Origin of the sequence: Lacticaseibacillus sp. 53-4 (assembly GCF_016861805.1) — a bacterium.
In the GTDB taxonomy this organism is placed as follows: Bacteria; Bacillota; Bacilli; order Lactobacillales; family Lactobacillaceae; genus Lacticaseibacillus.
In genome coordinates, this window is sequence record NZ_BOLT01000011.1 from 1 (window position 1) to 56,725 (window position 56,725).

The 56,725-nt window shown below is 49.0% G+C and carries 66 protein-coding genes, 4 tRNA genes and 2 pseudogenes (1 of these 72 cut by a window edge); 66 read left to right on the forward strand and 6 right to left on the reverse strand.

All coding sequences use genetic code 11. The features are described from left to right. Window positions 1-84: 84 nt before the first annotated feature. Window positions 85-156: transfer RNA gene (locus JUF21_RS05815), tRNA-Asn, on the forward strand. Between the two features lie 98 nt (window positions 157-254). Here the strand turns inward: JUF21_RS05815 and JUF21_RS05820 are convergent. Further along, on the reverse strand, window positions 255-1,046 hold the full coding sequence (locus tag JUF21_RS05820) for a DNA/RNA non-specific endonuclease (protein ID WP_239061338.1): 792 nt from the start codon (window positions 1,044-1,046) through the stop codon (window positions 255-257). 219 nt (window positions 1,047-1,265) lie between these two features. Between JUF21_RS05820 and JUF21_RS05825 the strand changes: the two genes are divergently transcribed. Further along, window positions 1,266-1,338 (forward strand) — tRNA-Thr (locus tag JUF21_RS05825). A gap of 126 nt (window positions 1,339-1,464) precedes the next feature. On the opposite strand, the gene JUF21_RS05830 is transcribed toward JUF21_RS05825, so the two are convergent. From JUF21_RS05830 to JUF21_RS05845, 4 genes are all read right to left on the reverse strand, one after another. Beyond that, entirely contained in the window at window positions 1,465-2,616 is a 1,152-nt protein-coding gene (locus tag JUF21_RS05830) for a site-specific integrase (RefSeq protein WP_203663441.1), read from the reverse strand. A gap of 307 nt (window positions 2,617-2,923) precedes the next feature. Beyond that, the gene (locus JUF21_RS05835; protein ID WP_203663443.1) at window positions 2,924-4,186 is read right to left on the reverse strand and encodes a hypothetical protein; all 1,263 of its coding nucleotides are present in this window, start codon (window positions 4,184-4,186) and stop codon (window positions 2,924-2,926) included. Between the two features lie 133 nt (window positions 4,187-4,319). Further along, complete coding sequence (locus JUF21_RS05840; protein ID WP_203663445.1) at window positions 4,320-5,024, reverse strand: lipoprotein; 705 nt, start codon at window positions 5,022-5,024, stop codon at window positions 4,320-4,322. A gap of 72 nt (window positions 5,025-5,096) precedes the next feature. Further along, window positions 5,097-5,801, reverse strand: coding sequence for an XRE family transcriptional regulator (locus tag JUF21_RS05845; RefSeq protein ID WP_203663447.1), 705 nt, complete (start codon window positions 5,799-5,801; stop codon window positions 5,097-5,099). Between the two features lie 156 nt (window positions 5,802-5,957). Here JUF21_RS05845 and JUF21_RS05850 point away from each other — a divergent pair, with 156 nt between their 5' ends. The 52 genes and pseudogenes from JUF21_RS05850 to JUF21_RS06105 all read left to right on the forward strand — a co-directional run bounded on the left by JUF21_RS05850 (window position 5,958) and on the right by JUF21_RS06105 (window position 43,304). Next, window positions 5,958-6,206 carry a helix-turn-helix transcriptional regulator gene (locus tag JUF21_RS05850; RefSeq protein ID WP_203663449.1) on the forward strand — a complete coding sequence of 83 codons (249 nt, stop codon included), beginning with the start codon at window positions 5,958-5,960 and terminating at the stop codon, window positions 6,204-6,206. After that, entirely contained in the window at window positions 6,207-6,923 is a 717-nt protein-coding gene (locus tag JUF21_RS05855; protein WP_203663451.1) for a phage regulatory protein/antirepressor Ant, read from the forward strand. A 13-nt stretch (window positions 6,924-6,936) separates the two neighbouring features. Then, a complete protein-coding gene (locus JUF21_RS05860) occupies window positions 6,937-7,143 on the forward strand; it encodes a hypothetical protein (protein WP_203663453.1) in 207 nt (68 codons plus the stop codon). 187 nt (window positions 7,144-7,330) lie between these two features. Next, complete coding sequence (locus tag JUF21_RS05865) at window positions 7,331-7,645, forward strand: DUF771 domain-containing protein (protein WP_203663455.1); 315 nt, start codon at window positions 7,331-7,333, stop codon at window positions 7,643-7,645. A 100-nt stretch (window positions 7,646-7,745) separates the two neighbouring features. After that, window positions 7,746-7,928, forward strand: a complete 183-nt coding sequence (locus JUF21_RS05870) for a hypothetical protein (protein ID WP_203663463.1) — start codon at window positions 7,746-7,748, stop codon at window positions 7,926-7,928. A gap of 114 nt (window positions 7,929-8,042) precedes the next feature. Next, window positions 8,043-8,285: a hypothetical protein gene (locus JUF21_RS05875; protein ID WP_203663465.1), complete on the forward strand. Its 243-nt coding sequence runs from the start codon at window positions 8,043-8,045 to the stop codon at window positions 8,283-8,285. 108 nt (window positions 8,286-8,393) lie between these two features. After that, the gene (locus tag JUF21_RS05880) at window positions 8,394-8,795 is read left to right on the forward strand and encodes a siphovirus Gp157 family protein (RefSeq protein WP_239061430.1); all 402 of its coding nucleotides are present in this window, start codon (window positions 8,394-8,396) and stop codon (window positions 8,793-8,795) included. Between the two features lie 12 nt (window positions 8,796-8,807). Continuing rightward, entirely contained in the window at window positions 8,808-9,515 is a 708-nt protein-coding gene (locus tag JUF21_RS05885) for an AAA family ATPase (RefSeq protein ID WP_203663475.1), read from the forward strand. Then, a complete protein-coding gene (locus JUF21_RS05890; RefSeq protein WP_203663477.1) occupies window positions 9,515-10,072 on the forward strand; it encodes a DUF669 domain-containing protein in 558 nt (185 codons plus the stop codon). Before JUF21_RS05885 ends, JUF21_RS05890 begins: the two co-directional genes overlap by 1 nt. Before the next feature lie 22 nt (window positions 10,073-10,094). Then, complete coding sequence (locus JUF21_RS05895; protein WP_125753735.1) at window positions 10,095-10,283, forward strand: helix-turn-helix domain-containing protein; 189 nt, start codon at window positions 10,095-10,097, stop codon at window positions 10,281-10,283. A gap of 10 nt (window positions 10,284-10,293) precedes the next feature. Then, on the forward strand, window positions 10,294-11,190 hold the full coding sequence (locus tag JUF21_RS05900; RefSeq protein WP_203663479.1) for a replication protein: 897 nt from the start codon (window positions 10,294-10,296) through the stop codon (window positions 11,188-11,190). Beyond that, window positions 11,174-11,596: a RusA family crossover junction endodeoxyribonuclease gene (locus JUF21_RS05905; protein ID WP_203663481.1), complete on the forward strand. Its 423-nt coding sequence runs from the start codon at window positions 11,174-11,176 to the stop codon at window positions 11,594-11,596. Before JUF21_RS05900 ends, JUF21_RS05905 begins: the two co-directional genes overlap by 17 nt. Before the next feature lie 12 nt (window positions 11,597-11,608). Then, window positions 11,609-12,073: an endonuclease gene (locus JUF21_RS05910; protein WP_203663483.1), complete on the forward strand. Its 465-nt coding sequence runs from the start codon at window positions 11,609-11,611 to the stop codon at window positions 12,071-12,073. A gap of 11 nt (window positions 12,074-12,084) precedes the next feature. Then, the gene (locus tag JUF21_RS05915) at window positions 12,085-12,777 is read left to right on the forward strand and encodes an N-6 DNA methylase (RefSeq protein ID WP_203663490.1); all 693 of its coding nucleotides are present in this window, start codon (window positions 12,085-12,087) and stop codon (window positions 12,775-12,777) included. A 19-nt stretch (window positions 12,778-12,796) separates the two neighbouring features. Beyond that, window positions 12,797-12,901, forward strand: a complete 105-nt coding sequence (locus JUF21_RS05920; RefSeq protein ID WP_203663493.1) for an acetyltransferase — start codon at window positions 12,797-12,799, stop codon at window positions 12,899-12,901. A 97-nt stretch (window positions 12,902-12,998) separates the two neighbouring features. Continuing rightward, window positions 12,999-13,565 carry a DUF1642 domain-containing protein gene (locus tag JUF21_RS05925; RefSeq protein WP_203663495.1) on the forward strand — a complete coding sequence of 189 codons (567 nt, stop codon included), beginning with the start codon at window positions 12,999-13,001 and terminating at the stop codon, window positions 13,563-13,565. Continuing rightward, window positions 13,549-13,767 (forward strand): hypothetical protein, encoded by a 219-nt coding sequence (locus JUF21_RS05930; RefSeq protein WP_203663497.1) that lies wholly within the window; start codon window positions 13,549-13,551, stop codon window positions 13,765-13,767. The genes JUF21_RS05925 and JUF21_RS05930 overlap by 17 nt, the downstream gene beginning before the upstream one ends. Beyond that, on the forward strand, window positions 13,757-14,164 hold the full coding sequence (locus tag JUF21_RS05935; RefSeq protein WP_203663499.1) for a hypothetical protein: 408 nt from the start codon (window positions 13,757-13,759) through the stop codon (window positions 14,162-14,164). Before JUF21_RS05930 ends, JUF21_RS05935 begins: the two co-directional genes overlap by 11 nt. Continuing rightward, a complete protein-coding gene (locus tag JUF21_RS05940) occupies window positions 14,161-14,385 on the forward strand; it encodes a hypothetical protein (RefSeq protein WP_203663501.1) in 225 nt (74 codons plus the stop codon). The genes JUF21_RS05935 and JUF21_RS05940 overlap by 4 nt, the downstream gene beginning before the upstream one ends. Beyond that, complete coding sequence (locus tag JUF21_RS05945; protein WP_203663503.1) at window positions 14,372-14,740, forward strand: hypothetical protein; 369 nt, start codon at window positions 14,372-14,374, stop codon at window positions 14,738-14,740. Before JUF21_RS05940 ends, JUF21_RS05945 begins: the two co-directional genes overlap by 14 nt. A 106-nt stretch (window positions 14,741-14,846) precedes the next feature. Continuing rightward, window positions 14,847-15,356, forward strand: a complete 510-nt coding sequence (locus tag JUF21_RS05950) for a hypothetical protein (protein WP_203663505.1) — start codon at window positions 14,847-14,849, stop codon at window positions 15,354-15,356. Between the two features lie 310 nt (window positions 15,357-15,666). After that, window positions 15,667-15,724, forward strand: a tRNA-OTHER gene (locus JUF21_RS05955). A gap of 156 nt (window positions 15,725-15,880) precedes the next feature. Then, a tRNA-OTHER gene (locus JUF21_RS05960) sits at window positions 15,881-15,953 on the forward strand. 158 nt (window positions 15,954-16,111) lie between these two features. Continuing rightward, entirely contained in the window at window positions 16,112-17,014 is a 903-nt protein-coding gene (locus JUF21_RS05965) for a DNA adenine methylase (RefSeq protein ID WP_203663507.1), read from the forward strand. 17 nt (window positions 17,015-17,031) lie between these two features. After that, window positions 17,032-18,180 (forward strand): GcrA family cell cycle regulator, encoded by a 1,149-nt coding sequence (locus JUF21_RS05970; protein WP_203663509.1) that lies wholly within the window; start codon window positions 17,032-17,034, stop codon window positions 18,178-18,180. Further along, complete coding sequence (locus JUF21_RS05975; protein WP_203663517.1) at window positions 18,173-19,174, forward strand: adenine-specific methyltransferase EcoRI family protein; 1,002 nt, start codon at window positions 18,173-18,175, stop codon at window positions 19,172-19,174. Before JUF21_RS05970 ends, JUF21_RS05975 begins: the two co-directional genes overlap by 8 nt. Then, a complete protein-coding gene (locus tag JUF21_RS05980; RefSeq protein WP_203663519.1) occupies window positions 19,161-19,487 on the forward strand; it encodes a ribonucleoside-diphosphate reductase in 327 nt (108 codons plus the stop codon). The genes JUF21_RS05975 and JUF21_RS05980 overlap by 14 nt, the downstream gene beginning before the upstream one ends. Before the next feature lie 12 nt (window positions 19,488-19,499). Further along, entirely contained in the window at window positions 19,500-20,219 is a 720-nt protein-coding gene (locus JUF21_RS05985) for a hypothetical protein (RefSeq protein WP_374706440.1), read from the forward strand. Then, a complete protein-coding gene (locus JUF21_RS05990) occupies window positions 20,212-20,547 on the forward strand; it encodes an HNH endonuclease (protein WP_027111658.1) in 336 nt (111 codons plus the stop codon). Before JUF21_RS05985 ends, JUF21_RS05990 begins: the two co-directional genes overlap by 8 nt. A gap of 140 nt (window positions 20,548-20,687) precedes the next feature. Beyond that, window positions 20,688-20,999, forward strand: coding sequence for a gp1 (locus JUF21_RS05995; protein WP_010489629.1), 312 nt, complete (start codon window positions 20,688-20,690; stop codon window positions 20,997-20,999). Next, on the forward strand, window positions 20,996-22,687 hold the full coding sequence (locus JUF21_RS06000; RefSeq protein WP_203663521.1) for a terminase large subunit domain-containing protein: 1,692 nt from the start codon (window positions 20,996-20,998) through the stop codon (window positions 22,685-22,687). Before JUF21_RS05995 ends, JUF21_RS06000 begins: the two co-directional genes overlap by 4 nt. A gap of 14 nt (window positions 22,688-22,701) precedes the next feature. Then, on the forward strand, window positions 22,702-24,009 hold the full coding sequence (locus tag JUF21_RS06005; protein WP_203663524.1) for a phage portal protein: 1,308 nt from the start codon (window positions 22,702-22,704) through the stop codon (window positions 24,007-24,009). Beyond that, complete coding sequence (locus JUF21_RS06010) at window positions 23,984-24,715, forward strand: head maturation protease, ClpP-related (RefSeq protein WP_239061431.1); 732 nt, start codon at window positions 23,984-23,986, stop codon at window positions 24,713-24,715. Before JUF21_RS06005 ends, JUF21_RS06010 begins: the two co-directional genes overlap by 26 nt. A 21-nt stretch (window positions 24,716-24,736) precedes the next feature. After that, window positions 24,737-25,909, forward strand: coding sequence for a phage major capsid protein (locus JUF21_RS06015; RefSeq protein ID WP_203663526.1), 1,173 nt, complete (start codon window positions 24,737-24,739; stop codon window positions 25,907-25,909). 47 nt (window positions 25,910-25,956) lie between these two features. Further along, a pseudogene (locus JUF21_RS12125) lies at window positions 25,957-26,052 on the forward strand (HeH/LEM domain-containing protein); the annotation flags it as partial. Further along, entirely contained in the window at window positions 26,045-26,335 is a 291-nt protein-coding gene (locus JUF21_RS06025) for a phage gp6-like head-tail connector protein (protein WP_203663528.1), read from the forward strand. The pseudogene JUF21_RS12125 and the gene JUF21_RS06025, both read left to right, overlap by 8 nt. Then, entirely contained in the window at window positions 26,328-26,708 is a 381-nt protein-coding gene (locus JUF21_RS06030) for a hypothetical protein (protein WP_203663530.1), read from the forward strand. The genes JUF21_RS06025 and JUF21_RS06030 overlap by 8 nt, the downstream gene beginning before the upstream one ends. Next, complete coding sequence (locus JUF21_RS06035; protein WP_203663532.1) at window positions 26,705-27,118, forward strand: hypothetical protein; 414 nt, start codon at window positions 26,705-26,707, stop codon at window positions 27,116-27,118. The genes JUF21_RS06030 and JUF21_RS06035 overlap by 4 nt, the downstream gene beginning before the upstream one ends. After that, window positions 27,115-27,492: a hypothetical protein gene (locus JUF21_RS06040; protein ID WP_203663534.1), complete on the forward strand. Its 378-nt coding sequence runs from the start codon at window positions 27,115-27,117 to the stop codon at window positions 27,490-27,492. The genes JUF21_RS06035 and JUF21_RS06040 overlap by 4 nt, the downstream gene beginning before the upstream one ends. 14 nt (window positions 27,493-27,506) lie before the next feature. After that, window positions 27,507-28,124, forward strand: coding sequence for a major tail protein (locus tag JUF21_RS06045; RefSeq protein WP_203663536.1), 618 nt, complete (start codon window positions 27,507-27,509; stop codon window positions 28,122-28,124). 71 nt (window positions 28,125-28,195) lie between these two features. After that, entirely contained in the window at window positions 28,196-28,513 is a 318-nt protein-coding gene (gpG, locus tag JUF21_RS06050) for a phage tail assembly chaperone G (RefSeq protein WP_203663538.1), read from the forward strand. Between the two features lie 175 nt (window positions 28,514-28,688). Then, entirely contained in the window at window positions 28,689-32,708 is a 4,020-nt protein-coding gene (locus JUF21_RS06055) for a phage tail tape measure protein (RefSeq protein ID WP_203663547.1), read from the forward strand. Continuing rightward, the gene (locus JUF21_RS06060; RefSeq protein WP_203663555.1) at window positions 32,705-34,237 is read left to right on the forward strand and encodes a distal tail protein Dit; all 1,533 of its coding nucleotides are present in this window, start codon (window positions 32,705-32,707) and stop codon (window positions 34,235-34,237) included. The genes JUF21_RS06055 and JUF21_RS06060 overlap by 4 nt, the downstream gene beginning before the upstream one ends. Next, a complete protein-coding gene (locus tag JUF21_RS12130; protein ID WP_374706441.1) occupies window positions 34,234-38,715 on the forward strand; it encodes a phage tail spike protein in 4,482 nt (1,493 codons plus the stop codon). The genes JUF21_RS06060 and JUF21_RS12130 overlap by 4 nt, the downstream gene beginning before the upstream one ends. An 11-nt stretch (window positions 38,716-38,726) precedes the next feature. After that, entirely contained in the window at window positions 38,727-39,053 is a 327-nt protein-coding gene (locus JUF21_RS06070) for a phage infection protein (protein ID WP_203663557.1), read from the forward strand. Beyond that, on the forward strand, window positions 39,046-39,177 hold the full coding sequence (locus JUF21_RS12025) for an XkdX family protein (protein WP_003573798.1): 132 nt from the start codon (window positions 39,046-39,048) through the stop codon (window positions 39,175-39,177). The genes JUF21_RS06070 and JUF21_RS12025 overlap by 8 nt, the downstream gene beginning before the upstream one ends. A gap of 55 nt (window positions 39,178-39,232) precedes the next feature. Next, window positions 39,233-39,523: a hypothetical protein gene (locus JUF21_RS06080; protein WP_025013871.1), complete on the forward strand. Its 291-nt coding sequence runs from the start codon at window positions 39,233-39,235 to the stop codon at window positions 39,521-39,523. 25 nt (window positions 39,524-39,548) lie between these two features. Continuing rightward, a complete protein-coding gene (locus JUF21_RS06085; RefSeq protein WP_203663559.1) occupies window positions 39,549-40,544 on the forward strand; it encodes a collagen-like protein in 996 nt (331 codons plus the stop codon). A gap of 4 nt (window positions 40,545-40,548) precedes the next feature. Then, window positions 40,549-41,031 (forward strand): hypothetical protein, encoded by a 483-nt coding sequence (locus JUF21_RS06090; RefSeq protein WP_203663561.1) that lies wholly within the window; start codon window positions 40,549-40,551, stop codon window positions 41,029-41,031. Between the two features lie 21 nt (window positions 41,032-41,052). Then, window positions 41,053-41,292, forward strand: a pseudogene (locus tag JUF21_RS06095) (phage holin); the annotation flags it as partial. Between the two features lie 26 nt (window positions 41,293-41,318). After that, window positions 41,319-42,224 carry an N-acetylmuramoyl-L-alanine amidase gene (locus JUF21_RS06100; protein ID WP_203663563.1) on the forward strand — a complete coding sequence of 302 codons (906 nt, stop codon included), beginning with the start codon at window positions 41,319-41,321 and terminating at the stop codon, window positions 42,222-42,224. Window positions 42,225-42,713: 489 nt separating this feature from the next. Next, window positions 42,714-43,304: a GNAT family N-acetyltransferase gene (locus JUF21_RS06105; protein WP_203663565.1), complete on the forward strand. Its 591-nt coding sequence runs from the start codon at window positions 42,714-42,716 to the stop codon at window positions 43,302-43,304. A gap of 320 nt (window positions 43,305-43,624) precedes the next feature. On the opposite strand, the gene JUF21_RS06110 is transcribed toward JUF21_RS06105, so the two are convergent. After that, window positions 43,625-44,050 (reverse strand): hypothetical protein, encoded by a 426-nt coding sequence (locus JUF21_RS06110; RefSeq protein WP_125757199.1) that lies wholly within the window; start codon window positions 44,048-44,050, stop codon window positions 43,625-43,627. A 49-nt stretch (window positions 44,051-44,099) separates the two neighbouring features. On the opposite strand from JUF21_RS06110, the gene JUF21_RS06115 reads away from it, so the two are divergent. From JUF21_RS06115 to JUF21_RS06170, 12 genes are all read left to right on the forward strand, one after another. Further along, window positions 44,100-44,450 carry a hypothetical protein gene (locus JUF21_RS06115; RefSeq protein ID WP_203623351.1) on the forward strand — a complete coding sequence of 117 codons (351 nt, stop codon included), beginning with the start codon at window positions 44,100-44,102 and terminating at the stop codon, window positions 44,448-44,450. Then, on the forward strand, window positions 44,444-44,671 hold the full coding sequence (locus JUF21_RS06120; protein WP_203623352.1) for a hypothetical protein: 228 nt from the start codon (window positions 44,444-44,446) through the stop codon (window positions 44,669-44,671). The genes JUF21_RS06115 and JUF21_RS06120 overlap by 7 nt, the downstream gene beginning before the upstream one ends. A 268-nt stretch (window positions 44,672-44,939) precedes the next feature. Beyond that, window positions 44,940-46,409, forward strand: a complete 1,470-nt coding sequence (locus JUF21_RS06125; protein WP_125757195.1) for a peptide MFS transporter — start codon at window positions 44,940-44,942, stop codon at window positions 46,407-46,409. Window positions 46,410-46,624: 215 nt separating this feature from the next. Continuing rightward, a complete protein-coding gene (locus JUF21_RS06130) occupies window positions 46,625-47,443 on the forward strand; it encodes a metallophosphoesterase (protein WP_203623353.1) in 819 nt (272 codons plus the stop codon). A 219-nt stretch (window positions 47,444-47,662) separates the two neighbouring features. Next, window positions 47,663-48,454, forward strand: coding sequence for a pyrroline-5-carboxylate reductase (gene proC, locus JUF21_RS06135; RefSeq protein WP_203623354.1), 792 nt, complete (start codon window positions 47,663-47,665; stop codon window positions 48,452-48,454). A gap of 113 nt (window positions 48,455-48,567) precedes the next feature. Next, window positions 48,568-49,269, forward strand: coding sequence for a GntR family transcriptional regulator (locus JUF21_RS06140; RefSeq protein WP_125757191.1), 702 nt, complete (start codon window positions 48,568-48,570; stop codon window positions 49,267-49,269). A gap of 127 nt (window positions 49,270-49,396) precedes the next feature. Continuing rightward, entirely contained in the window at window positions 49,397-50,857 is a 1,461-nt protein-coding gene (locus JUF21_RS06145; RefSeq protein WP_203663566.1) for a nicotinate phosphoribosyltransferase, read from the forward strand. A 44-nt stretch (window positions 50,858-50,901) separates the two neighbouring features. Beyond that, entirely contained in the window at window positions 50,902-51,729 is an 828-nt protein-coding gene (gene nadE / locus JUF21_RS06150; RefSeq protein WP_203623357.1) for an ammonia-dependent NAD(+) synthetase, read from the forward strand. A 234-nt stretch (window positions 51,730-51,963) separates the two neighbouring features. Further along, a complete protein-coding gene (locus tag JUF21_RS06155) occupies window positions 51,964-54,597 on the forward strand; it encodes a cation-translocating P-type ATPase (RefSeq protein ID WP_374706442.1) in 2,634 nt (877 codons plus the stop codon). 24 nt (window positions 54,598-54,621) lie between these two features. Then, entirely contained in the window at window positions 54,622-55,059 is a 438-nt protein-coding gene (locus tag JUF21_RS06160) for a hypothetical protein (protein WP_203623359.1), read from the forward strand. 304 nt (window positions 55,060-55,363) lie between these two features. After that, on the forward strand, window positions 55,364-56,359 hold the full coding sequence (gene trpX, locus JUF21_RS06165) for a tryptophan ABC transporter substrate-binding protein (protein WP_203623360.1): 996 nt from the start codon (window positions 55,364-55,366) through the stop codon (window positions 56,357-56,359). Window positions 56,360-56,361: 2 nt separating this feature from the next. Beyond that, window positions 56,362-56,725 carry the start of an ABC transporter permease gene (locus JUF21_RS06170; RefSeq protein WP_125757203.1) on the forward strand. 536 nt of this gene lie beyond the right edge of the window, so 364 of the gene's 900 nt are visible here — the first part of the coding sequence; it begins with the start codon at window positions 56,362-56,364; its stop codon lies beyond the right edge, outside the window.

A 56,725-nucleotide genomic window follows, 5' to 3' on the forward strand; every position in this document is an offset into this window, starting at 1 on the left:
AACACAGAAGTTAAGCTTCTCTACGCCGAGAGTAGTTGGTGGGTGACTGCCTGCGAGGGTAGGAAGCTGCCGCGCTTTTTTTATTCCGGATTAGCTCAGTGGTAGAGCACCTGACTGTTAATCAGGGTGTCGTCAGTTCGAGCCTGACATCCGGAGCTAAGAAAGCCAGCCTGTGAGGCTGGTTTTTTTGTAACCATCATGTATTGACTCGCATCTTTAACCAAAAAACCGCTGGGCTTACGTCCAGCGGTTGCTTATTGCTCGGGAACGGAAATACTGTGATCGACAACGCTGCGGCCCGTTGCATAGTCGTAGCGGATATCGGATTGGACATTGAATATGTAAACATTGAAATCCAGCCCACCGTCTGATTTGGCCTGCAGCCAATAGCCTCGAGGCATTAGGTCGTTGCCGCGAAAAACGGTAGTGACCCGGTAAATGACTTTGGCGCCATCTTCAAGAGCCTGGCGAACTTGCTCCTCGTAGGGTTGCATGAGGACTTGATTGGCAAATTCGGTTTGCGTGGCCAAGTTCTTGGGGTTATCACTCGAGCCCAGCGCGCCAGCTTGGTAGTGGCCGTCGACGCTGAGGTTGCCGGACAGGGTGTACGCAATCAGATGGCCACGGTTTTGCCGGTTGACACGTTTTCCGTCGATGACGGTGTAGCGGTTGTGCCAACCCGTCGGTTCAAAATACTGGCTGGGCCGCCCTGCCGAGTGGATCAAGGTTTGCCGGTTGAGGTAACCCACATTGGTCGTGGTGCGGTTCAGGTGGTCTAAATTGCCATAAATGATGCGAGGGCCTGCCCAGTCGCGCATGTTCAGTTGTGCATTGCCGCGGTTAACGGTGATCACCGGAGCGGCGCCGGCTTGGTAATCCAAAGCGGCCAGCTTTTGGTAGTCGCCAGGTTGGTTTTGGCTTTGAGTTGTGGTCGCCGGTTGCGCGGGCTGGTTTGAGTTATGTTGTTTGGCCCCCCAAGCGACCAGACTGACGATGACCGCAACTGCGACCCCCAGAGTCCGGGCGCTGCCTTTTCTTCTTGCCATCTGCATCCTCCTTAGACCAATAGTTTAGCATAGCAGCCGGGTTTGGCTGAACTAACTGGGTCAATCAGCAAGATGGCTTAGCGTTAATGATGCGATTGACAGACCAACCGTTGAGATAGGGCAGTCCCGCCTGGCCTAACCGCGGCCAGTAATGCTTAAAAAGGGGTTTACACCGCCTTTTTGCTCCTGTATAATTACGTTTGTTGTCATGAAACTTATGCCGTCTTAGCTCAGTTGGTAGAGCATCGGTATCGTAAACCGAGGGTCGAAGGTTCGAATCCTTTAGACGGCATTTGTATCACTTTGTTGCTTTTTGTTGAACGGATAAACGTTGATTTAGCGGCGTTTATCCGTTTTTGTTTTCCGTTGTTTTCCGTTGTTTTTAATACTCGTTGGCCAAATATTGGCCAGTTTCAACCTAAAGCGCGTCCAGTGCTGACAAGGCTTTGGCGGCTTCCCGCGTTCGCTGATCGTCAAGCAAATGGCCATATACTTTCAAGGTGATTGACACGTCAGCGTGGCCAAGTCGCTTTGAAATATAGTAGATGTCGACACCTTGGGCAATCAAATAGCTAACATGCGAGTGCCGGAGACCGTGGAATGTAATCTGCTTGTCTTCTGGAATACCAGCGTGTTTCTCGATGGTCTTTAATGCCTTGTTGCACGCGGCATCGGTTGGAACCGTGTGCATGTACGTTCGCAGGACTAAATTCAGGTCATCGCGATAACCGGTTTTAACATTACGTTCTGTCTGTTCACGATGAACACGCGCCATGACCTCGAAGAACGTCGATGATACTTCCACATCGCGGACGGAGCTTTCTGTTTTTGTGGGGGCAAAGTTCTTATCGTGGTGATAGTCCCATGACTTCTTGACGTGCACCATACCCGCTTTTTCATCTATATCAGGCCACTGCAAGGCCAGCACCTCTGACACCCTTAGCCCAGTCATAGACGCAATATACACAGCTACTGCGCCAGTTCTTGATGCGTGAGCACGCTCGACGGCAATACGCTTTACAGCGGCAAAATCGGCCGCCTGGAGCACCTTAATTTTGCCACTCGTTTTCTCTCCACGGACAGTAGCACCAAACGTAAAGTCGGTGTAGATAAGCTGGTTATTGATTGCCGACTTCACCATAGACCTTACATAACCATTCATCTTAGACACGATGTCACGGCTACGCTTGTGTGGCCGCTTCAAGTCTTTACCTTCTGCAAAGTTGTTTAGAAACGCCTGCCATTCCATCGGCTTAATTGACTTCAAGGATCGTCCAGCAAATTCACGTTCCAAGTGCGACCGCAGTAGCCGATAGCGATATTCAGTGTTAGGCGACTTATCGCCAGACTTGTAGGCGTCTATCCACTTATCCCAGTAATCAATAAACGAAATATCATCGTTGACCGGGTTCGCACCGTGAGCAAGCCGAGTCTCGTATTCACGTGCCGCATTAGTGGCCATCGCCTTTGTTGAAAAACCGCCTTCTTGTATTTTCTGTGTTGTACCGCTGGCGTCCTGATACTGAATACGAAACTGCCACTTGCTACCGCGTTTCCGAAATGATGCCATGATTTCACCTCCGTGTGCTATACTGGGGTACGCAAAGAGCGCACTCCGCCTGAGCATTTGTTTGTGCACCTACCCATGTCCGCCAAGATGAGGGGTAGGTGTCTTTCTTATTGACTTGTTAAATGGGATAGTTCAGGATAAGTGTCAAGGAGGGGATATCATGTTTAGACTGATAACTGCATTTTCTGGGTACATGATGATTATTTTCTTCGTCGCCGCAATCCTTTACTATCCTCTTGCAAAATGGTTACTTCGATATTCAAAAGTAAAAAATTACATGCTGGTTTCAGTTGCTCTCACAGTCAGTCTAGTTATCGTGATCAGTTGTGTCAGAATCTACATCTGAGTTATTAATATCGGGCTCGTCCTTTTTGGAGGCCTCTTTTTTTTGCTCTGCGCGGTACTCGTCGACTTGTTTTTGGAGTGCCTTTGTTGCTCGTGCTGGTAGTTCAATACCTAGTTCAGAAATCGGAACGCCAGTTTCTTTTGCTAAATTGTATGCCTTCGTTTCATTATTTAACGTTTTTGTGTCATCATCTACACGCGCCTTTTCTAGTTTGGCATCTTGATCTTTATTTTCGCGAATTTGCTCCGCAAAACCTGAGCTTTTAAAAGTGAGCTTGCCATTTTCGTAAGTTACCTCTCCCCCAGCGTAGCCTACAACACCAACACAAAAAATTAGGGCAAAGGTGACTGCGCCGGCTAATAATTTATGAGTTGTGCTTTCCGCTGGGCCAGGAGACTGAACGTTAATTTTTATTTTAAGATCGCTGTCTGATCCAGTCAGAGTGCCGTTAATATCCGATAGAAGGTAGAGAAATTGGCCCAATGGACCGGCGTTTATGTCGGTGTCTGCTGTAACGTGATAGGTAAGGTGTAGTTCGCTCTCATCTAGTACGTATGCATCGAATACTGCCCGATTGATAACAGCAGCATAGTCGTTGACAATGCTGATTGTGTGTTGTGAAAAAATCATCTTATACAAAGAAGAATCGGCGTTGTCACGGCTAAACCTTCCAATCCAGTCAACATCTAGACGCTTTTTATAACCCGATTTGAGGTATCTCGTCAATTCGTTATCGTTATCAGATGTGGGGTCGACCTCATGAGGTTCGCTAGTAATTCTTCCAACAAGGAATAGATTTGAGCCTTTATTTGGAACTATGACTATGTCGCCAATATGTAGTTGATTCGTGAACCTCAATAGCTGACTAGTCATACTAGATATTGCCACAGAAGACTTTATGTTGCCTTCATCGCCTTCTTCGGTGGCTTGTAGTAATTCGTCTTCAAGGTCTTTATCAGTTGACTTGTCACCAGAAATTAAATTGGGGTGGTGTTGAGCGATAATGTTTTTCATCACATCAACTGATCCGTTAGTTGATTTTATTTCGTCTAGGGTTACTTCATTCCAACCAATTCCAATGTAACTGTTTATTGCGAAGTCGGTGTAGAAATCTCCCTTGTTGGCTCGGACAAGCCAATAGGTTGCGGCTGATGATAGATGGGGAAGGTCATCCAAAAACTCTTTAAGATCAATGGTCAAGGGCGTCTCGTTAAAACTATCCATATTATTCCTCCCACCCTCTCCGGAGGGCTTTTTCGCGTCCAGTTTGGACGTAAGCCCGCGGCCCGAGTTGCACGGGCCTGATACTGCTACGGGTTAGTTCAGTACGAACCCAAGTAAAGGGAACGGCGCTTGTCTACTTGTATATGTTGAGCACTAAACCAACATTCTTTTCATCGGCACCATAGTAAGTAACGCCCGCGATTTTCTTTTTAAATTTGCTGCCGTCTTTTGAAAGCGTATGAATGACCCGATTGATTTCATATGGTTTGGCATCAAAGGCTACGCCGAGGTTAGATACTGTGTTTCTAAAAACACTAGTACTCTCTTTATCTGGCTGAAAGTTAGAGACACTTACGCCAACGATTTGATCATCATCGACTGACAGCGTGAGTTCTACACCCTTGGATCTGAAAGTGCTTTTACCATTCTTTAGAGTATCTGGCAGATGAATATAGCTGCCATCTAGTGTGTAGGTATTTGGGTACTCGGTGTATGGTTCCAAAAATTCATCTGTGCTTTCAATCGGGCTGGTCTTAGGAACTGTAATTGTTGATGAGCGTTTGAATTCTTGGTTGTCGGCGACAGTGACTTTGTACGGACTAACGTGCTTTGAAAGGCTAACATAGTATTCGCCTTTCTTATTTGGAGTCTTAGTTGCACGTTGGATCGTTTGACCAGGGACTTTCCAGTATACATGTTCAGATTCAGATTTTATCGTAAGGTCATAGCCATAACCCGCCGCAGTTTTCCCAGATACATCCATGGTCTTTGTACCACAAGCCGTTAGTGAAAACGCGGTAAGCACCGTTACCCCCAAGACGAATATCTTTTTCATCATTCATACCTCTGTTCATCAAATTTCTGTCGCAACGCCCACGGCACGTCCTGCCCGTGCCTGCTGCTTGGTGGGTTAGTTCAGCACAACACCGATGATGCTGACATCTTCGGGATCGATATATCTGTCGGGATACTTGCCATTCAGTGAGTGTAGCACAATTTTCTTTTGCTGGTAGTCGCGGGACACCTGCTTGAACGTGACGCCCTCGTCGGCCACACGGACAACGGCCAGATCGCCATCGTCTATTGTGTCTTGCCAGCGAACAAATATCTGCGAGTACTTCGGGTAGTCGGGCTCCATTGAGTCGCCTTCAACGGTCACGATTTCATCTGCACTAGCTGGGATGTCGTCAACATTGACACGCGTCCTACGCACCTCAGCGTCCTGTGTGGCGCCATCGATAGGAGCACCGGCAGCTGTACCGCGCCCGCAAACAATCTCACGCTGTTCTGGGAACGGGAGGACATTCTCGTTTTGCTGTTGCTTGAGCTGATCCTCCGCATAGGTGTACACGTTCTGCTGGCGGGTAGGGTGGAGCTGGACTACAGTGTCGTGAATATTTTCTACCAATCCGGTAGACTTGAGGCCCATAAGAGTCTGGGGCTTAACGCCAAGCGCGAGTGCCACCTTAGCAACGACTTCAATAGGTACCTTTTCTATGTCTCCCTTTTCATATCGGAAGACCGTCGATCTCGAGACACCAATTGCGTCAGCGAGCGTGTCCGCACTAATCTTCTTTTGCTTTCGGATAATTCTCATACGTTCTCCAACATTCATACCTGGCACCTCCTTTTGTCTTAATTATAATGACGTGTCGCAAAATTGCAACGTAAAAAAGTCGCGAAAATGCGATTTTTGTGTTGACAACTCGAACACCTCGGATTAAGATTAGTTCATAAAGTCGCAGGAATGCGACAGAATGGAGGAACGCAAATGCTACATGTAAACCTTGACAGATTAAAAGGGCTGATGACGGAACGACATGTCACTCAAGAGTCGCTGGCAGAGTCGCTTGGTGTTGCAAGAAGCACCTTGTTTCGTAAAATGCAACGTGGCGGACAAGATTTTACCGCACAGGAGATTTTCAAAATGATGGAAATAATTCCTTTGAGTGAGCAGGAGGCAATAGATATTTTTTTGACTCAAAAAGTCGCATTAACGCGACAAGAGGAGGCAGTATAAATGAATGAACTAGTAATCATGCACGACCGGCAGGCAGTCACCACCAGCCTTCGGATCGCGGAAGTATTTGGAAAGCAACACAAGGATGTGCTTGAAGCAATTGGAAATCTCGCAGCGGAAAATTCCGCCGCCAAATTCTTCGCTGCTGGCACATATGAAAATCGTGGCAAGCAGTATCCGATGTACTACATGAACAGAGACGGCTTTACCTTGCTGGCAGTTGGCTTCACTGGTAGGCGAGCACTCCAGTTCAAGATCAGTTACATCAACGCGTTCAACAGCATGGAGACACAGATCAAGACGGGCTATGTGATCCCTGGCAGTTATGCCGAGGCTTTGAAGCTGGCAGCTAGTCAGGCTGAGCAGATTGAAGATATGAAGCCTAAAGCTCTGTTTGCAGACGCAGTAGCCACCAGCCACACAACGATTTTGGTCGGCGAGTTGGCAAAGCTGCTGCGGCAGAACGGCGTAGACATTGGCCAAAATCGACTATTCAAGATGCTGCGTGATCAAGGGTATCTGATTAACCGTAAAGGCAGCGACTGGAACATGCCAACGCAGCGGTCTATGGATATGAAGCTGTTCCGGGTCAAGGAAACCACCATTGGGCACTCTGACGGATCGGTAAGCATTAGCAAAACAGTAAAGGTGACCGGAAAGGGCCAGCAGTATTTTATCAACAAGTTTCTGCGGACTAACGAACCACAGACAGCCTAAGGAGGCAGTATAAATGAATGAACGACAACAAAAAAAGAACTTCACCCAAATGGTTGTACAGGCGGGTGAAGTCCCAACAGTAAAACTAGCCAAAGGCCAAGCGGCTAAACCTCAAACTCTTGCCAAGGGAGCTGTTCGACGTAAACCCCTGAAAGAAAATTCACAATATCATGGCGTCCCAAATATCGAGGCCCTTGGGAAGAATCTTCCATCAAAATAATCGGACGTGGCAAGTTATGCGGCGCAGATGTCTGACTCGCAGAGAGAGTGCCTTGCGTCAAATAACCGCTTTTGACTTTCAGAACAGTAAAAGTGACGCCTTGTTCCTTCACCACGGCAGCACTGAATCTCATTATTTATCACCTCCTTCCCGAGGTGAATTATCTCACAAAAAGGAGGCATCAGATATGCCACCCACATTAGACCTGATGCCATTAATTCAGGAGGCAATCAAAACAGCTGTAGATCGAGCCGTTGCCGACCAGCTCAAGCACGAACCTGACTACCGCCGCTGGTGGTCAGCGAAGGAAGTGCAAGAACGCTATGGCATCACGCCAACCTGGCTGAGTGAGCACATCCTCAACCAGCCGCGGTTCCAACGACAACTTGACGGGTTCGCATTCAACTACCATGGCCAGATGGGCTGGCGGTTCGAGCCACTGGCGTTCAGCGAGTTCATGCGTAAGGAGTTCCGCAACATAGCGAAGGAGGCTAAGGCATGACGATAAGTATCTTGCATTTGGTTGGCGCACTGCTGGCCGCCGGCATGATAGGCTGGCTGATCGGCATCGTGGGAACGCACAAAGAGAAGGGGTGGTTGCGTTGAGCAATGACGGATATGCGAACGACGATCCGGCGACGATCTATCCACCGGATGTGGACTGGCAAGATGAGCCTATCGACCCCAGCCAAGAGTACTGGGTACTCGGTGACGACATCGTGCGTGACAGTCAGCTGTACGACTATCTGCAATGGGAGAAGGGAATGAAGCCTTATGAACCTTAAAGCATATGAGAAGCTGCGGCGTTTGCGCTGGTATGCTCACAGTCTGGGATATGTATGGCTTGAGAAACTGATCGCCAATAAGATGAACGAAGCACTCAAAGGAGGAAAATAACAATGCTAATTTACTTGACCAGTGAAGAGATTATGGAGGAACTACTGAAGGACGTTATTAATGCTAGGGACTATGTCGACCGTGCCGAAGGCGATGACTCATACTTGGCCGGCCGGATGGTGCAGGCGACAGACACGTACACGCGTCTGATCAACCTGAATGAGAGCAAGCACCGGGAGGCCATGGAAGACTTCGAGGCAAAACAAAAAGCCGCTGATGCTGAAACATCAACGACTGACAAATAGAAAGGAAATTAATCCATGGACACATTATACAGCATTGACCAGAAGATTGCAGAACTGTCTGAAAAGTTCGCCAATGGCGACATCGACGAGTAAACGTTTACCGATAGCGTGGATTCGATCGTTGACGGCTCATTGCAAGAAAAGCTAGTTGCCTACACACACGTTGGTGAGAACGCAAGAGCCCTGGCAATGGGCCAGAAGGAAAAGGTAAAGTCCCTCACCCAGCGGATGAAGAGCAATGAAGCCTTAGCCGACAAGATGTTTGAGATTGTGCTGGATCGCATGCTGGAATACAAAATTCCGACCATTGAAACTGACGACACTTACATCCGCGTCCAGAAGAATGGCGGAAAGCAGCCAATTGTCATCGACAAAGACAGTCTACAAGCGGACGCATGGAAGCAAGTATCCCAACCTGACATGGACAATATCCGCGAGCGACTGGAAGCGGGAAAGAAGATTGTTGGTGCCGAATTAAAACCGCGCGGGAATCACTTGGTAATCAAGTAGGGGGTGCGATAGATGAAACCAATTAAACATGCCGAATCAATCGACCGTACTACTAAGTGGCGAGTGTTGATCTATGGCAAGCCGGGTGTCGGCAAGACGTCGGCGATTCGCAATCTGAAAGGTAAGACGCTGGTACTAGATTTGGACGACAGTTCCAAGGTACTTGCTGGTGCGCCGAACATCGACGTACAACCATTCGACCGGAGTAAGCCAAGCGAAGAATGGAAAGATTTCCTGACTGGCCTAGCTGAGCGGCTCGCAGGATATGACAATCTGGTCATCGACAACGTGTCAGCGTTCGAGAAGGACTGGTTCGTGGAGCGTGGCCGTGCCAGTAAAAACGGCATCGGTAATGAGATTCAGGACTACGGTCAGTGGACGAATTACTTTGCCCGCATTCTAACCACGGTGTTCATGGACGCGCCGATTAACGTGCTGGTGACCGCATGGGAGAACACCCGAGACATCACTTCGGAGACTGGCCAGCAGTTCAGCCAGTATGCACCGGCAATCCGTGACAGCGTGCGGGACGGCTTATTGGGCCTGACAGACGTTGTGGGGCGTGTTGTCATCAATCCCAAGACGGGCGGTCGTGGCGTCATTATGGAAGGCACGGACGCAGTCTACGCAAAGAACCGCTTAGACAATCGGACATTAGTTTCGATCAAAGATCTATTTGAATTTGGAAATCAACAATCAAGCACACAGGAGGGCAAATAATGGCTATTACGATGGATTACTCACAGGCATCAGAAGGCAACGGGGACATCCAAGACGGCGTTTACGAATGCGTTATTAACCACTTTGGATTTGATAACTTCAAGAATCGTGAGTTTATCAAGTTCGATCTAATCGTACGTAATGACGTTCCGCAAAAATATCAGAACAAGCACATTTTCGACAACCAATATCCAAAGAAAGACACTGGAGAATATGCAATGGGCTACTTGTTCATGATTGGTAAAAATGCTGGCATTCCAGATCATAAAGCGTGGGCTGATCTTGCAGCAATGCTGCGTGATTTTGCGGGACATGCCGTTAAGGTGACCGTCAAGAACGAAGAATATAACGGTAAGACCTATCCACATATCAAGAAGTGGGAGCCAACCGCTTTCCCACAACTTCAGCACCGTTGGAAAGACAGCAAAGATGCGTCTTCTTCAAATTCTAATCCATCTTTCGGCACACCGGCACAAGCAAGCCAAGCCAATACGGCCGATCCATTTGCCAAAGACGGACAACCTATTTCGATCAGTGATGACGATTTACCTTTCTAACTAAAAGTGAGTGTGAATAACTATGACAGGATATGAAATTCGTAACCGTCGTTTGGCGCTGGGCTTGTCGCAATCAGAACTGTCAGATAAGTCCGGCGTGCCCCAGTCAACTATCTGCACAATCGAAACAACAACACGCAACGCAAAGATGAAAACCCTGAACGCGTTAGGCAAGGTGTTAGGCTTTCGTGTCGTGATCGAATGGAAGTAGAGGTGATTGCATGGCAGACGGAGGATGGATCAAGGTATATCGGAAAATACGCCAGTCCTTCGTATGGACTGACGCAAATCAGTTAAAGCTATGGTTGCTGATTTTGATGAAGGCATCTCATGATGGCAATCGCTTCCTATTTAATGGTCAGCAGGTGGACGTGTCCAGCGGTCAATTCGTAACCGGGCGCGATGCAATAGCATCGGAGTTCAACGCAGGGGCAAAGCCTGTCCAGCGCGTGTCCGGGCGTCAACTATGGAGATGGATAAAACTTTTTGAAAAAGAGCAAATGTTGTCCATCAAATCGAACACTAAATACAGCGTTATCACTGTGATTAGCTGGGGTGAGTATCAAGAAGATGACCAGCGATTGTCCATCACTAGTCCATCAAGTGTCCATCAAGTGTCCACAATCAAGAATGCTAAGAATGCAAAGAATGCTAATAAAAGAGATAGTCAGCATCCCCGCAAGCGGGAATATGCTGACGACTCCCCGGAACTGATCGAAGCGACCTACCTCTGGGAGAAAATCAAAAGCAACAATCCAGAGCACAGGAAGCCGAACCTGCAAGCATGGGCTGATGACATTCGAAAGATGCACGAGATCGACAAGCGACCATTCGACAAGATCCATCGCATGATCGACTGGTGCCAGTCTGATACGTTCTGGCAAACGAATATCTTGAGTGTCGCTAAGCTGCGTGAGAAGTACGACACCATGAAGGCGCAGGCTAACCGGTCATACATCTCAAGACGTGCGCCTGCGAGAAAGGAGGCCGTTCCAGAGTGGATGCAAGAAGGCTACCATCCGCCGAAGCAAGAGGTCAGCGCAGAAGATAAAGCGGAGCTAGCGGAGAAACTCAAGAAATTAGAACAACTTAGGAGTAGAAATGCAACCAGCAGTTAAATTAACTATTCCCGGTGAACCGGTTGCTCAAGGACGGCCTAGGTTTTCTCGGCGAGGAAAGTATGTAAGTACGTATGATCCGCCCAAGTCACGTGGCTACAAAGAATATATTAAGCAGATTGCACGGCAGGAGCTCAATATTGAGCCTATGACGGGTCCTATCATGATAAACGTGAAAGTATACAGGGGCATTCAAAAAGCCGGTAGCAAGCTCACTAAGCGGCAAAAACAGGACGGCATCATTAGGCCAACTGTTAAGCCGGATGTAGACAACTACTACAAGTCTGTATCAGATGCGCTTACCGGTATTTTATGGGAAGACGACAACCAAATAGTCGAAATCCATGTGGGCAAATGGTACAGCGATCAACCACGTGTTGAGATTGAAGCAGAAGAGATCGATTAAGGAGAGAAAATCATGAATAAAAAATTGACATTTACAGTAACTGTTTTAGCAGGACTTATGTTTGGGGCAGGTGCGACAACCATTGCTGACAGTGTTTGGCAAGGCCACCAGAACATTGTGGAAACAAAAAACAATATCGACAAGCTGACGGCTAAGATCAACGCTTCACAATCTAGCCTGTCCGATTTGCAACATCAGTTGTCTGACGCGCAGGCACAGTATGCGGCACTCAAACGGCAATACGACAACGATATGGCAAGCAAGGACACCCAGATTCAGCAAAAGATCGTTGAAGGTCAGCGAGCAGTCGCCCAGAAACAGGCGGAGGTAGATGCTAAGCAGCAGACAATCAATGACCTTACATCACAGTTAGAAGCCGCCAAACAGGCAAATAATGACTTATCACAGGCCATCAAAGACGCACAGAGTATCAAGGACTATTCCGATCAGGCTGTGAAGTCAGTCAGTGCGAAATGAGAGGCACACAAATGACGACCAAATTCACAGCAGATGTCGTTCACAAACTGTTAGGTGTTCGCGAGGCACAGCAGGCACCAGCAGCATTGATGAACATTGTCATGGATCAGCAAAAGCGTAACGAGCTTTTTAAGCAATTCCTAGATGTTAGCACAGACGTATCACATGACTGGTTCTCAGAATATTTCATGAGTGTTCAAGCTGACCGCAAAGGCAAGAAACAAGATTTCACCCCTGAAAGCATCAGTAAGCTCGTGAACATGCTCGTTGGATCGAATGACAGTAGCGAGTATTACGAGGTTGCTGCTGGGACTGGCTCAATGATGATTCAACGATGGCAACAGGACCGCTTGAAGCACATGCCGTGGGATTATCGGCCAAGCATGTATTTTTACCATCTGGAAGAGCTTGGCGACAGTACGTTGCCGTTTTTGATATTCAATTGTGCCATTCGCGGCATGAACGCAACAATTGTTCACGGCAACAGCCTGACACGTGTTGCTAGACAAGTATATTTCATTCAGAACGAAGAAGACGACTATTTGCATTTCAGCACAGTGAATGTGATGCCGCACAGCAAAGACGTTGAACAAGAATTTGACATTCGACAATGGCTAGAGCCTGAGAAAAATCACATTGAATCAATAGAGATACCCACAAGATACAACGAAGCCATTCAGAAATTAGCAGCGGGAACTGAATAAATGTAATGGAGGCTGACCAATGGAGTCAGAAGTAGACGATGTTTACATCAGCCAAGTGACCGGTGAGCCAGTTTACGTGGACATCAAAGGAACTTTGTACAAGCTTACGAAAGTAGAGGAATAAAAATGAGAGAAGAAATCTGTTTTTGGTGGGGATGTGCATGCGCGATATTCATCATGGTACTCAGCGATTCGGCATGGGCAATCGGGAGGAAGCAAGTATGACAGATGAAGCAAAGCTTTACGTCGTGCGGAACGACGATGGTGAATATTTGATGGATCCAGCTTTTGCAGCATGGTTTCCTGGTTGGACAGATGACATTACTACGGCCGATATGTATGAACACAAAGAAGCGGCGGAGGAAACAGCCAATGAATGCGATGGCCATGTGGTCGAGCTATTAGAGGCCCCGGCGAAGGTCGTGGTGAGCGAAGAGGAAGCGGAGATTCTCAAGAAGCTTGACCGTGAAATTCGCACTAAATCTACAGGATATAGTCCATGGAAGTGGTTGAGCAAGCTAGATGACTTAGGTATGGCAGTGGAAGACGCGTATAAGGCGCTTGCCATCGGCTGGACGGTCGAGAAGCCGAAGCGGTGGAACGTCAAGGTGCCACATAGTCGGTTCTATTACTGGAAGTGGAAAGACGATGCAATCGGCGTCGGGTCTGGTGAAGATGACGATGTGCGCGGAGTAGAACCTTATCGTTTCACCGACGCCGAAGTTGAGCGCTACGGGTTGCAAGACTGCGAGAAAGAAGAGGTGACTGACGATGGCATGGGTTGTTAGAGGCGAAGAAGCCGGTATCATTGACTATTACTTTGACAACTTGTCTAAGCGCCACAAGGCCGTTGTTGGAGACTTCGCGGTAACAATGGGAGATCCTCTTTATCGCTTCAAGAGTGAGGCAGAGGCAGAAACAATTGCCATGAATGTTTATTACGATGGCGAAGACATGTATCCGTACGAGGTGACTGACGATGAGCAATGAGACGAAGCGGGACGTGTTCGAGGACATGAAATGGGAATTAATTAGGAACTTAGCAAACACGATAGACCAGAACGGCGGACTAAGGCCGCTGGAAGATGCCACTAAGGTAGGGGAAAATTATGCTACCCGTTACGCCGATGCCCTGTCAGATGATCTGCCGGTGATTCCCAAAGCGGTAGGCGAATACATCAAGCGCTGGAAAGCGGATCTACTTACCGAACCGCTGTTCGTAATTTTTTTAACCATTCAGCACAACATGAATATAGATAACCCGCCAGATTTTGAGGCTGAGAATTGGATCGTAGACCATGGCGATACTTTCTCCCGCGCGTGGCTGGACGGTGTCTGGCGCGTTGAGGAAACCGGAGAAATCGTGAAACTGGAGGCGGAGAAATGAAACAGCCTGAAATAACAATTACCAGGGTGAAGAAATACAATGCGGCTTGGAACCAGGTGATCTGCCTTGATGGCGTACCAGTCGCAATTGCTAAATCGAACAATCGGGCGTCAGAAATTGTCGCTTACCTGATGGGCAATCGATCATCCGATGTTAATGACAACGGCCTGCGACACTATCTAGACCGAGCAATGGAGGTGGCCAAGCATGACGAAGACTGAAACGGTGAGTGCGGTTATATGCGACATAGAGGCAGAGGGACTACGGCTGACAGGCAACATCAATCGGAATGTTGACCGCATTGTCGGGACAAATTTGCTGGCGTGGGAGCGCAGGTTGCAGCAGGCGTACTGCCACCTGGAGGAAGACTACGACATTCACACAGGCCTAGATGGTGACCGCTACCAGCTACTGACTGGCCGTGAGCTAATCGCTGGACTGGCCGATGACGCGATGCAAGACGAACAGCTCAAAGACTCATATGCGTTCGTTGGCGGCATCGTGCCTAACCGTAAATACAAAGCATATCTTGACGACAACGCCGGGGCGCTGAGCGGCGAGTGGGAGGAAGTATGAGCTTATATGATTATCTTGGATTCAAATTCTGGTTAGAGATCGCTGCTACAATCATTGGATTAACCGCGCTAGCTATCTGGCTAATTTACAACTGGTGGCATGATCGTTGATTGCCGTCATGCTGTTCATAGCCTTGGTGGGCGTGTGGTTCTGGGCTAATTGGGAAAGGAGTGATGCGCAAGTGAGAAAGACAACAGCTAGTGCTGTGAGCCCGTGGGATTATGAAGCGTCTGTGGCCGAAGCTGACAATGTGCTAGAAGACTATCGCAGGCGAAAACAAAGGTCACGGGTCAAGGCTTCTATCCAGTCGCCATCACTTGACGGTATGCCAAGATCATCATCAATCGGCAACGTTATGGAAATAAAGATTACCAACCATTTGGATGATGAAACGTACGTAGAAGTCTGTGAAAAGACAATCGAGTGCATCGAAGATGATGCTCGGCGAAACATACTGAAGGACTACTACATTAAGCAACCAATTGCCGTAGAACTGTTGATTGCGGATTCTGGATATAGTAAAGCCGGATACTACCTAGCCCTCAAGGATGCTCTTTACACGTTTGCTAGTCTATGGCCAGCTGGTGATCACGGACTGCTGGTGAATCAAAAGTAGACAAACGGTAGACAAAGACTAGACAAAGACTGGACATCTACCCTGAAATTGCATGTTATTATTGTATTGTGCCAAAGGTGAGAACCGGCGGTGCTTCCTTCTTTCATTTTGTGATGTTCCAACCCGATTCGCGGTGATCATGCCTCCGTGGATAGGTAGCTCCGATGTGGAAGCCGTGCATGGCTGCCGGTTCGATTCCGGCACGGAGCAGTTCGGGCCCGAAAGGTTACCCAGAACGTAATGTGCTGTATCGCTTGTTACGGCTAGAAGCCACTCAGTCTGTTGAGGGAGCGATAAACAGCCGGCACAGAGGCCAGTAGCCCAGTAGGTAGAGCCGTGAGTCGCGGGTTCAAGCCCCGTCTGGTCTCGTTGTCCGATTTAGTGACCGGACATAGCTTGCGACGATCCCGTCTGACGGGGGAGCGAGCAATACAAATGGCCGGTGTAGGAAGACACGCTTACATCGGATGGTGGCGCCACCCTTAGCGGCCTAGCGCGGTATCTAGGATTCGTGTCAACAAGGAGTGAGAGTAGCTAAGTGGAAAAGCGCCCCGTCATCAGGCGGGCAATGCGTGGGTTCGATTCCCGCCTCTCACATGGAGTATGCACCGGAATATGGCACTTCACTATGGTGAGGTGCTATTTTTGTGCACTTAAATGGGGTGATCCCACGAAGATGATAAAAACTAGCTGCGGATACATGACCGCCAAAGAGTTGGCAATGATCTGTCGTGTTAGTAAACAAGAGGAAAAAATTGAAAAATTCAGAAAAGTGGATGCGTGGCCTACCGTACGTCGGCAACAAGGGCCAAAAGGCACAGCAAATCATTGACCTATTGCCATCTGGTGGACGTTTCATAGACGTGTTTGGCGGCGGTGGGAGTATTAGTTTACACGCATGTAACAGCGGTAAGTGGGACGAAGTGATTTACAATGACCGCCGTAAGACCGTGGTTGAGCTGCTTAAAACGTTGCTCACAGGTAACCCGCACCTTGACCTAACTAAATACGTCTATATGACCCGCGATGAATTTTTCGATTGGCGGGATAACCAACCTGATTCCATCGAACGGACGCTTATACTGACAGTTTGGAGCTTCGGCAACGGATGGGGGACATACCTTTGGGGGAAGAAAATCGAAAAAGAAAAACTACAACGGACTCGGGCACTATTTTTTGGGGATACTGGAACAAAACTAGATGGCCTTTATTCATATGCAAAAAATGAAACCAGCATTGCGGGGAAATATAAGATGTTTCACAAGTGGCGGCGCGAGGAGATGAATATTGGCAGTCGTTATGACCTCCTCGACCAACTGGCACGACTGCAACAACTCGAACAACTGGAGCAACTCGAACAACTGGAGCAACGCGAACGGCTTGAGTATTCAACGCTGGATTATCACGACCTAATCATTCAACCAGATGATGTTGTCTATTGTGATCCGCCTTACGTTAACACCGGCGAGGACTATGGCGGGTGGAATCTAAGTGCCTTCTACGCATGGCTTGCGAAATGTCCGGCAAAGCAAATCTATATAAGCGAATATACGAAGCTGCCTCATACCGAGGTGGCTTTTAATTTGGGTAAGAAACACAGCCTGACGGCCGTTGGAACACGACGGGAGGAATTGTTGCTGAGGTACGTAAAACAGTAAGTTTCGGAGGCGAGTAGATGCAATGGACAGATGAACAGATCGGAACGATGCGCAAGCTCGCCTCCGAAGGCTTTACAAGACGCGAGACAGCAGACAAGATGGGACTGAGCTATAACGCCATAAAGGCGAAGTCGCACAGGCTCGGAATTGAATTCCAGCCGCCCGTGACGAACGAGTATGATTCAGACGGCACACAGTCTAGCGAGACGATCCTGAAGGTCGTCAGGGGCCACAAAATGACGCCTAGAGAGGTGCTAGAAGCCCACGGGTATGACTACACCAAGTGGGAGCTTGTACGCGCCACAAGCAATTTCTGGAAGCAGACGCCAGAAGCTACTCTGTACCAAAGCAAGATACAAATTAGACCGCTGGTTGATGCGGAACAATATGAATCCCTGATGAATGACATCATCACACACAAGGAGCCGTATCAAGCTAAGGCTCCTATTTTTGTACCATCAGAACGATATCTTGTCGTTCCCGCATTTGACACGCACTTCAACGGGCACACATTTGATATTTACGCAGAGTCCTTGAAGCGGCAGCTAGATATCATACAACGTGGCCATTATGCAAAGATATTGCTCATTCTGGGTGGTGACTTAGCCCACGTGGACAATATCAACTCGACCACAGCAAAGGGCACACAGCTCGAAACAACCGACCTAGGCGAGACTGTGAATGAAATGGAGCAATACTTCGAGACACTGATTGAAGCGATTATTAAGAACGCCAATGAGTGTGAGGTCATGTATTGTGCCGGAAACCACGACCCGTCAGTTGGATATATGTTTGCGCGTCTATTGAAACGTGCCTACAGCAACCAGCCGAACATCACTTGGGACATATCGCTGAAGCATTACAAAGGTGCAATGCTAGGCCACAACTTCATTGGTGCCACTCACGGAGACAAGGGCAAGAACAACTATCTGGCCAAGTATCTTGATGAGTTTGGCTTCATGTTAGGCACAGCACAGAACCGCGAGCTATTTACGGGTCATCTGCATTCAGAGATGAGCAAAGACCTAGGCGGGTTCGTTCAGCGTCAAGTATCGACACGCAAGCCAACTGACAAATGGACTGATGATATTGGCGTGGTTGCTCACAAAACGTTTGAGCTGGTCGAATACAGCGATCATGACACGAGGGCGATCTACTATGTCTAAAAACATATTGCAAGCCGCACAAAAGAATAAGAATGACGAGTTTTATACGCAATATGAAGATATTGAAGCTGAGATGAACGCTTACGTAAAATTCAATCCCACTGTATTCAAAGACAAGACAATCATGTTGCCTTGTGATGATCCTGATCGTTCAAATTTTGTTAAATACTTTGTATCTAACTTTAGGCATTTTGGATTGAAAAAATTAATTGCTACTTCTTACAGGATGAATGCACATGGCAAGAAGTTTGTTTTCACAAAAGCGGGGATTGATAAGAAACAACTAGATGGAAACGGAGATTTTAGAAGCAAAGAAGTTACCGACTTGCGAAACGAAGCCGACATAATTATCACCAATCCTCCTTTTTCACTGTTCCGAGAATTTATGGAATGGGTGCATCCAGAGCTTAGAAAAGTCCTTGTAATTGGGAATATAAACGCTATCACCTATAAAGAAATATTCCCATTGATTCAAGAAAACCAGTTGTGGATTGGCGCACGTTCCATGAATCGAGATATGTATTTCAATGTGCCAAGAGAATACCAAAAGTGGTTGGTCAAAAACAAAAAGGATGGCTCTGCGTACAAAAAAGTAAACGATGTTGTTATGGGAAGACTTGCTTCCGCTTGCTGGTTTACGAATATTAATCATGGCCGCCGTCACCAGCCCCTTAGTCTCGTGACCATGGCTGACAATATTAAGTTTAGTAAGCACAAACAGGTACGCGGTCATGAATACGTACACTACGATAACTACGATGCGATCGAAGTTCCTTTTACTGATGCTATTCCGAGTGACTACGATGGCGTTATGGGCGTTCCGATTACCTTTCTCGACAAATACAATCCAGATCAATTTGAGATTGTGGAAGTTACAGATGGCAAGAATCTTGTACAAAGGCCATGTGGTGGGGCAAAGATTGATGGCAAAAATCTATATTGCAGAATATCAATAAGACATCGCCGATTGAGGTGTACTTATGAGCTCAACTAATGCGATGAAGCGAGTCGGATATGGATATGTGAGCAACATGGAGCGTTCAATCATTGAGAAATTATCGAGAGAAGAGAAACACATGCACGCGATCATTTATACCAAACCAAACTGTGCCAAGTGTCGCATGACATCTAACCTGCTGTCTCGTGCCATGCCAGTCCAAACAATCATGGCTGGCGTGGACGACTACGAGCGGTTCCGCAAGCAAGGCTACAAGTCCATGCCAGTCGTCACCGTGTACAAGCCAGATGGCACGCGCGATCAATGGTGCGACATGAGGACAGACAAGATCAACCAATACAAACTATAGGAGGTATCATACATGTTTACAGCAATTAAACGACCAAAGGAATATACCGCAATCAAGGTACCAGATGACTGTGAAGATGTCGGCAAGTTTGTAAGTGAGCAGTTTAAAGAAAACAACATTCCACTTGAGGTTACTGTTCGCTATGATCCCAATGCCGTTACTATGATTGAAAACGATCAACATCATCCACGTCGGGTTCATGTGGGCGATGTGATTGTGGATGATCACGTTGGGGATTATGGACATGTAGTACATGCAATGAGTCAGGAAGAGTTCGACAAGACATTTGAAACAGCTAATCTAACCGTTACGTTAGATGCAAACATTGAGCCACTTATGGCCAAACTGGACAATATCAGGAGCGCGGTCGAAACCATTAAGATTGACGCAACACGGGATGTTTCACCAACATTTACCGCATACGGTTTATGCGACGCCAAGCCGATCGAAGGCACATCAATCAGCAGGCCTAAGCAGCCACATGTGCGTATCGATATTGATAATATCCACGACGCGCCTCACGTCTGGATTGATGGTGAGCGCGTGGATGACATGCATGGAAATAAAAAGCCAACTCTAACGCGTGTATATGTCAACTGGCGCACTGACAATGGATCTGATATGCAAAGCGGTAAACACGAGTTTGTCGTTCAGCATTACGAACTTGATGATAATCACGTGCCTAAGGAGATCAAGACCGGGGAACGCTCGATCACTGACAAAGATGACTAACACATCTTATACGGGAGATGTTCATAGCCACGCTGGTCGTGCACACTTCTATCGCTCAGCTGAATGGAAAGCATTGCGCGAACAAGTTCTTGAACGTGACCACTATGAATGTCAGTGGTGCAAAGCAGAAGGACGCGTGACTACTGGCAATGACATGACACTGGAGATTGACCACATCAAGACGCTAGAGGAACGTCCAGACCTAGCGCTTGATCCAGATAACCTACGCACACTCTGCCGCGACTGTCACAACAAGCGACACGGACGATTCAATTACAAACGTTTGGGAAGACCCAAAAATCCGTATGCCAACGATGAGAGATGGTAAAATAACATACCCCCCGGGTCAAAAAATTCAATGCCATTTTGAAATTCGGGGACCGGTGGACGGGCTCGTCTTCCGCAAAAATGTTTCTTTTTTCTCGCGCGAGGGGGGGTACCCTATACCAAAATTGGAGGTGATAATCCATGGACAAGCTAGATAAGCTTAAAAACAGGCTCTTGTCTCAGATAGACAAGACTAATCCAATTGAAACTGAGAAGGTGGACCGATATGTTTCAATGGTTGACATGTTCTACAAGCTGCAAAAAGAAGCTATCAAGCAGCCAATTATTGAAATTGAGAATGGCAGTCAGCATTTTACTAAATCAAATCCTGCTTTGGCTGATATGAACAAGATCAATGCAAGCCTAATTTCGCTTGGCAAGGACATGGGATTGTCCGCTCCGCCTGGAATTGATGGAAAGGGCACGGGATATGATCCTGATGATCTGCTTTGATTCATAACAAGTATGTTGATGATTACATCAAGGATTATGAAGAAGGGCACTTGCTGTTTAATAAGGAACGTATTCAGCTTGTTGATTATCTAAAAAAGTCTGTGCTATCTGACGACACACTGCATTTTGACAACGAACAGATTGAGAACTGCATTAAGTTCAGCGAGAAGTGGTTTTTCAAACTTCAGCCGTTCCAAAAGTTCTTGATTGCGTTCGTTTTTTTGTATCACGAAGACGGGACTAATTATTATGAAGACTTTTTGTGGATGATGGGCCGTGGCTCTGGTAAGAACGGATTGATTTCGGCGTTAGGGACGTTCTTGATATCCGAATTTAACGGTATACCTTCATATAACGGTTCAATCGTTGCTAACAGCGAAGACCAGGCAAAAATATCAGTTGAAGAAATTCACGATGTAATGGAATCAAATCGACCAAAGCTTAGACCCGCATTCTACTGGACAAACGGTCTCATAAAAGCTAAAAAGACCAATTCCACTTTGAGATATCGAACTTCTAACGGCAACACGAAAGACGGTTTACGAGATGGTTTCGTTATCTTCGATGAAATTCATGAATATCAGGATGACAGCAATGTCAAAGTCCACTTATCAGGGCTTGGCAAAAAGCAAAATCCTCGCGTCTTTTATATTGGAACCGATGGCTATGTGCGAGATGGTTTCATTGATACTAAGAAAAAGCAAGCAGCCAATGTCTTGAGTGGAAAGGCTGCACCAGACTTCATATTTCCTTGGATTTGCAAAATCGACGATGTGTCTGAAATTGATGATCCAGAAAAGTGGGAAAAAGCCGTTCCAATGATTGTAAAACCGTTGTCGTCATATGGTAAGACCCTTTATCGACAAATCAAGAAAGACTACGACGCATTAGTGGAAGCACCAAGTGGACGTGAGGAGTTTCTAACAAAGAGAATGGACTATCCCAGCACGTCCATGAACAGTAGTGTTGCACCTTGGGAAGAGATTGCGGCAACCAATCAACCGATTCCGGATGATTTAGACGGCAGAGAGGCAATAGGAGCAGTGGACTTTGCCAGTGTACGAGATTTCATTGCCGCTGCTGTAACGATTAGGTATCGAGATAAGTTAGTAACCATTGAAAAGCAGTGGGCACGGAAGGGCTTCTGTGATCAATATTACGCATACAGTCGAAAGGACAGAATCGCGACACCAAATCAGCGTCTTAATATTCCACTTCACGACTGGGAAAGAATGGGCCTAATTGAAGTTGTTGACGAGCCACTTATGGATCCTAGACATGCATTAGATTGGATACAAGCAATGGCACATCGATTTGATATAAAAAAGGTAGTTATGGATAACTACCGTGCTCAGATTATGCGAAAAATGTTCGAAGATGCCAATTTTGAGGTTGATATCATTCACAATCCTACTTCTATTGATGGGTTATTAGCATCAATAATTGACGACGGTTTTCCAAGAGGACGTTTTATCTGGGGAGATAACCCTTTGCTTCGCTGGAACACACAGAACGTGCTGGTAAAGGTAAATAAGGCGAACGGAAATAAGTCCTATGAGAAAAAAGAGGAAACTCGTCGTAAGACAGATGGCTTTAAGGCATTTGAATACACGCTATACCGAGTAAATGAATTATCTGATGTGGACGTCAGCGAATCACTGGCGTTTTTAAATGACCTGGACTTCTGAAAGGAGGTGAAAGCGTGAACTTCAACTTATTTGATCTGTTTACACAACGAAAAGATGCCAGTTTTGCCTATGATCTTGATTTAATTGGCGGACAGCAGACGCAAGTTTACCTGAAACAGTATGCGTTAAATACGTGCGCTTCTTTTTTAGCCAGAACAGTTTCTCAGTCCGAGTTCAAAACTAAAAATGCTGCACTTTATTACAAGCTAAATGTGCGGCCAAACAATAATCAAACCGCGACAAGTTTCTGGCAGGAACTGATCTTTAAACTCATCACAGATAATGAAGTGCTAGTCGTTCAGGATGATACAGATGATCTGCTGATTGCTGACAGCTATGTTCACAATGTTAAGGCAGTATATCCTGATACATTTTCTGGAGTGGTGGTCAATGACTATCAGTTTCAGCGTGTGTTTGGAATGGATGACGTTTGGTTCATCAAATACAACAATGACAGCTTAACCACATACACAAATCAGTTGCTGTCCGACTACGCTAATTTGTTCAGCCGCATGATTAGTTTTGCCATGCGTAACAAGCAGCTAAGAGCAACGGTAGATTTCTCAGGTGTTACAAGTTTTGATAGCCAAGCGCCTAAAGATGATGCGAATGGCAATAAGAAAGAGAATCCAGCTCAGAAATTTATTGATAAGCTCTTTAGTGCATTCAGAGACAACGACATTGCGATTGTGCCTTTACAAAAGGGCGTTAAGTACGATGAAGTTTCAAGCCAGTATAGCGGCGCAGATCAGGCATTTTCTGACATTACTGCTGCACGCAAAGAGGCAGTTGACAGCGTTGCTGAGATTCTAGGAATCCCACCAGCATTGATCCACGGTGCACAGGCGGAAGTTGATCAGAATCAACAAGAACTATTGAATTTTTGCATTGCTCCGCTTAATCAAAAAATTGAGGATGAGTTAAATGCCAAGGCTGTAAGCCAGTCTTCATATGATCATGATAAGGTCACCGTTTGGGGGCTTAACAAGCCGGATCCATTCAAACAAGCAGAAGCAATTGATAAGATCACAGCGGTTGGTGTCCTTAGCCGAAATGAAGTGCGTGCTCGTCTGGGATATGAACCAGTAGATGGCGGAGATGCGTACTACATGACTAAGAACTATCAAGTTATTACGGACACTCCTCAACCGGAAACCGACGACCTCAATGCAAAAACAATCAATGAACGGCGAAAAGCTCAGGGCCTAGAACCGTTGGCTGGCGGAGATGCTATCTGGATGTCAGATAAGCAAATGCCGGTCATTCCAATCAAAGCATCACCGAAGGGAGGTGATAATGATGACGACAGTAATTCCAATTAACACTCAGCTGGTTGATGATGAGACTGCGAGTGTCATGAAGTCGTGGGGACTAGATTTAGTATCTCCAAACGCGGTCCGTGAAATGCTTCCAACTGATAATTCAGACGTTGTAGTCGAAATTGATAGCCCAGGCGGATTGGTTACCGCAGGAAGCTCAATTGCGACGCTTTTGAAAGACTATCCCGGAACTGTAACGGCTAAGATTATCGGCCAGGCAGCATCTGCAGCCACAGTAGTAGCACTGTCAGCTGACAAGATTATGATGGCGCCAACGGCTACATTCATGATTCACCGTGTGTCAGTTTCTGGCATCTCTGGGAACTCCGGTGATCTTGACAAGTACAGCGATGTTCTTTCAATGCAAGATAAAAATTTTGCTAACTTGTATGCATCAAAAACTGGGAAAACAGCTGATGAGATGCTCAAGCTAATGACAGACGAGACGTATATGTCAGCACAACAGGCCAAAGATATTGGATTTGTTGATGAAATTATGTTTGAGGAACAGCCTACCTTGGTAGCGGGTCCCAAAACGATGCTGACAAAGGAGATCGTTGATGCCCTTAAAGAGTATCGAGAAATCAAAGACAAGCCAAGTAATCCAGTTCTGAATATCGATACTGATGAACTAGCAGAAAAGCTTGCAAACAAATTAAACCCTCATAAGGAACCTAAGCAAAGCAATTTTTCGGGGTTCCTTTTTTAATACGAAAGGAGTCATAAAAATATGACTATGAGCTTTAAGAATCTCAACACCTTTGCGGAAAAGCAAAAGGCATTTGCAGACATCGTCAAAGGCGGTGGCGATGCCGAAGCCCAGGGCAAGGCGTTCGGTGAAATGATGGACGCACTGTCCACTGATCTTAATGACTTCCAAGAGAAGCTTAAGAATAAGACACAAGAGGAAATCGATAGCATCATCGCGGCAAACACCGGTGATGTGAAGATGACCCAAGACGAAGCTAAATTCTTCAATGATATCTCGACTGATACTGGGTTCAAGAACGATCAGCTTATTCCACAAACCACTGTGGATAAGATTTTCGAAGATTTGATCACCAACCACCCGCTGCTGCAAGCAATTGGTTTGCAGAATAACGGTGTACGGCTGAAAATCTGGAAGTCTGATGCTACGGGTGCCGCTGTATGGGGCAAGATTTTCGGCGATATTCAAGGGCAGCTTGATGCTACGTTCACGTCTGTTGATGCAGAGATGAGTAAACTGACGGCATTCGTAGTGCTGCCTAATGATCTTGATTCATTTGGCCCGTCCTGGGTACGTACCTACGTTACCACTCAAATTACCGAAGCCTTCGCAGCAGCATCAGAATCAGCATTTGTCGATGGTGACGGTAACAGCAAACCAATCGGGCTTGATCGTGATCCGTCAAAGGGCGCCACAGCAAATGGTGTGACAACCTATCCAGTTAAGACCGATGCCGGTACCGTGACTCTCAAGGACGCTGATACAGCTAAGTTTGAATTGATGACCATCATCAAGGCTCTGTCCAAGAAAGCAAACGGCAAGCCTTTAGTTGCACGTGGAAACACCATTTTGGTTGTACAGCCAGGTGCTTCGCTTGATTTTGAACGTGCAATGACCATGCAAAACGTTAATGGTCAATGGGTATATGCGCTGCCATATGGCATTCAGATCATCGAATCTCAGTATGTTCCAGATGGAAAGGCTATTGCTTTTGTTAAAGGCCGTTATGACGCATACATGGCTGGTGGTTTGAACATCTCTGACTTTAACCAAACGTTGGCCATTCAGGACGCAATCCTGTTCACTGCTAAGCAGTTCTTCTATGGTGCACCAGCAGATAGTAATGCTGCACTTGTCTATGCACTGAATATCGCTGCGCCAAGTGCTTCCACAACTGGTGGGACGGGAAACTAGTATCCCCCGTTGAAGCGGGGGTAGACAGCACCTCCACCGTTGCACAGCTTAGGTCATACCTCGATTCAAAGGAAATCAGTTACCCAAGCAATGCATTAAAGGCCGATTTACAGAAACTTGCGGGGGTGACACCAGATGAATGATGATCAGATTGCACTACTTTTGAAAGAATTCAAAGATCGAATGAGCATCTATCACTCGTCAGAAGATGATGAGATTAAAAAAATGCTACAGACCTCGTACGATGCAGTTAATCGCATGACTGGAGTGTCTGATATCACCAATAACCAATTCAAAGAGCTTGTCATTGAACGCACTAGGTATGTCTACAATGATCAGGCTGAATTTTTCGAAGACAACTTTCTGTCTACGATCATTGGTCTAAGCCTGCAAGCATATGGTGAGGAGGACGATGACAATGGCTAGTCGTCCAAGCTTTCAGTATCAGGCTCCCAAAATCGATAGTGGAAAACTAAGAATTCCGATTCACTTCTATGCTCAAGATGTTGGTGATTCACCAGAGCCAACAGACGTTAAGCCCAAAGAGGTGTTTTTTTGTCTTTGCGATGCGTATTCTCCAAGTAACAAAGACAAGGTAGTTCTTGATAGCCATGAGGTTGATCTGGGTGTCACTGTGATTATCCGAGACACCAAAGGCGAGTTCATTCCGAACAACAAAATGACAGCGTTTATTGACGACTCTCGCTATCATGAAGTTAAGGAATGGCAGATTGAAGAAGTTCGCCATGATTTTGAAGCCAACAGGTTCATTACGCTGGTATTGGGGGCGAAGCAATGACAGCGACTTTAGACGTTAAAGGTTTAGAAGACTTAGAGAACAAACTCAGTCAAAAGTTTAGCGATCGCAAGGTTGCTATGTACGTCAACAACGCCTTGACCATTGCTGGCAGATATGCAGTTGTCGAACTTAAGCAAGCTGCGGCAAGTTATCGAGACACTGGGACAACAGTCAATGAAATTACTGCAGGCAAGCCACGTCTTCGCGGTGGGGTGCGGAATATCAAGATTGGTTGGTCTAGTGATGGAACGAAGCAGAGGTGGCGCTTAGTTCATCTCAACGAATTTGGATACACCCGAAACGGGCGTACTTATGCTCCAAGGGGCATAGGGAAAATTCGGTCATCCTATGATGAAATGCAGCCAAAACTGAAAGAGCTAGAAGCGGCTGAATTGAGGAAGTTGCTATGAAAGACATGCTGAACACGATTTATACAGAGATACGTGGTAACCCGCTCGTGTCGCCTTATCCAATTAAGTACTATGACTATCCCGAAGCGGCGTTGAAAGAGACGTTTGTTCTTATTAAACCGTTGACGCCTCCGATGTCAGTGCTTGGTGCCAGTGATAAAGAATTAGCACAACAGCTGTCTTACCAGATTGATGTGCAGTCTGGCGATCGTATGCTGTGCAAGCAGATACAACAAGCAGTCAAAGAACACATGTACTCGTTAGGATTCTCGCAGTTACCGGAGGGACTTGACGAGTTTTTTAGTGACACAAAGCGGTACGTCGATGCGCGGCGGTACCGAATGATTACGAATATTTATGACGTTGATTATTAGAAAGGGGTCATAACATGACTTTAGTAGGTTTTAAGCGGCTGACAATTCAGCCTTTCAAAGATGACGGCACCGTTGATGGAGATCCAATTGTTATTGAAGGTGATAGCAATAAAGGTGGTACAATTTCGGCCGAAGTATCAGGCCTTTCGAAAGAAGCATCGAAGGTAGCGGCTTCTGACATTGAATATTACATCTCCCAAATGGGTGTTGGAGATGTTTCAGTCGATTTTGGTTTATTGGATGTTCCACACGATGCCGAAGCGCGGCTTCTTGGTCAAAAGACGATTGGCACTGATGGCAAGCAAATCATCTATGTCGGCAGTGACACAGCCGCACCATACTGTGGTGTTCTTTTGGAAGCACAAGATCTGCAGAAAAATTCGGCGCTACTTGGTTTCTTCCGTGGCAAGTTTGCCAAAGACAAGGAAACGGCCAATACGCTTGACCCGTCCGAATCGTACAAGCCAGAGGCGGAAAGTTATACGTTCTCGGCAGCAGCCTCGACTGATGACGGCGATCAGAACGGCGAGTATGTCGCCAAATACTTTGGCTCTGACGCAGCGACAATCACTACAGTCAAATCCCAGGTGCTCAAAACCGCGGCTGCAGCCACCACTGGTACAGGAAACTGATTAATAAATTAAGCGTGTAGCGGTCTAATACTGCAAACTGACAGGGTGGGTGGGAAGGAAATGGAGGAAATATGTTAAAACTCGATTTACGACAAAAAAATGGTGACATAGAACATTACGAACAGGCATTCGTTCCCGTATCTAAGCTTATTGAGGCTTTAAAAATGACCCCGGAGTATTTTCCAGAGCTTGACAATGCGGGGTGGACAGAAAAAAATGCCGAGTTTATGGCAAGCTTGTTCGACGATAAAGCAGTAACCAAAAAGGCCGTCATTGAAGGCATCGCATCTTGGGATTTCAATGACATATGTGGTGAAATCAACGATCAGTTAATGGGAGTTGACCCAAAAAAAGAAATGGAGAGCGGATCGACAGCCGAGAAGCTCTAAACAAAATATATGCAATGATTCGTACGATTGTTACTAAAGTCCCGGGGTTCACGATTAACGACATCATGAATACAGACTGGGAGACGCTACAGCAAGTATTGCTTCAAGGAGATCCGGATAAAAAGCCGGTTCCGCTAGCAGACTTCGTTAAATCTCTATAGAAAGGAGAAAAGATATGGCAGAACCGTTAGGACAGATGATGATTGAACTGGGGCTTGATGATACCAAGTTCGGTAACGGTCTGAAGAACGCCAAGTCGCAATTGAAGTATTTCGGGTCTGAGATGAAAGCTCAGGCCTCTTTTTATGACACTTTTGGTAGAAAAGTAGACGGTTTAAGTGCCAAGGAACAAGGATTAACCAAGATGATTGCTTCACAGTCAAAGGTAGTGGCCGAATCTAAGAAAGCATACGATGGATCACTGACTTCAAAAGGCCAAATGACAAAAAGCTCTGCTCGACTAGCGGCTAGTTTTGAAGCTGAACAGGCGAAGCTGGCTGCGTTGGCCAAGGAATATATTAATACCGCCAAGGCTGAGGCTGAAATGAAGGTCAAGACGACGGGACTAACAGGAGCTGTAAACAAGTTTGGCACAGCTCAAATCGCTATTGGTAGTCGCATGAAATCTATCGGAGACCGAATGACTACTAGCGTAACAGTACCGATTGCCACGGCGTTTGTAGCAGCTACGGCAAAAGCGATGGCTTTTCAAAACAAATTGTTGGTAATCAAAAATCTGCTTACTACTGGTGGGGAGTCAGCCCAAGAAGCAATCTCTGGTGTTAATCAGATGCAATCCGATGCCATAAAGTACAGCAATAAGTATGGTGTATCTGTAACCAAAATATCTGATGGGTATGAAGAACTTGTTCGCCGTGGTTACACGTCTAAGCAGGCGATAGCGGCGATGAAGACTGAGTTACAAGGATCATTGGCTTCTGGTGATGACTTCAGTGATGTTGTGTCTGTGGCGTCATCCACGCTCGAATCATTTGGTATGAAGGCCAACGACACCGCTACCATGACGAAAAACACAAAAACGGCAATTAACGAGTTGGCCTATGCGGCTGATCTGACAGCAACGGACTTCCAGTCCCTTGGTGTTGGCATGTCATATGTTGGTGCCACTGCTCACCAAGCTCATTTTACTCTGTCAGAAACCGCAGCTGCTTTGGGTGTTTTGTCTAACAATGGTGTGGAAGCTGACAAAGCTGGTACGGGGTTGCGTAAAGTAATCGTTAGCATGAATACTGCAGTCAAAAATATTGGCACTAAAAACGACGTTCTAGCGAGTCTTGGAATCAAGAAAGAAGAGATTGTTGGGTCTAACGGTCAGCTTAAGAGCTTAAGCACCATTATGGAAGTCCTTAATCAGCACACCAAGGACATGAGCTCGACAAAGAAAGCAGCTGTATTTAACAGTCTTTTTGGCACTACTGGTCAGCAGGCCGGTATTATTCTTGCACAAAATAGCAAACAGTTGTCTGAATTAAATGATCAGGTTGATAAGGCTGAGAAAAAGAACTATGTGGGTAGCCTATCGGAAAAGAACCTCAAGTCTGCTCAAAATCAGCTTAAAGTATTGAAGCAGAATGTAGAAAACCTTGGCATGACACTGGCACAAAAGGTACTGCCGAGCGTTCAACCGCTGATCAAAGACGCAACTCAGGCGGTTAACTGGTTCAGCAAACTCAATCCGGCGGTTCAGCAAAACATTATTAAGTGGGGAGCACTAGCTGCCGCCATGGGGCCCGTGCTTAGCATAGCAGGTAGGCTAAGCCTTGTGTCTGGTAAGACTGCGACGGGACTTGTCGGAATTATTTCAAAATTAGCGGGATTGAACGCTAAGTCAAAAGCAACACAAGATGTTATAGCCACTCTCACAGATGGCGCCGGGAAAACGATCGGCACGTTAACAAGAAGCGGCGATGCTGCAGAAAAGGTAGGCTTATCGTTTGGGGGCCTTGCTTCAAAACTCGTAACCACAACGGAAGGTGCTGGCGGACTGGGATTTGCTTTGACTCCTCTTGGCATCGGTCTAGCTGCTACTGCAGCCGCGGTCGTTGTAGCCGGCGTTGCGTGGGAAGCATGGGGGAAAAAGGCTTATGAAGCAAAGCAACGAGCTGACAAGTGGGGAACCAGTGTGGACGCGGCCACGGACAAGTCGGCAACTGACTTCCAGAATTTTGAGACTAAGGCCACTGTTGCGCTAAATAATACAACGGGTAGCGCAAAAGATAATGCTAATCGTATAGACAAAGCCTTCAACGACATGCTTTCATCTGCTGAACAAAACATTACGACCGCCACGAACGAAGTCAACGAAGCAGTTAAGACGATTGGCGGTGACGTTGGTAAAGATACGAAGAAGGACGCCAAAGAACAGCTTGAAAAGCGTAAATCTGCCGTGAAGGAAATGAAAGAGCTGTATAAGGAGTCTAGCGCTATCACTGATAGTGCTGTTTCAAACAACAAACGTTTGTCTGCCGATCAAACACAGGTACTGGAAAACCTGCAGACACAAATGGCAGCCGATTGGGTAAAAACGCTAAATGTAAGTGAGAACAAGCAAAAGCAGATTCTAAAAGTTATGAAAGGCAATTATTCTTCACTTTCAGAGCAAAGCCTTCTTGCCGTTAATGGGACCATATACAGTCAGTTTAACAAGGAAAACGATGATCGAAATAAGTCTCTAAATACATTAAAAAAGCTGCACTCTGAGGGGCTGCTTGAAAATGCTGAGTACAACAATAAAGTTACTAGACTGAACGACGAGTTCTACGCGAATAACAAATCTGCAATTACTGCATACTTGCAAACGCAAACGGCTTCAATAAAAAAATCAGCTGATTATCGGTCGAAAGATGCGATGACCCGGGCGAATATAGACAAAGCGCTGATTGCACAGCAGAAAGATTACCTAACCGCAACGCTCGGTCTTAGTAATTCAGAGGCAGATGCAATCATGAAAGCCGCTACCGCACATAAGAAAGCTGCCAAAACGACTACGGTCAGTCTTGATGGGCTAACTGGCAAGGCCAAGAAAGCCGCGATGGACTGGAATAACTTGGTGTTTGACTACAAGACGGGATCAATGAAAACAAACGCTCAAGAAGAAGTTAACAAAGCGGTTGCTAGTTCCAAGGACTGGGAAAACATTAAGCTTTTGGCCAAATCCGGTAACATGACGACTAACGCATCTGAAATGGTAGCTAATGCTTTGCTGAGTCAAAAGCGATGGGATGATATTAAGTTTCTTATGAAAACAGCCCACCTTAATGCTGATACAAAGAAAGCTATAGCTGACGCCTATGTTGCAAATGGCAAATGGGAGTATTTGAGTTTTAAAGAGAAAAAAATGCTTGCAGTTTCGGACACCAATAAGGCCCTGATGAAGTCTCTTAAAGATTCCGGTGAATGGAACAAATTGCCAATGAAAGTTCAGGCAATGATTGCGACATCGAAGACCGCTTCTGGTCTCAAACAATCCCTTAAAGATATGGGGGTCTGGAATGGGCTGCCATCGTCTATCAAGCATTTAATTGCGCGAGATGAGGCATCTCAAGCAGCTAAGGCGGCCGTTTCTGCAGTGAAGAAATTCGCCGTACTGCAGAACAGAATCTACAAGGATGTAGTGGTTAGATACAGCGAGACCGGAAAATCCGGGGCAGCGAGAGCAATCGAGGCGAAGGGGGAATGGTGGAAAAAGAACGGCAGCAGAGACTTTAAAGGCGGTCCCGCCATCGTCAACGACCAAAAGGGGCCACTATTCCGTGAAGCCATTATCCACCCGAATGGATTTACCGAGATTCCATTTGGACACAACGTTTTTCGGTACGTGGAAAAACACGCACAGATCGTACCCGCAGGGATCACGGCACGAATGTTTGCTGATCTGCCTCAGTTCGCAAACGGTTATAACATTCCGGCGAACGCGAATGCACTAACTATGGCTGATAGCATTACACACTCATTGTCTGGGCCACAGACATTAAATGTTAATGCGCTAAATTCAAATGCTGGTGTCGAAACAATTTTAGATTCGATCAAAGCGATGCTTGCGATATTGATGCAGCGTGAAACAACAATTGATGTGGATGGGCGCACGCTTGCACAAGTGCAGTATCCATATCTGTCAACAATAGACACTCAGCAAAAACGAGCTAAAAACAGAAGAAAGGGGTATACGGGATGAAAGATGTAATCACAGTTAAGTACGGCGAATTTGACTTGGCGCCGTACTTTTTGGTGTCTAACGTTACCATGCCCTTTTTATATAAAGATAACCAGTTTACCCAAGTTGGTCGTTCTGATGGTGAGGTGCTGCAATATTCAAGAAACCCTAAGGTTCAGATAACAATTCAGGGTACTATTATCACCCAACACTCTGGAATGAGTGTGTCAGACACAAGAGACAAGCTAATGAGCATCATTAACACCGGATCAGCGCAACCACTTGTTTTGTCAAACTATCATGATCGATATTTCAATGCGATTTTTGATGGTACTCAAGACTATGATGGCACGTTCGACTACCTAGCGGCAGTCTCTCTTGTGTTCATTGTTCCCGATGGGGTTGCTCACTCGTTGACGCCGAAGACGACTAGCAATGTCGGCAGCGATGGTGCCTTGAGCGACGAGATCATCATCCAAAACGACGGCACCTATCCAGTATATCCAGTCATTGAGGCGACGATGCACAGCGATAACGGTGTGCTGACGCTGATAAACGAATCTAATGGTGGCGTTATTCAGCTCGGTAATCCTGGAGAAATCGATGGAGTCCAAGCTCCAGATTCTGAAACTGTGTTTCATTACAATCTGCTATCAGCTCCGAGCGGCGTAGCGGTTAATACCGGGACAATCAATTATCCCACCTATCCATATGGCTCTAATCCAGGGCCAAACACGATTGCGGGTAGCTGGGACTACGCTAAGGCTCCAGATGCAGCAACACCAGTCTTGAATCGTACTCCAGCTATGCACTGGGCTGGTCCCACTTATCATGGCCCAATAAAAGCCAATGCGGCTGGCGTGAATACTGGTAACCTGATCTGGTCAAATCGCTTTAACGTTAGCACCAATGTAGGCGCACTGGGCCGGGTTGAATTTAACTTGCAATCTAATGATGACATAGCTGTCTGTTTTGTGATGCGTGACAGTACCCAAGCTGCGGACGCGTTGACCGTTGAAGGGTGGGTCAATGGCCAGAATGTATTTAGTCAGGATCTCAACCGGAAGCTGTTTACCAATGGTATGTATGGAATTGTTGAGTCAAAATTGGGCAATACAGTTTCATTCACACTGACCAAGATTAAGCAGCTGTCTCCGAACGGCATCATATCATCGGCGCAAACCATGTTCCCACCAGTCACTATTGACGGGGTAGCAGATACACCGATTGACTCATTCACGGTTTGGATGGCAGGATTTAGCAACAAGACGGGGTGGACGATTAATTGGTCCGATAGTCAATTTCAGTGGGTTAATGTTGACTACTGGAAAGACTTGCCTAATCGTTTCACGGACGGCGATACCTTGCTAATCGATCCGTCGCAGATCAAAGTCTTTGTCAACGATGTGGAAGATCGCACCATTCACGCCATCGACAATGATTGGGAGAAGTTTCAGCTTGATCCGGGGGAAACGAAGATCAAGATCATTGCTTCTGATTTCGCAACCACACCAACGGTAGTTGCCACATATAGGGAGGCGTTCATGTGATTCTTTATTTTGCTAAGCACCCGACATTTGACCTTATCGGGACTGCATCAACTAGCCAAACGGATTCCATCTATTTTTCAGATAATGGTGGCCAAGAGGGCGAGTATCAATCAGTTGCTGGTGGTTATCGCTCATATGGTGCGACGGTTTACTTTCAACCTGATCAGTCTGCGCATGTGCAAGAAATGACCGCGCCTGGCAATTACATTCTCTACAAAGATCGCAATGGGGAATCGGTATGGCTAACCATTCTGACGTGTGAACACGATCCGCTTGCTGGTTATGACACCATCACGGCGGAAGATGCCAGCATGGATCTGATTAACGAGACGGTTGGTGCCTACACAGCTCCAAAGTCCATGACAATTGCCGACTACATCAATTTATTCATTACCGATTCCGGTTTTGAGATTGGTGTGAATGAAATTCCCGCGCTGGCACGAACACTAAAATGGGAGTCAGATGAGTCGACTGCATTGGCGAGAATTCTTTCGGTGGCAACCCAATTCGATGCTGAACTGGATTTCCGTTTCGAGATTAGCGGATTAACTGTTATCAAGAAGTATATCGATATCTACAAGTCAATCGGTAAGGATCGCAGGACTGAACTAACTGTTGATGCACAGTTGAATGATATTGTAACGAATACCGACGTCAGTGATCTATACACCGCAGTTTATGCCATTGGGTCAACACCAGAAGGTAGTGACTCGCCCATTAATTTAAAGGGCTACCAATGGACTGATCCAGATAAACGATTCGTATTGTTGAGCGATGGCTCGCTTCGTGATCCTGTGGCAAACCAGCAGTGGTCGCGTTTGGTCGGAAAAGATGCTTTGGCTAGTGGTTTTATCAACCGCGTAAAAACGTATGAAGCACAAACTCAAGAAACGCTCTTGCAGTCGGCGTTGAGCGATTTAAAGAAGCATAACCACCCCGCCGTTACTTATACTACCGATATTGTCGTTCTGCCTGATGACATTCAAGTTGGAGATACGGTGCATTTGCGTGATGAGAATGAGCAATTATTTCTGACAGCACGAGTGCTTGAGATGACTTATTCATATTCAACCAAGTCCGGTACTGCGACACTGGGCGACTATCTAATTGAAGCCAGCGGAATCGATCCTCAGTATCGTGCACTAGCGCAAGAGCTGGCCAAGCAGAATAAAGGTAAGGACGGCGCTGACGGTGTTCCCGGTGCAAAGGGTGCTGATGGTCGTACAAGCTATTTCCACACTGCTTGGGCGAATGATGTAAGCGGTCAAAGCGGGTTTACGGTATCCGGTGGCGATGGCAAAAAGTATATTGGCACGTACAGCGACTTCACGCTTGCCGACAGCATCAATCCGGCTGATTACAAATGGGCGCTTTTCAAAGGCGAGGATGGTGACGTGGGGCCAAAAGGCGATCAAGGGTTGCCCGGCGCAAACGGATCTGATGGTCGTACCACTTACGCTCACTTTGCTTACGCAAACAGCCAAGACGGCAATACTGACTTTTCAACCACTGATTCTAATCGCAAGTACATTGGCTTTTACAGTGACTTCACATCTGGTGACAGCACGAATCCGAGTGACTATAAATGGTCGCTGATTAAAGGTGCTGATGGTGCTGATGGTAAAGATGGTGTACCGGGTAAAGCCGGTGCAGATGGCAAAACGCCTTACTTCCATATTGCCTATTCCGACAGCAGTGATGGTAACACAAACTTTTCACTGGATACTCCGGGTTCTCGCAAGTACATTGGTAGTTACACAGACTTCACGCAAGCCGATAGCACTAATCCAGCTAGTTATAGTTGGCAACTGGTACAAGGTCCCAAGGGCGACACAGGTAAAGACGGTGTAGCAGGTAAAGACGGTGTAGGCATTAAGTCCACGCAGATTATGTATGCTCAGAGTACTTCTGGTACAACAGCACCTACTACTGGTTGGACTGCGCAAGTTCCAACATTAATCAAGGGCCAGTATCTGTGGACACAGACTACTTGGCTGTATACAGATAACACCGGCGAGGCTGGTTACACTGTCAGTTACAATGCCAAAGATGGTAACACAGGTGCTAATGGTATTGCTGGTAAAGATGGTACAGGTATTTCTGCTACGAAGGTTGAATACGTCGGGTCAACTAGCGGAACTACCAAGCCAACAAGTGGTTGGTTAGCCACTGTTCCTAGTGTTGCAGCCGGCAGCTTTCTCTGGACAAAAACAACATGGAGTTATACCGATGGAACCAGTGAGTCTGGCTACTCGGTGGCTAAGATGGGTGAAAAAGGTGATAAAGGTGATACGGGTGTCGGTATCGCTGGTACGCCAGGTAAAGATGGCAAAACACCATATGTTCATACGGCTTGGTCATGGAGTGCTGACGGCACGGATAGATTTATGACCGTTTACCCTCAAGAAAATTTGTATTCGAATAGTAGCTTTGAAACAAATGCAATATCTGCAGGAACTATAAATACTGGTAGATGGTCTCAATCAAATGATGTTGCATACTCCGGAACCTACTCGTTAAAAGTTACAGCAACAAATATTGGATACCATGGAATTGGTATTCCTGTTCCTAACCCATCGCCAAGCACTTCATATACATTTTCTGGTTACCTATATTCAGATTCAGATAAAGTAGTTAGATTGGCTGGTTACTCTAGTGGGTGGGAAAGCCTTGGTCTTCAGGACGTTTCGTTAAAAGCAAAGACATGGTCTAGGTTCACATATAAGCTGACAACAACAACAGGACTTGATAATGTACAGCTAGGTTTCTTTATGAACACCGACACAACAGTGTTTTATATTGATAAGGTGAAGATTGATCTTGGCGAGACAGCAACTCCGTGGACACCAGCTCCTTCTGATAACTATCAAGCGGCTTATCCAAGTTATCGAGGCGAGTACACAGACTATACGGAAGCAGATTCAGACGACCCAACAAAATATGAGTGGGCATTAGTTAAAGGTAAAGATGGTAAGGACGGTGTAGCTGGCAAGGACGGTCTAGGTATTAAGTCAACTGCTATTGCTTATCAATTAAGCTCAAGTGGCACAACCACACCAACAGGATCATGGTCAACTGCTGTGCCTGCACTTGCGAAAGGCCAATATCTTTGGACTAGAACCACGCTAACCTACACGGATAACAGCAGTGAGCCTGTTTATTCTGTTTCCTACGTTGCCAAAGACGGCAACGATGGGACAAATGGTGTAGCTGGTAAAGATGGTGTTGGTATCCGTTCGACTACTATCACTTACGCAACATCTACATCGGGTACGTCAGCACCAACGAGCGGCTGGGTGTCTACACCGCCAGCGACAAGCGCAGGTCAGTATATCTGGACTAAAACGGTATGGACATACACTGATGGGACAAACGAAACAGGTTATTCAGTCGGTAAGATTGGTGACAATGGTGCAGCCGGCGCAGATGGTAATGGCATCAAGTCTTCGTCTGTCACCTATCAAGTTGGAACTTCAGGCACGACTGCGCCAACAGGCACGTGGAGTTCTAGCGTACCTACGGCATCACAAGGAACATACCTGTGGTCGCGGGTGATTACCACCTATACGAACGGCACACAGAACACATCATATAGTGTGGCTTATCAAGCCGTGGATGGCGCCAAAGGCGATCCCGGTAGCCAAGATGTACCCATGACCTATGTCCAAACAGATCAGCCTGCGGGAACGATTGTCAAAGACTCACTGTGGTGGGTTGGAACGACCATGAGCAACGTAACGGCGCTGAAACGCTGGGACGGGTCGTCATGGCTGCCCGAAACGATTGCGCAGGCTGTGCTTAACATCGTTGAGTTGAATGCGGTGACGATTAACGCCGGGACTCTCAATTCACCAGAGATCAGTGTTCCATTTTCGCATGCTGTGATTGACACCGACGGGCCCACTTATGGTTCTGGCAAGATGACACTTTCTGGTGCCACGTTTGCCATCGATGGGACGACCGATGTTGCCGGGCAGAAGTTTAACTTGAGCTTCAGTCCATCAGGATTCTCAAATGAAATTTACGATACTGACGGTCACTTGCAGAATCTGGCCAGCATGATCAAAGGCCAACTATATCTATACAATGGTAATGGGGACACGGTGAACGGCGGCTCAATCGACGGCCTGTTGGCCGATCAGCTGAACAACGTTGGTCAGCTGTTGTGGTCAGGAAAGACTCAGCTAGGCGACAACCAGACGATAACGCCATCATTGCCGATGACAAGTTGCTTAAATGGCTGGAAAGTTGGCATAGCGGTCAGTGGAGGTAACCGATTTATTTGGTATCCCTTATCAAAAGAAAAAGCAATTGAATCACCTAATCTTGGGCACACAATACCAATATTTGACTTTAACTCTGGTGGTGGTGGCATGTATCTTTACGTCTCAAACACTACGCTGACTGGTAACTCAGCAATTAACCTTAAAGATAGCGTGGGGTCAGCCTATTATATCTATGAAATACGCGCTTTTTAGGAGAGATGGATATGGAAATGAAAGACAAGATACGCGTCCTGTTTGACACGGACGCAGATGGTTATATCATTGGCTATCAGCAAGAGTTCTATGATGGCAAAGCGTGGCAAACGCCATTTGATACTACGAATGCTATTGAGGTGACACCTACGGATTTAGCCAACATCTGCCTTGGTGCATCCAAGGTGTCTGAAGATGGCACAATCACGACTGATGCTGACAAAAAGGCTGAGCTTGAAGCAGAAGCAAACAAGCCTGAACCGTCACCAGAGCAACATTTACTAGCTAACTTAACTCTTGAAGTAGCACAGCTAAAGGCGGCGAAATCAAGTGACTAATTATGATCAGTGTGCACTACTTTACAGTTGGGGGATTGATTTAACGCCTTATGTACCGGTAATGATCACCCCAGATCAATACAAACAAATCACAGGCAGTGACTATGTCGCCAGCAAAAGCTAGCGGCTATTTTTAGCCGCTATTTTTAGCAGCTATTTTTGTGGAAGGAAGTGAGAAAGTGACATTTTTTGGATACACGATTGGTGACTGGGCGGAGTTCATATCAATCATAGGGGTGGGCGTAAGCGCGGGCAGTTGGCTGTTCAAAAAGATTGCCTTAGATCCATTGCGTTCTGATATTCAAGTGCTTTCAGAGACGATTAATCGACAGCTCAAGCTACACGAACAGTCGCTGGCAGACTTGAATACTCATCTGAAAACGCATGATGAAGAGCTTGGCAGTCACTCGGTTAGGATTACTCGATTGGAAGATCATGTAGGCATCAAAGGAGATAATGATGATGAATAGGATTAGCGTGAGGAGATGATTCTTTATGAGGAAGCTATATCTTGGCAACGGCGATAAACAGTTCAAATTTGCCGATACCACAACTGAAATACATTTGAATGCGTTCGATGATGGCAGCGCAGCAGCCCTAACAGCAGATGCAAAGGTAAGAATCAAAAACGAATCCGGATATTTGCTGGGGATAAGTGCCAGTATCACGAACAATCATGCCATCATCACTAGCGGACAATTGGCTCAATTGCCAGTTGGAAGCTATCTGCTTGAGCTGTGGGACATCGTAGACGGTGGCACTGCAATCTATCCTAGTGATGGATTTTTGGCACTTCAAATCAACGAGAACGTCACCGGACTTTCTGGTGGGCTTGTCAGCAGCATCACGGTTGACGACTTTATTAAGCAGTTCAGTGACCTTAGTCAGCAGCTAAAGCAAGAAGTATCTACTGCTGTTGCCAATGGTCTGAAAGGCGATACAGGCGCTCAGGGTCTATCTGCCTATCAAGTCGCGGTCATTAACGGTTATAAAGGTTCGCAAGCGGAATGGCTTGCCTCTCTCGTTGGCGCTAAAGGTGATACGGGTGAAAAGGGCAATCCAGGGAAAGACTTCAAAATTGTAAAGACGTTTCCGTCAATTGCTGCAATGAATGGCGATGGCTTCTCTGATGGTGATTTTACCATGATTGCCAGTGACGTCAATGATCCTGATGATGGCAAGCTTTACGTATGGAACGGAACCGGGTTCACCTATATTGCCGATTTAAGTGGGTCGCAAGGTATCAAAGGTGATACTGGTAAGACTGGCAATACCGGTGAAAAAGGTGATCCCGGAGATCAAGGGCTTTCCGCTTATCAAGTTGCCGTGAATGCGGGCTTCTCTGGCAGTGTAAGTCAATGGCTTGCTTCTCTCGTTGGCCCTAAAGGTGATACTGGTGACAAAGGTGCTGATGCCGTTATCAATATCATCACGCAAGCTGCTTATGACGCGCTGGCCGACAAAACCGGCGTCTATTTTATTGAGGGGTGATTAAATGCCAACAATTAATGGGAAAGCATGTGTTGTTAATGGCACGCCAGTAGACAAGGTTTTCAGCAATGGCAGGCAAATATATGGCAGAAACTTGCTAACTAATCTTTCTTATAATTGGACCCGAGGCTGGATTAATTCTGCCCCAATAGGTGAACCCCCCCCATTTTATGTTGCTAATAGTAGAATTAGAACTCTTCAAACTATTCCTGTAAGCTCTAACTCTCCTTACACAATCTCTATCAGTGATACTTTATTCAGATTCAGTTGGTTAGAGTCAGATTCTAATGGAAATGTAATCTATGTGGCGCCATGGATAACTTCTGCAAATTATACGTTAACAACAAAAAGCACAACAACTCAACTGTATATAGTTGTCTCATATAAAACTGACACTGTACTAGATACAAGTAATTTGCCTAAAATTAAGCTTGAAAGAGGTAGTGTAGCTATACCATGGTCACCGGCACCAGAAGACGTCATGTGATTTATAAAGGAGATAATGATGATGAAGATTAACTGGAAAGTACGAGTATTGAGTATCAAATTCTGGCTGGCCCTTGTGCCGGCTATTTTACTGCTTGCACAAGCTGTGGCTGCGCCTTTTGGTTATAAGTGGGACTTCGCAAACCTGGGTACGCAGCTCACCGGCATCGTCAATGCGGTATTCGCGGTGCTGTCAATTCTTGGTGTGGTCACTGACCCGACTACTGCCGGCGTGACCGACAGTGCCCAGGCACTGACGTATGACAAGCCTAAGAAGGAGGAAAAATAATGGCAGTATGGTCAAAATTAACTACGTATGTGGACCCGCGTCCAATGAACGGGTCGGCCCACGATGACCCAGGCTATCCGCGCCACAAGATTGACCGAGTGGTGATCCATCACAACAGCACCACGAACTACAGGGTGGCGTTGGATACTTGGCTTAAGGGCGGGAAGATGACCTCTGCACACTACGAAATCACGCCAACGCAAATCATCGGCTGCGTAGATGAAACGCGGTCGGCTTGGCATGCCGGTAACAAGCTAATGAACCAACGCTCAATCGGTTTGGAACACGTCAACTCAAGCGGCGCGCCTAATTGGTCAGTGGCAGAGGAAACGCTCAAGCTATCAGCAAAACTGTGTGCTGACATCTGCAAGCGATATGGCATCCCAATCGATAGCGCCCATATCGTGCCGCATAAGTCGATCGTGGCCACTGATTGCCCAGGCGGTATCAACATGAACCACTATATTGATCTCGTACGTCAAGCGGCAGGGCAGACCATGACTCCTGCGACACCCGCACCAGCGCCAGCAGCTGAGCCAAGCCAAAGCGCCCCTGCTGCCAAGCTGGCAGTGGATGGGTATTGGGGCGTTCAGCTCACCAAGGCCATGCAGAAGTTGTATGGGACCACGCAGGACGGTGTCGTATCGTCCCAGTACAACTGGAAGAACGCCGGCTTGACCTCGGGCTGGCAGTTCGTACTCCAGGCCAGTGCGGTCAAGGGCAGCCTGTTGATTGCGGCTATCCAGCGCGCGTTGGGCGTTAAGGCTGACGGGAAGCTCGGACCTGAGACCATCAAGGCTATGCAGCGCAAAGCCGGCACGCCTGTTGATGGTGTCATCAGCGCCAAGAGTCAGCTGGTCATGTATATGCAGCGTTGCGCAAACATTGGCAAGAATCCGTTCTAACATTTTGCTCCGCTCTCTGATGAGGGTGGGGCTTTTTGTTGTCTTAGTATGCCGCTGATGATAAACTAGAAGTACCCCAGAAATGGGGTACATCACTACCCACTGACTCTTGCGCCAAGAGCAGATGTGATGGCCTCACTCGCTTCGGCGGGTGGGGCTTTTTTTGTCTTCTTGGTAGAATAGGCTGAATTGTTAAATTTTGGCTTATCGGTGAAAATTCGTTGACAATAGAATTTTTTCGGACAAATAATGAGTGTACAGAGTTCATCAAGTAATTGCAGAAGATAGCAAGAAAGGGGAAGTGATTGTCTTGGCAAGTGTAACCTTCAATAAAGTGGTCAAGTTTGGTAGCAAGAAAGACTTGCGCGAGGCGATAAAAACGGTTCTTCCTCAGAGCGGTTCGGAGTACGATAAGTCAGTCGCCTCAGCCAGAAAGTTTTTGCGAGTTAATTCGTTTAAACAAGTAGATGTGAATCGAGAATCCAAACAGTGAGTGTTGATTTAAGTAAGTACAAGGTTTATCCATTGTTATCATCAATCGAGTCGGTGCAATCTTTCGATTGTGGGCTGCCGCTGATTGATGATTTTTTAGTTAAAGATGCACAGCACTCTGATAGTGAGTACCGGACGCAGACACAGCTATTGTTTTATGATGGAATTCTGACTGGGTTCTTCTCTTCACAAGTGGGGACACTAAAGTTAGAGCCGGTTGATATTCCATCATTCAAAAGTAACGGTGTGCTGACCGATGATGACTTACGTAAAGAAGAATCAATGGGCGACAGCCCGCTGGACTACCCAGTGGTAATTTTGAGCTATTTTGCAATAGCTCAGGATTATCAAGACTGTGGACATGGAACGTCTATGATGAGTTTATTCTTGTATCAGGTCATGAATGCTTATCGCCTTCACGGCCTAGGCTTTGCAGGCGTTTTACTGGATGCCTTACCTGGCGCAGCCGATTTTTATAAAAACTGTGGTTTCTCTTCATTACATGGCAAAGACTCTGATTTGTTTGATCTGACGAGTTATCCAATGTTTATCGCTACACAAAAGATCCTTGATATTTTTGCTGAATAAGCCTTCGGGCTTATTTTTTTGTTGCCCTGTTCGATTTTATTTCCTTGTGTGATAGGCGGCAAGGTGGTGGCTGGGATACAAAAAGCAGGACTGATCATTCAGCCCCGTTTTTACGTTGGCCAGTTATTGGCCAAAAGCACTACAAACGCCGTCATAATAGCACGATTTATTCCTTTAGACGGCATTTTGATTAGATTTACAGTAGTACATAAAGAGCGGAAACCCCGTATAATAGGGTTTCCGCTTTTTCTAACTGTATGCAAAACTGTACTAATTTCTAAAGAGTGGAACAAAAATGGACCATCAAACGATTAGTGAAACTAACCGTTATTTTTCTCATCTTCGCGGAACCGCAGTCGTTCCTTGTCCTCAGCCGGCGCGACAATCGGTGGGCTCTGCCAAAAGAAGACGTCCAGGCTGTGGTCCTCATAGCGCTGGTAGGTGATTTGAAGCTCGTCCAGGCTTTTCTGCATGATTGAAAAATACACGGAAAGCGGGGCAGTGTCCAAGCGGCCTGACAGAACGAGCAGGTATTTGAGCATATTTTCAAAGGTGTCCTGGGTCAGGCCAATAGTGACCCGGAACTGCATGTCCAAGTAGAGTAGCTCCTCGGTGTCGCGGACGATCCCGATCTTATCAAGGGGAAACCCGCCGAAGCTGCCGGCGTCTTGGAGTGTGTACACGATGTGCTTGGCCTGACCCTTCGTAAAGGCGGGTTTGTTGAACATCAGATGCCATAGCGTCATGGGGGCCACCTTCTTTCTATGCTATAATCATGACCATTGGAGGCGGATCATGAAAAGATTTAGGCAGTTGATGATATTGTTGGGGCTGTTTTTGGTGCTGGGCGGCTGTGCAAAAAAGCCGGCCAAGCAGGCGTCAAGCAGTTCCAAGACGGTCATCACTAGCAGACAGTATACCACACAGCAGTTGCAGGCGCGGTACGTGAAAGCCTCAGACGCCGTGATCAAGCCGCTGAATCAGGCCAGCTACAAGCAACCGGTGGCGCAGATCAAGGCCAGTGCCAAAACCGCCCAGGCCGCGCTGGAAAAAATCAGCCTCCAGCTGGCGGACAATCAGTCCAATCCGGACCTGACCAAGGCATTGCAGGCGTATTTGAAGGCTGCCCAGACGATGCGATGCTGACGACGATGGTGGGCACTGACCAGGCCGCGTACAACGCGGCTAGCAAAGACTTCTTCAAGCAGTGTCAAACCGTCGGCCAGCAGTATTTTTGTGGGCAACTCCCTAAGAGCGTGATTGCCTTTACCAAGCGGGCTCAGGCGGCCGCGCAGGCCAGCGCAGGTAGTGGGAGCAGCAGCGCGCCGAGCACCAGCAGCAGTGTGACGGCTGACGAAAATGAATAATTATTATTTTCTCATTCGCAGCGCTTACAGCCTCATAATCGCCTCATACGACGTTTTTCCGTGTAGTCGCTTTATCCGCCTTGCTTCCAGGCGCTTGCTCGGCGACAATCAATCGCAATCAGGATATTATGAGAGGCGCAATGAGAAAATAGCTAGCCCACTAAAATTCAATTTGAGTGCATAATGATTCGCGCTTATAATGTTTCCTTGTATTCTCAGCAACCTCTTGCAATTAACTAGGGCTGAGTGAGAGAGGAAGCATTTTTATATGGATAAACCTAAAAAAGAAAAGCAATTTCTGGGCCATCCCCGAGGGCTCCTAACTCTGTCGATGACCGAATTCTGGGAACGGTTCTCGTATTACGGTATGCGGGCCATTCTCATTTACTACATGTACTACTCCGTTGCCAAGGGCGGGCTGGGGTTCAGTCAGCCGACCGCTCTGTCAATCATGTCGATTTACGGCTCGCTGGTGTACCTGAGCTCAACGATTGGTGGGTTCATTTCTGATCGGCTGCTGGGCGCCCGCAAGACGGTTTTCTGGGGCGGTATTTTGATCATGCTGGGGCACATTATGCTGAGCCTGCCGGCAGGCTCGCTCGCTTTGTTTGGCTCGATCATTCTGATTGTGCTGGGCACGGGGCTCCTCAAACCGAACGTTTCAGAAATGGTTGGCAACTTGTATAGCGAGAAAGACCTGCGGCGGGACTCCGGCTTCTCCATCTTCGTGATGGGGATCAACTTTGGCTCGCTGCTGGCACCGCTGGTCGTGACCTGGTTTCAGGCCAAGTACAACTTTCATGTTGGCTTCTCGCTGGCGGCATTTGGGATGGCAGTCGGCCTGATTTTCTATGTGATCGATGGGCGCAAGTACATCAACCACAAGGACAATCAGGCGCCAGATCCAATTTCCGCGGCCGAACTGCGGCCGCTGCTGAGCAAGATTGGCATCGGCTTGCTGGTCCTGGCAATCCTGCTGGTCGGCATGGCGGCCATGGGTGCGCTCAACGTGACGAACGTCATCAGTCTGATCACGATTTTCGCAGTGGCGATTCCGATCATCTATTTCTGGATGATGCTGCGGTCCAAAAAGGTCACCAAGGTCGAGCGCTCTCGGGTCTGGGCCTATGTACCGCTGTTTCTAGCGGCCGTGATTTTTTGGGCGATTGAAGAATCCGGCTCGTCGGTCCTCGCCGTGTTTGCGGCGAACCAAACGCAACTTAACTTTGCCGGGTTCAAGATCCTGCCAGGCTGGTTCCAGATGCTCAACCCGCTGTTCATCCTGCTTTACGGGCCAATTTTTGCTCGCCTATGGGTGAAGATGGGGGATAAGCAGCCAAGCTCACCGAAAAAGTTTGCCTCTGGTTTGGTGTTTGCCGGGGTTTCGTACCTGGTGATGATTCTGCCGCTGATGCTGTCAGGCATCAGCGCCCGGGTCTCACCGCTGTGGCTGGTGCTGTCATGGGCGATTGTCGAAATTGCCGAGATGCTGATCTCACCGGTTGGCCTGTCCGTCACGACAAAGCTTGCGCCCAAGGCATTTTCGTCGCAGATGATGAGCATGTGGTTCCTGTGCGACGCGGCGGCTCAGGCGATCAACGCTCAGCTGGTCCGCTTTTACACGCCAGGCACGGAGATGGCCTACTTCGGCATCATCGGCGCTTTGACCGTGGTGCTCGGGGTGTTAATGTTCTTCATCGTCCCACGCATCGAAAAACTGATGCAAGGCGTCAACTAATTGACGACTCAATAACCGTTCTGGCAGACGTGTCTGGTCTGAGCAGGACGTTTTTTATTGCGCTACTACTGTTTGCCAGTCGCTGATCACGCGGCCGACCAGAGTTGACATTCACCCAAGTTTGCCCCCAAGATAAGCATGAATCATGCGGCGAACATCAGGTGCCGCGACCTGCCGGTGGGCTAACCGCGGCGGGCTGGAAACGGGGGATGGCGATGGTAAAGTTAGCGTTCAGTGTCGACAATCATTTCGATGTGAATCATATCGACGCCCAGGCAGCGGTGGTCAAAATCGCGGGGTACTTGCTTGCAAACCACTATCAGGTGTACGTGAACGCCGGGGACACCTTCAATGATTTTACCAAGACCCTGTGGTTCTATCGCGCCTTGCAGCAGGCGGTCGGTTCGAAAGTGGTTGTCCGCTACCTAGCAGGCAATCACGATCTAGTCAAAAATGTGTCGTACCAAACCGCGCAAAGCTCGGTGTCACCACTTTACCTTCACGAAAAGACGCTGACCGTGCCTGGCACCAACACTGTGATCATCGGCAACAATGGCTGGTATGATTACTCGCTGGCGCCTGCGGACCTAAAGGCGACGGATGCGGACTTTGCGCAGTGGAAGCGAGCGTACTGGATCGATTCGGCGATCGATCAACCGGTGTCCGATCGCGAGCGCATGGCACGGGTGCTGACCACGACCAAACGCGATTTGCTGGCGGCTGCCGGGCATCGGGTCATTTACGTGACTCATTTTGTGCCGACGCCTTTGATGATGATGCCTGCGCCTGCACATTCGCGCTGGGAGATGGCCGCCGGGCTGATGGGGTCGCGCCACTTAGGTGAGCTGCTCGAGCAGAGCCAGGTCACCGATGTGGTGTTTGGCCATCTTCACCACCGCGACCAGCAAGTGGTCGTCAATCACACGACGTACCATCACCGGCCGATGGGCTACGGCCTGCGCCGACTCAATGAGTGGGAGAGCCATGACTGGTTCACCGAGTGGCAGACGACGTTGATTACCCTGCAGGCGTGAGGCAAAGGCAAAAGCAGCCCATCGGGAAAAGCGTTGCGTCTGGTGCACATTTTTTGTATGCTAATAGCTGCTGATTCATGGAGGATTCGCGAAGCGGCTAAACGCGACGAATTGTAAATCTGCTCCTTCGGGTTCCTAGGTTCGCCGACTAGATCCTCCAGACGAGCTGCCAGTGTGGCAGCTTTTTTTGCATCTTGACGCATTAAAGGAGGAAAACTGATGAAACTTGGCTTTATTGGGGCCGGCAACATGGCCCAGGCAATCATTTCCGGGCTGCTGAAGGCGAAGGTGCTCGCACCTGCTGACCTCATCATCCACGGCGGCCATCCTGCCAATTATGAACCGTATGCGGCCAGCATTGGCGCCGCGGCCGCCGCAAGCAACGCCGCCGTGGTGGAAGCGTCAGACTGGGTGGTGCTGGCGGTCGATCCGGCAGTGGGCCAGCCGGTTTTTGCGGAGGTGCACGACGCGTTGAAACAAAAGCCGGTGCCGGTGCTGTCCTTGCTGACCGGGGTTGATTTAAAGACGCTTGCGACCTGGGCAATCCTGCCCATACCGCTGGTGCGGGTGATGCCGAACCTGAACGTGGCGCTGAACGCAGGCATGACGGCTTATGCCGCCAACACCGCGGCCGCTGCGGTGCTGCCTGACGTGGTGGCGCTGCTGGACCGGCTGGGTGAGACCATCGCGCTGCCGGAAAAGGATTTCTCGACGTTTGTAGCCCTGGCTGGCAGTTCCCCGGCGTTTGTCTACATGTTTATCGACGCGCTCAGCCGCGCCGGCGTGAAGTACGGGTTGACCAAGCAGGCCGCCACGCAAATCGCCGCGCAGGCCGTGGCCGGGTCAGCGCAGATGGTCCTAAATCGCAAGGACAGTCCCATGGATTTGGCCGATAAAGTCGCCAGCCCCGGCGGCACGACGGTGGCAGGGATGCTGGCAATGGAGGCAGCGGGCTTCATGCCGGCCGTGGTCGCTGGCGTTGATGCGACGATCGCCAAGGACCAACAGTAAGCAGCGGCTTTGGCCGACCAATTTGGTCCGTGTCCTTGTATTTTAGGTCTATACCAGTTATCATATAGGTATTAGCGGGTCGTGGCCTTGCAGCCCAAGGGAGGACGAAGCTCATGGAAGCACCGGTATACATTCAGATCCATAATCAGATCAAGAAGGACATTGAAGCGGGCAAGTGGCAAATCGGCGACCGCATTCCCAGCGAGCGCGATTTGGCCGTGACGTTCAATGTGTCGCGGATGACCCTGCGACAAGCGATTCAGACGCTGGTCGATGAAGGTATCTTGGAGCGGCGCATCGGGGCTGGCACGTTTGTGGCCAACCAGAAGGTGCAAGAGCGCGTGTCCGGGGTGACCAGCTTTACCGACATCATGATTGCGCAGGGCAAGCGGCCGTCGAGCAAAACGATTTCCTACCACGTGGCCAAACCCTCGCTTTCGGAAAGTGAAAAGCTGAAGCTCAAGGACGGCGACCAGGTGCTTAGGATGGAGCGAATCCGGTTCGCCGATGATGTCCCGATCAGCTTCGAGGTGGCCACGGTGCCGTATGATCTGGTGAAGGATTTTTCCAAAAGTGAAGTCACCAAGTCCTTCTACCACACGCTGGAGAAAAAAGGCGGGTACGTGCTCGGCGGCGCGCAGCAAACTGTCAGTGCGATGACCGCCTCAGAGCGAATCGCCGAGTACCTCGCGATCAAGCGCGGGGACGCGATTTTGCGGCTGCGCCAGACCTCGTTTCTTCAGGACGGCAGGCCGTTCGAGTACGTCCGGACCCAGTACGTGGGTGAGCGGTTCGAGTTTTATCTTGAGCGCTAAGTCCGGTTTGTTAAGACTGATTAGCGAAGCGCGTGCGTAAAAGCACGCGCTTCGCTTTTTTGGTATAATAGCAATCATTCCAACCCAAGACAGTCGCACGGCAGCCCCGTGCGCAAAGGAGCAGACAATGGACTATGCGGACGACAGTTTAGTCTTGCATACAGACTTTTACGAACTGAACATGATGTACACCTATTGGCAGCAGGGCATTTCAGAGCGCAACGCGGTGTTTGAATGCTACTTCCGCGACCTGCCGTTTGGCAGCGGCTTTGCCGTGTTCGCCGGGCTGGAGCACGCGGTCGAGTACCTGCAACAGCTCCGGTTTAGCGACTCCGACCTGGCCTACCTGAAGGAATCCACGGAATATCCGCAGGGCTTTTTGGATTACCTGCGGGACCTCAAGTTCACCTGCACGGTGCGCTCGGCAGTCGAAGGCGACCTGGTGTTCAACAACGAGCCCATGATGCAGGTGGAAGGCCCGCTGGCCCAGGCGCAGCTGGTCGAAACCGCGCTGCTCAACATTTTGAACTACCAGACGTTGGTCGCCACTAAGGCGGCGCGGATCCGCGCCGTGGTCGGAAGCGACCCGTTGATGGAATTTGGCACCCGGCGCGCGCAGGAAACTTCCGCCGCCATCTGGGGCACCCGGGCCGCGTATATCGGTGGGTTCAACTCGACCTCCAACGTGCGCGCTGGTAAGCTGTTTGGCATTCCCATTGCCGGCACTCACGCGCATGCGCTGGTGCAGGCTTACCGCGACGATTACGCGGCGTTTAAGGCGTACGCCGAAGTCAACCACGATGTGACATTCCTGGTTGACACCTATGACACTCTGCGCTCCGGCGTGCCGGCGGCGATCAAGGTCGCCAAGGAAATGGGTGACAAGATCGACTTCCAAGGGGTGCGTATCGACTCTGGCGACATGGCCTACATCTCCAAGCGGGTCCGCCAGCAGCTGGACGAGGCCGGCTTCACGCAGACCAAAATCGTCGCCTCCAACGACTTGGACGAAAACACGATCCAAAACCTCAAGATGCAAGGCGCCAAGATCGACATCTGGGGCATTGGGACCAAGCTGATCACGGCGTACGATCACCCGGCACTCGGGGCCGTGTACAAACTCGTCTCGATTGAGGACGAAACCGGCAAAATGGTGGACACCATCAAGCTGTCGTCCAACGCCGAAAAGGTGTCGACGCCAGGCAAGAAACAGGTCTGGCGAATCACGCGCCGCTCCAACGGCAAGTCCGAAGGCGACTTCATCGCCCGCGACGAGGAGGAAGTCGCCGATCAGGACGAGCTGTACATGTTCCACCCAAGCTACCCGTACATCAACAAAACAGTCACGGACTTCAACGCGCGGCCGGTTCTGACGACCATTTTTGACCACGGTCAACTGGTCTATCAGCTGCCGACGCTTGATGCGATTCGCGCCTTTTGCCTCCAGAGTGTCGACTCGCTGTGGGACGAATACACGCGCGTGCTCAACCCGCAGGAGTACCCGGTCGATTTGTCCCAACAGCTTTGGGATGACAAGATGGATTTGTTCAAGCACGTGAAGGTCAAGGTCCAAAAGCAGCAGCTGTAACCAATTTTGCGACCGTTCGCCGGCCTGATTTGAAGGAGAAAACCATGCGTCCACTACAAAAAGAAATCATCACCGCCCTGCACGTTCAGCCGACCATCGACCCGGAAAAGGAATTCCGGCGCTCGGTCGACTTCTTGAAACAGTATATCAGCCGCTTCCCGGGGCTGAAGACCTATGTGCTTGGCATTTCCGGCGGCCAAGACTCAACGCTCGCCGGTGCGATGGCAGAGCGGGCCATGACGGAGCTGCGCCAGGAAACCGGGGATTCGGCGTACCAGTTTATTGCGGTGCGTCTGCCATACGGGGAACAGGCCGACGAGGCCGATGCCATGGCCGCCATCGAGTTTATGAAGGCTGACGAAACCATGCGCGTCAACATCAAGGATTCAGTCGATGCGATGGAACAGGCCGTTGCGGCTAACGGCCTGACGGTGTCCGACTTCAACAAGGGCAACATGAAGGCCCGCGCGCGGATGATCGCGCAGTACGCGATTGCCGGCGCGCGCAGCGGGGCAGTGGTCGGTACCGACCACGCCGCCGAGGCGGTCACGGGGTTTTACACCAAGTTTGGCGATGGCGGTGCCGATGTGACGCCGCTGTGGCGGCTGAACAAGCGGCAGGGGGCCAGCATTTTAAAGCTGCTGGACGCACCGGCGCACCTTTACGAGAAGGCGCCGACCGCCGATTTGGAAGAGGACCGGCCGGCCTTGCCGGACGAGGTCGCCCTGGGCGTGTCTTACCGCGACATCGATGACTACCTGGAAGGGAAGGCCGTGTCCGATCAGGCCGCCGAAACCATCGAGCGCTGGTACAAGCGGTCCGCACACAAGCGCCACCTGCCAATCACGGTCTTTGACGACTTTTGGAAATAAGCCTTGCCCCAAAGTAGTTAATTAGTTATACTTATCCTACACATAAGGGAGTAACTAACGGCGCTTGCCGTGGTCATGTCATCAGCTAGGCAAAATTCTGGTGTGACCTGAAACTGTGAGACTTATGCTGCCATGAGGCAGTGTAAGTCTTTTTTTTACTAAACATGGTAAGCTAAAATTAGTTAATCGCTAAAGGAGGAAATTTTATTGGCAGAGCAAAAAGCGTTCTACGCCATCACGAACGACGAAGCACTAAAGCGGCTCCAGACGAATGACGAGACGGGCCTGAGCGCGCAAGAGGCGCAGGCGCGGCTGGCGCAAAACGGCCCGAACGCCCTGGCCCAAGGCGAGAAGAAGACGCTGTTGATGCGCTTTCTGGATCAGTTCAAGGACTTTATGATCATCGTCCTGCTGGTTGCGGCGCTGATTTCCGGGTTCATTGTCCACGAATGGGCCGACGCCTTCATCATTTTGGCGGTGGTCATTTTGAACGCGGTCTTCGGCGTGTTCCAGGAAAGCAAGGCCGAGGAAGCCATTGATGCGCTGCAGAAAATGTCCACCCCGAACGCCCATGTGCGCCGCGGCGGCCAGGTCCTGACCGTGCCGAGCTCCGAGCTGGTGGTCGGCGACATTGTGCTGCTGGAAGCTGGCGATGTCGTGCCAGCCGACCTGCGGCTTTTGGAATCTGCCAACCTGAAAAGCGAAGAGTCGGCGCTCACGGGGGAATCCGTCCCGGTCGAAAAGCAAACTGAGCCGCTGGCAGGTACCGACATCGGTATCGGCGACCGAACCAACATGGTGTTCATGAACTCGAATATCACGTACGGCCGGGCGGTCGGCGTGGTGGTGGCTACCGGCATGCAGACGGAAGTGGGCCGCATTGCGGGGATGCTGAACGCGGCCCAGGAGACGACTACACCGCTGTCCGAAAACCTCAAAGCGCTGGGGAAGACCTTGACCATCATGATTTTGGTCATCGCCGCCTTCGTCTTTGTGGTCGGGGTCTGGCGCGGTGCCGAGACCCTGCCGGAAATGTTCCTGACCGCGATTTCGCTGGCCGTGGCTGCGATTCCTGAAGGGTTGCCGGCTATTGTCACCGTTATCCTAGCGCTGGGCACGCAGAAGCTGGCCAAGCGCAATTCGCTGGTCCGCAAGCTCCCGGCCGTTGAAACACTGGGCTCGACTGAAATCATCGCCTCGGATAAGACGGGGACGCTGACACAAAACAAGATGACGGTCGAAAAAGTGTACTACGACGGCCAGCTGCACGACGCCAAGGACGGCGTGCAGTCGCAAAACCCGATCATGCGCATCATGAACTTTGCCAATGACACCAAGATTCAAGACGATGGCGTCATGCTGGGTGACCCCACCGAAACCGCACTGGTCGCCTACGGGCAGCAGCACGGCTTTGACCTGAAAGGCGAGCTTCAAGCAGAGCCGCGCGTTGCCGAGGTGCCGTTTGACTCTGAGCGGAAACTGATGTCCACCATTCACCAGCTAAAAGACGGCCGCTTTTTGGTGGCGACCAAAGGCGCGCCGGACCAGCTGCTGAAGCGCACCACCAAGCTGGCGGAGGGGGATGCGGCACGCGAGCTGAGTGCTGCTGACGAGGCCACCATTCTGCGTGAAAACACCGGCATGGCCAAGCAGGCGCTTCGCGTGCTGGGCGCGGCTTACAAGGTGATCGATGCCGTGCCTGATCCGGTTAATTCCGACACGGTTGAGCAAGACCTGATCTTCGCGGGGCTGATCGGTATGATCGATCCGGAACGGCCGGAAGCGGCGAAGGCCGTGGCGGACGCGAAGGCGGCTGGTATCCGGCCGCTGATGATCACCGGCGATCATCAGGACACCGCCGAGGCGATTGCCGGCCGCCTTGGGATTATTGCCCCTGGCGATGACGCGGCGGTCATCACCGGCGCCGAGCTGGACCAGCAGTCTGACGAGGAATTTGAAAAAAACGTCGATAAGTACTCCGTTTACGCCCGCGTGGCGCCGGAGCACAAGGTCCGCATTGTCAACGCCTGGCAAAAGCGTGGCAAGGTCGTCGCGATGACCGGCGACGGTGTGAACGATGCGCCGGCCCTCAAGGCCGCAGACATCGGCATCGGCATGGGTATCACCGGGACGGAAGTGTCCAAGGGCGCGTCCGACATGGTGCTGGCCGACGACAACTTCTCCACCATCGTGATCGCGGTGGAAGAGGGCCGGAAAGTCTTTTCCAACATTCAAAAGGCGATTCAGTACCTGCTGTCTGCCAATCTAGGTGAAGTGTTGACCCTGTTCATGATGACCATGCTGGGCTGGGATCTGCTGGCGCCGGTCCACATTCTGTGGATCAACCTGGTGACCGACACCTTCCCGGCAATCGCGCTGGGCGTTGAGCCGACCGAACCCGGCATCATGAAGCAAAAGCCGCGCGGCCGCAAGTCTAACTTCTTCACCGGCGGCGTCGGTCAGGCTGTAATTTGGCAGGGCATTCTGGAAGGGCTCTTGACCCTAGGGGTGTACTTCATCGCCATTACCTGGCCGATTCACACGACGAACGCCGCGATTCACGCGGATGCCTTGACCATGGCGTACGCGACGCTGGGATTAATCCAGCTGTTCCATGCCTTCAACGTCAAGTCAGTCCACCAGAGCCTATTCACGGTTGGCTTCTTCCGCAACAAGGCGTTCAACTGGGCAATCTTCGTGTCCGCCCTGCTGCTAATGGTCACCATTTTAGTGCCAGGCTTTAACGGTCTGTTCCATGTGACCGAACTGGACGGGTTCCAGTGGGCGACGGTGCTCGGCGCAGGTGTGGCCATGGTCGTGATTGTGGAAATCGTGAAATTCTGCCAACGCCACGCGCAAAAGCGGTAAACTGGTGAACAGGAGGATTTTTCGATGAATAAAAATCAGCAAAAAATGGTTCACTTCAGTAACGTCATGCAGCAGGTAATGGGGGGCACCGAGGCTGAGCAGGACCTGCTCAACCCCAAGTTCACCGCGCTGCGCAAGGCGATCGACGCCGGCACCATCGCCGACTTTGACCCGCAAGAGTACGGCGCGACCAAGCAGTTATTTGAAGATGGCACCGAAAAGTACGGCGATCTGCTGACCACCTTGGCCAATACCACACCGCCGGCCCGCTTCATCGGCACGCACAAGCTGCTGATCTCAGCTTACCGAGATTTTGTCGCTGGCTGCCAGGCGATGACCGACAGCCTCAAAGACAGCCCGGCTCAATTGGACCAGGCAGCGTTTGACGCGGCCGAAAAGGCTCAGGACGCGGCCACCGAGCGCATCATGACGCAGCTGAGCAAAATCACGCGCATCGCCTAAGTCAAAATTATTTTTGGCCAGGGGCTTGACATGGCGCGGTGAGAAACGTATTCTCAGATTAATCATTTAAGGAGGAACGCCACATGACTAACCACACTACCCAGATCAATGTTCGCTGGCAAAGCCAACACTAGGTAGGTCGCTGACACGACCTGCCACACGCAGGTCGTGTCTATGTTGGCGTTCAAGCAGTATGTCCGCATAGACTCTGAACTTTTGAGTTTGTGCGGATTTTTGTTTCGGCAGATCTCCGCAGCCTGCGCGGTTGGATCTGCCTTTTTGATTTCTTAGGAGGAATTCGCACATGAAACGTATGATTGGTTTGATCGTCATCCTGCTTGGCTTTCTGGGCATTGCCTTTGTTTCAACGGGCAAGCCGCAGGCCGAGACCAAAGCTGAGGTGCCCACCGTTGGCATTTTGCAGCTGATGAGCCACCCGGCGCTGGATGCGATCCATAAGGGCATTATTAAGGGCTTGGCCGACGAGGGCTACACAGTCGGCAAGAACGTCAAAATTGATTTTCAAAACGCGCAAAACGACCAAAGCAACATGAAGACGATGTCGGAGCGGTTCGTCAACGAAAAGGCGGCCGCGATGGTTGGCATCGCGACCCCATCCGCGCAGGCGCTGGCGGATGCATCCACCAAGATTCCGATCGTGCTGGGCGCGATCACGGATCCTAAAGGGGCGGGCCTGGTCAAGAATAATGAACGGCCGGGTAACAACATCACGGGCGTGTCCGACCAGGCCCCGATCAAGGCGCAGCTCAAGCTGGTACGGCAGATCATGCCGGAGGCGAAAGTGCTTGGCGTGATCTCAACGTCGAGTGACTCCTCCGCGCAGGTCCAGGCCAAGATGGTGACCAAGGAAGCGCCAAACGAAGGCTTCACGGTCAAGAACTTCACCATCGCTAACACCAATGACCTGCACCAGGTCGCCGCGCAAATGGTGACCCAGGTCGATGCGATCTTCGTGCCGACTGATAACACGATTGCCTCTGCGATGCCGACGCTGGTTCAAGTTGCCAACACCCAGAAGATTCCGGTGTTCCCAACGGTTGATACCATGGTCAAGCAGGGCGGGGTCGCAACGCTCGGGCTGAACCAGTTCGACCTTGGGGTATCGACCGGTAAAATGACCGCCGCCATTCTCAAAGGCAAAAATCCGGCCACCACGCCGATTCATTTTGCCAAGAAGGGTGAGCTGATCATTAACTTGAAGCAGGCGAAGGTCCTGGGGTTGAGCATTCCGCAGGCCGTTGTCGATGACGCACGCAAGAATGGGACGGTGATCGAATAATGATGGGCTTAGGAGTTTCTGCCATTGGGCAAGGGTTGTTATACGGACTGATGGGGGTCGGGCTGTTTTTGACCTTCCGCATCTTGGATTTTCCTGACATGACGGTTGAAGGGACCTTCCCGTTAGGGGCAGCGGTCACCGTTGCGGCGATTTCCAACGGGATCACGCCGTTGCTAGCCACGCTTTTAGGCATGCTGGCCGGCATGGCCGCCGGTGCCATCACCGGGTTTCTCACCACGGTGGGCAAGGTGCCGGTGCTGCTCGCCGGCATCCTGGTCATGACTGGGGCGTACTCGGTCAACCTGCGGATCATGGGGCGCGCGAACCTGTCACTGTTGAACAAGCCGAACTTGTTTGCCGCCAAAT

Bases quoted from the DNA above. Each gene is read 5' to 3' on its own strand.
- JUF21_RS05895 (WP_125753735.1), top strand. From the start codon at position 10,095: ATGACAGGATATGAAATTCGTAACCGTCGTTTGGCGCTGGGCTTGTCG.
- JUF21_RS05900 (WP_203663479.1), top strand. From the start codon at position 10,294: ATGGCAGACGGAGGATGGATCAAGGTATATCGGAAAATACGCCAGTCC.
- JUF21_RS05975 (WP_203663517.1), top strand. From the start codon at position 18,173: ATGTCTAAAAACATATTGCAAGCCGCACAAAAGAATAAGAATGACGAG.
- JUF21_RS05930 (WP_203663497.1), top strand. From the start codon at position 13,549: ATGGCATGGGTTGTTAGAGGCGAAGAAGCCGGTATCATTGACTATTAC.
- JUF21_RS06070 (WP_203663557.1), top strand. From the start codon at position 38,727: ATGGAAATGAAAGACAAGATACGCGTCCTGTTTGACACGGACGCAGAT.
- JUF21_RS05865 (WP_203663455.1), top strand. From the start codon at position 7,331: ATGCCACCCACATTAGACCTGATGCCATTAATTCAGGAGGCAATCAAA.
- JUF21_RS06130 (WP_203623353.1), top strand. From the start codon at position 46,625: ATGGTAAAGTTAGCGTTCAGTGTCGACAATCATTTCGATGTGAATCAT.
- JUF21_RS05915 (WP_203663490.1), top strand. From the start codon at position 12,085: ATGACGACCAAATTCACAGCAGATGTCGTTCACAAACTGTTAGGTGTT.
- proC (WP_203623354.1), top strand. From the start codon at position 47,663: ATGAAACTTGGCTTTATTGGGGCCGGCAACATGGCCCAGGCAATCATT.
- JUF21_RS05885 (WP_203663475.1), top strand. From the start codon at position 8,808: ATGAAACCAATTAAACATGCCGAATCAATCGACCGTACTACTAAGTGG.
- JUF21_RS06030 (WP_203663530.1), top strand. From the start codon at position 26,328: ATGGCTAGTCGTCCAAGCTTTCAGTATCAGGCTCCCAAAATCGATAGT.
- JUF21_RS05980 (WP_203663519.1), top strand. From the start codon at position 19,161: ATGAGCTCAACTAATGCGATGAAGCGAGTCGGATATGGATATGTGAGC.
- JUF21_RS06060 (WP_203663555.1), top strand. From the start codon at position 32,705: ATGAAAGATGTAATCACAGTTAAGTACGGCGAATTTGACTTGGCGCCG.
- JUF21_RS05890 (WP_203663477.1), top strand. From the start codon at position 9,515: ATGGCTATTACGATGGATTACTCACAGGCATCAGAAGGCAACGGGGAC.
- JUF21_RS06055 (WP_203663547.1), top strand. From the start codon at position 28,689: ATGGCAGAACCGTTAGGACAGATGATGATTGAACTGGGGCTTGATGAT.
- JUF21_RS05830 (WP_203663441.1), bottom strand. From the start codon at position 2,616: ATGGCATCATTTCGGAAACGCGGTAGCAAGTGGCAGTTTCGTATTCAG.
- JUF21_RS06010 (WP_239061431.1), top strand. From the start codon at position 23,984: ATGATGACGACAGTAATTCCAATTAACACTCAGCTGGTTGATGATGAG.
- nadE (WP_203623357.1), top strand. From the start codon at position 50,902: ATGCGTCCACTACAAAAAGAAATCATCACCGCCCTGCACGTTCAGCCG.
- JUF21_RS06025 (WP_203663528.1), top strand. From the start codon at position 26,045: ATGAATGATGATCAGATTGCACTACTTTTGAAAGAATTCAAAGATCGA.
- JUF21_RS05970 (WP_203663509.1), top strand. From the start codon at position 17,032: ATGCAATGGACAGATGAACAGATCGGAACGATGCGCAAGCTCGCCTCC.
- JUF21_RS05910 (WP_203663483.1), top strand. From the start codon at position 11,609: ATGAATAAAAAATTGACATTTACAGTAACTGTTTTAGCAGGACTTATG.
- JUF21_RS06035 (WP_203663532.1), top strand. From the start codon at position 26,705: ATGACAGCGACTTTAGACGTTAAAGGTTTAGAAGACTTAGAGAACAAA.
- JUF21_RS06160 (WP_203623359.1), top strand. From the start codon at position 54,622: ATGAATAAAAATCAGCAAAAAATGGTTCACTTCAGTAACGTCATGCAG.
- JUF21_RS05945 (WP_203663503.1), top strand. From the start codon at position 14,372: ATGACGAAGACTGAAACGGTGAGTGCGGTTATATGCGACATAGAGGCA.
- JUF21_RS06015 (WP_203663526.1), top strand. From the start codon at position 24,737: ATGACTATGAGCTTTAAGAATCTCAACACCTTTGCGGAAAAGCAAAAG.
- JUF21_RS05920 (WP_203663493.1), top strand. From the start codon at position 12,797: ATGGAGTCAGAAGTAGACGATGTTTACATCAGCCAAGTGACCGGTGAG.
- JUF21_RS05855 (WP_203663451.1), top strand. From the start codon at position 6,207: ATGAATGAACTAGTAATCATGCACGACCGGCAGGCAGTCACCACCAGC.
- JUF21_RS05820 (WP_239061338.1), bottom strand. From the start codon at position 1,046: ATGGCAAGAAGAAAAGGCAGCGCCCGGACTCTGGGGGTCGCAGTTGCG.
- JUF21_RS05905 (WP_203663481.1), top strand. From the start codon at position 11,174: ATGCAACCAGCAGTTAAATTAACTATTCCCGGTGAACCGGTTGCTCAA.
- JUF21_RS06115 (WP_203623351.1), top strand. From the start codon at position 44,100: ATGAAAAGATTTAGGCAGTTGATGATATTGTTGGGGCTGTTTTTGGTG.
- JUF21_RS05940 (WP_203663501.1), top strand. From the start codon at position 14,161: ATGAAACAGCCTGAAATAACAATTACCAGGGTGAAGAAATACAATGCG.
- JUF21_RS05985 (WP_374706440.1), top strand. From the start codon at position 19,500: ATGTTTACAGCAATTAAACGACCAAAGGAATATACCGCAATCAAGGTA.
- trpX (WP_203623360.1), top strand. From the start codon at position 55,364: ATGAAACGTATGATTGGTTTGATCGTCATCCTGCTTGGCTTTCTGGGC.
- JUF21_RS05860 (WP_203663453.1), top strand. From the start codon at position 6,937: ATGAATGAACGACAACAAAAAAAGAACTTCACCCAAATGGTTGTACAG.
- JUF21_RS06110 (WP_125757199.1), bottom strand. From the start codon at position 44,050: ATGACGCTATGGCATCTGATGTTCAACAAACCCGCCTTTACGAAGGGT.
- JUF21_RS05835 (WP_203663443.1), bottom strand. From the start codon at position 4,186: ATGGATAGTTTTAACGAGACGCCCTTGACCATTGATCTTAAAGAGTTT.
- JUF21_RS06100 (WP_203663563.1), top strand. From the start codon at position 41,319: ATGGCAGTATGGTCAAAATTAACTACGTATGTGGACCCGCGTCCAATG.
- JUF21_RS05935 (WP_203663499.1), top strand. From the start codon at position 13,757: ATGAGCAATGAGACGAAGCGGGACGTGTTCGAGGACATGAAATGGGAA.
- JUF21_RS06125 (WP_125757195.1), top strand. From the start codon at position 44,940: ATGGATAAACCTAAAAAAGAAAAGCAATTTCTGGGCCATCCCCGAGGG.
- JUF21_RS06120 (WP_203623352.1), top strand. From the start codon at position 44,444: ATGCTGACGACGATGGTGGGCACTGACCAGGCCGCGTACAACGCGGCT.
- JUF21_RS06085 (WP_203663559.1), top strand. From the start codon at position 39,549: ATGAGGAAGCTATATCTTGGCAACGGCGATAAACAGTTCAAATTTGCC.
- gpG (WP_203663538.1), top strand. From the start codon at position 28,196: ATGTTAAAACTCGATTTACGACAAAAAAATGGTGACATAGAACATTAC.
- JUF21_RS05875 (WP_203663465.1), top strand. From the start codon at position 8,043: ATGCTAATTTACTTGACCAGTGAAGAGATTATGGAGGAACTACTGAAG.
- JUF21_RS06145 (WP_203663566.1), top strand. From the start codon at position 49,397: ATGGACTATGCGGACGACAGTTTAGTCTTGCATACAGACTTTTACGAA.
- JUF21_RS06090 (WP_203663561.1), top strand. From the start codon at position 40,549: ATGCCAACAATTAATGGGAAAGCATGTGTTGTTAATGGCACGCCAGTA.
- JUF21_RS06045 (WP_203663536.1), top strand. From the start codon at position 27,507: ATGACTTTAGTAGGTTTTAAGCGGCTGACAATTCAGCCTTTCAAAGAT.
- JUF21_RS06040 (WP_203663534.1), top strand. From the start codon at position 27,115: ATGAAAGACATGCTGAACACGATTTATACAGAGATACGTGGTAACCCG.
- JUF21_RS05925 (WP_203663495.1), top strand. From the start codon at position 12,999: ATGACAGATGAAGCAAAGCTTTACGTCGTGCGGAACGACGATGGTGAA.
- JUF21_RS05850 (WP_203663449.1), top strand. From the start codon at position 5,958: ATGCTACATGTAAACCTTGACAGATTAAAAGGGCTGATGACGGAACGA.
- JUF21_RS05990 (WP_027111658.1), top strand. From the start codon at position 20,212: ATGACTAACACATCTTATACGGGAGATGTTCATAGCCACGCTGGTCGT.
- JUF21_RS05995 (WP_010489629.1), top strand. From the start codon at position 20,688: ATGGACAAGCTAGATAAGCTTAAAAACAGGCTCTTGTCTCAGATAGAC.
- JUF21_RS05840 (WP_203663445.1), bottom strand. From the start codon at position 5,024: ATGATGAAAAAGATATTCGTCTTGGGGGTAACGGTGCTTACCGCGTTT.
- JUF21_RS06140 (WP_125757191.1), top strand. From the start codon at position 48,568: ATGGAAGCACCGGTATACATTCAGATCCATAATCAGATCAAGAAGGAC.
- JUF21_RS05845 (WP_203663447.1), bottom strand. From the start codon at position 5,801: ATGAATGTTGGAGAACGTATGAGAATTATCCGAAAGCAAAAGAAGATT.